The sequence below is a fragment of the Streptomyces sp. NBC_00647 genome, assembly GCF_045207245.1.
Lineage (GTDB): Bacteria > Actinomycetota > Actinomycetes > Streptomycetales > Streptomycetaceae > Streptomyces.
Genome location: NZ_CP109040.1, coordinates 3,609,509 through 3,667,179, shown reverse-complemented (window position 1 = coordinate 3,667,179; position 57,671 = coordinate 3,609,509). Strand labels below are relative to the sequence as shown.

The following is a 57,671-nucleotide window of genomic DNA, read 5'->3' as shown; positions in this document are numbered from 1 at the left end:
CAGGCCGTGTTGGCCAGGGCCATCGTGCGGCCCGTGCCCCCCTTGTACGAGTAGAAGGTGATGATCCGTCCGTCCTGCACGGCCGTCATGCTTCTTCTCCTCCGTGGTCGGATCCGCCTTCGGGCAGCGGCGGGTGGGTGGGGCCCATCAGACGGGGCCGGCGGATCGGCGGACCCGCGGGCGGATGCGCCTCGGCGTGCTTGAGGTACTGCCGGGTCGCGTGCGCGACGACGACAGGGAGTACGTCGGTGAAGGCCTTCAGGGTGGGTACGCCGTTGACGGCGGAGCGGCAGTCGGCACGCCGTCCCCGGTCCAGGATCACCGGCAGCGTCCGTTCGAGGTCCGCCGCCAGCTTGCGGCCCTCCTCGCCGTGGCACTGGATGTCCGCCCGGTTCCAGGGGACGATCGCGCTGATCCAGGGACGGGCGCCGGCGTCGAACGCCTTCAGCCTGCGCGCCCGTTCCTCGTCGGTGAGCGCCCACCGGTCGATGAGCAGAATCCCCGGGTGGCTGGGCCCCGCCTTCTCCGAGTCGTCCGATTCCAGGCCGTCGTCGGTGGCCTCGTCGTCGAAGGAGGACACCGTGATCCGGTAGTCCAGAGACCGGATCAGCTCCTCGGCGAGGGAGGGCAGCGAACGGGTCGACTCCGAGTGGTACGGATTCCAGTCCTGCGCGTCCTCGCCGTACGGGCGGACGTCACGATGCTCGGGAATGGTGTGCCGGGTGGGCGCCGCCACCGTCAGATGGATGCGCCGGGGGCCCTCTCCCCGCGGCTTGAACGCGCTCGGCGTGCGCTCGTAGGGCCGTGGCCTGCTGGAGGGCAGCGGAGAATCCTGCGCGATCTGCACGATCCGCTGCGCCAGCCCGAGAACCGTTTCCTCGTACTCGTCGCGCAGCCGGTTGAGCTTGATCAGACCGTAGATCCCGTTGGCCGCGTACCGGTCGCCGAACTGGGCGTGGTCCACATGGATATGCCGTACGGAATCGGGGAGTTGGGCATAGTCGATATGCGTCCACAGCGCCGGGACGATCGCCTGCACCGCACCGGTCCCGGTCGCCCGGGCCCGCAGAATACGTTCGTTGAAGGCGAACCATTCCCGGCCGCAGCTCTCACTGGTGAAGTAGCGCGGCGAGAACAGCGGCACGAACACCCGGCAGGTGGCGAGATTCTCGCTGAGCTTCTCCGGCCAGCCGTCCCCCGAGCGCATCTCCCGGTCCATGAACCCGGCGGGTATGCCGGCCGGCAGATCGGTCAGGGCCATGATGTGGTCGCACAGATCGGTGAAGAGGACCTGCACCCAGTGGTCCGGATCCCCGCCGCCCAGCCCCCAGGCAGGCGTGTGGGCGTAACTCAGAAAAAAATAAGGCCGGTTGTCCGATGCCCGTTCAGGTATGTCCACGCGCCCCCCTGCTGTGGATGAGCCCCTACGGGATGTTCACCTGGCCGGAACCAACAATCTTCCCGACCGAGCGCCCGCACGGGTCGCCTCTTTCACGTCAAACCCTGGCGATATCCAGACATCTGGACTCCGACCGGATCGACGGCATCCCGCGTCCCGAAGAGCCGCACCGGTCACCTCGCCATTTCCCGTTCCTTCGCGAGATCACGCGGCGGCGCGCCCCGATCGCCCCCGGCGCCCCCGCCGGGCGGGCTTGGGTCGCGGCCGGTGGGCGGGGCCCGCCGCGTACGGCACCCGGCGTGGTCCGTGCACGCCGGGCGTGCACGCCCGGCGCCGCATCACCCACGCCGGCCGGCCGGGTCGGCCGAGGAGCGGCGCGCGCTCACCAGCTCGCCGCGCAGTTCCGCCGCCAACACCCTTCCCGTCTCGGTGAGTTCGCCGTCGGGGCGGGCGGCCAACTGGTCCAGGGCACGGCCCGCCCGTTCCAGCGCGGCGGCACGCCGGTCCGCCTCGCCCGCCCAGTAGCCGGCGTCGCCCAGCTCGCGGCTCGCCTCGTCGAGCAGCCGGCCGGCCCGGGTGCCCGGCACGTTCAGGTCGGCCGTCTCGCGCAGCGCGGAAAGCCGCGCGAGGCGTCCGGCGCGCGGCAGTTCCCGTACGAGGTCCTCCGGCTCGAAGTCGACGGCCACACCGAGCGCGCCGAGCCCGTGCGCGCCGAGCCGTACGCCCGTTCCGGCCGCGAGCGGGGTGACGGTGGTCAGCCGCGGCGCGTTGACACCGGCCTGCCGGACCCGGCCGCTCTCCTCCATCAACTCGTACGCGATGCCCAGGCGTTTGGCGAACATGTCGAGTTCGTCGGCTCCCAGCGGAGGGGCGACGGGCACGGGGTAGCAGTCGCGGAGGGGGTCCGCGTCGTCGAGGAGCAGCCGGGTGCCGTCCGCGACGGCGACGGTGCGCAGGCGCCGCCAGCCGCCGGAGGTCTCGCCGGGGCCGTACTCGTCGCCCCGGTGGGTGCGCACCCGCAGCTCACCGGCCTTCACCGAGACGGTGACGGGGCCCGGATCGCTGAGGGTGAGGGTGCCCAGGGTGGGCAGGTGCAGTTCGGCGGTGGGCTGGTGCCAGCCGAGTTCGAGGTCGGCGCGGGCGTTGACGGCCGCGACGACGACGGCGCAGGCGAGCGGCGCCGGGCCGGTGAGTCTGCCGTGCAGAGAGTTCTTGAGCGTGGTGTGCAGATACGGGTGGGTGAGGATCTCGTCGACGTACGGCGCGGTCGACGGGTCCGCGTCGAGGTCGAGGAAGGCGCGCCACACCTCGTCCCAGCCGGGCTCGCCAGAGTGCCGGGCGGCCACGACGGGAATCAGATGGCGGACCAACTCCTCCTGTGCGTAGCAGAGTTCGTCACGGTCATGGACCGCGGGACTGAGCGAGTGGTCGGTGACGCGCTCGGCCACACCGTCGACGAAGGCCCGCAGGTCACCACAGAAGACACTCGGGTTGGCGAAGCCGTGGCCGGTGCTGTAGCGGTGGGCGTACAGACCCCCGCCGCACGATTCGATCACCGGGCAGCGGCGGCAGGTGGCACTGACACCCGCGAGCCCCAACTGGCGGGCCCGCACCCCGGGATGCCGGGCGAACTCGGCGAAGGTGTGCCGGAAGACGTCGTATCCGGTGGACGGGGCGCCGTCGTACGCCGTCTTCAGTGAGTCGGCCTGCTCGAACGTGCCGTCGGTCTCCACCACCGCGAGGTCGCTCGGCGCGAGGCCCATCGCCTCGGTCAGCGGCGGCCCGCCCCGGAGCGTGCTGAGGACCGACTCGAAGGTCCGCACCCCGACGGTGCGGCCCTGTTCGTCCCAGCGGTCGAAGATCCGCAGCAGCCAGTCGGCGTAGGCGGTGGGGGAGTCGGCCGGCCGGTTCGGCGGGCTGTCCCAGGTGGAGTGCGGCAGCAGGTAGTCGATGCGGGGCGGGTGCAGGGAGGCGAGAGCGTCGTGCACCGCGACGGGATCGTTGGCCACGTCCACGGTGCACAGCAGGCCGCTGTAGAGGTGCCGGTACTCGGGTCTGCGCAGCAGGCCGATCGCGCGCAGCACCCGTTCGTGACTGCTGCGTCCGCGGCGGTCGCGCCGGTGCCGGTCGTTCGCGGCGCGGTCGCCGTCGAGCGAGATGCTGACTTTGACGTCGAATTCCCTGAACACCTCGAGATACCGGGTGTTCAGCTGCACGCCGTTCGTGTGAATACGGAGATCGAGCGCTGTCACCGGGGTGATGATGCGAACGAGTTCCGCACAGATGTCTCGCATGCGGGCGGGACCCACGAGAAGGGGTTCCCCTCCGTGCAGGATCACGGAAACGGAAGGGAGTTTCTCTTCCTCCGCATAGTCCGCGAATCGCCGGGCCACTTTCCCGAGCGTTTCCTCGGAAATAAAGGTCGGGCGCCCTTTCCAGCTCTGATCGGCGTGCTCGTACACATAACAGTGATCACAGGCGAGGTCGCATCGACTGTGGATCTTGAGGACGAGTTGCTGGAGCGGAGCACCCGCAGTTGCAGTCACCCGACAAAGGCTACTCGTCGGAGGCTGTGTCAACTCCTGATCGGGCGAGTCAACTCAAGGCCCAAGCGCTCTGGTTGAGGCCGGCTCGCAGGCGGTCCACTCGACGGAGCGTGAGGAACCCGTCGGGGCGACTTCGATCGAGAAGGGGAAGGAATCCCGGTCGGACGAGGAACCTCCCGCCACCAGGGAGAATGAGTTCGGGATCATCCCGAGTGCCTCGCCGCAAGGTTGCAGCGGCAGGGGGCAGGGTCCGTTAAGGTGGCTACGCAGTCATTGGCTGTCCGAATAGCAATGATCTGCATTTGGGCGGGCTTCAGCACAGAGGCCCGGTTCCTGGCGGCTACCAGGAACCGGGCTTGCGCCGGAGCCTCGAGGCGGGTCCGGCCGACCACGTGACGGCCGGGCTCGCTTCATGCCTGCCCGTCCCCGCCCGGCTACGCCTCGATCATCACGGCCCTAGCGGGCCAACTGTTCTACACAGCCGGCGACCGCCGCCACAGTTGCCAGGACTGCGATCAGAATCCTTACCCAGTGAGGGTCAGGGGTCTGACCGGATCCCTGCTGCTCGGGTTCTTGCTGCTCCATTTCTCACCCCAGATCGACAATGAAGCCCCCCGGGTGACCCGGGTCCCTCGGCCGTTGTGGACGAGGTGCTGGCGATCGATGAGGAGTGGGTTGTTCAGTATGCCGACTTCGACGGGGACTTCAGGAGTTCGAGGGACTTTTCCGTCGCATCGCGACTTTACTCGGCTGTCCTTGCCCCGGTGTCCTCAAGCTACAGCCCGACGGACGAGTTCTGTGCGCTGGTCGACTCTTTTCCGGCATCTGTGAATCGACGAGTCGACTCCAGTACCCGGACGATTCGGCGTGTGCTGCGAACTCCATGATCATTCGGAGCGGCGCGGTCGGCCGCGCGTAGGAAAGGGCGCACCGGCGGCAGTTGCGGTGCCGTCAGGAGCGCCCTGTGGTGAAGCTTTGAGGTCAGAGAGCCGAGTCGAAGGTGATCGGCTTGCCCGGACGGCGTCCCGGGATGTCTGTCACTCGTCCGGCGGACCTTACGGCGGCAGTCCCGAGCGGGTCGATGGCCGACAGGGGAGTGTGCGGCCGGCGCATGGACTTGGGGGCGGCGGAGCGGTGCGTCGCCTGCGTCACCGGAAGGTTCATTTTAGGACTTTCGCTTGGTGGGTAGCTACTGGCGGAGGGTACCAGCCGGACCTATCGCGCCACGGAACTTCAGGATTACAGCGTCAATCCTGCGCCGTGATTTCCGCAATTGGAACGCGGCCGGTCGTGTGAATCCCCCGGCTCCCAGGACAGCGGGGTCCGGCGGGGGAGACGTCAGTTCGGCGGGTGCGGGGTGCTCACAACGGTGACTGCCAGGTGAGCGTCGTGCCGGGGTCATCGCCGTCCGCGGGGGCGTCGTCCCGGACGGTGAGGCGGACTCCGGGCCGGCCGTCCGGCAGGGTGGCCGTGGCGTCGACGGCGACCTCGATCCGGGACACCCCGGCACGGCGTGAGGCGGCGGCCAGCGCACGGCGCAGAGCGGCGACGAGTTGCGCGCCGACGGACTCCGGGACCCGGTTCTCCACGGCGCCGGTGAACCGCGTGGATGGCTGAAAACCGAGCAGAGCCGCCGCACCCGCGGTCTCGCGCAGCACCTTGCCGCGGAAGGTGGTAGGAGCGTCTGCGGGCGGCTGCTGCAACGCGAAGATGGCCGTCCGGACCTCTTGCACGGTGGACCGGAGTTCTTCGACCGCGTGGCCGAGCGCGGCGCGCACGTCCTCTTCTGCCGAGTCCTGGTCACCGGACTCCTCGTCACCGGACGCCTCGTCACCTGAGTCCTGGTCACCGGACTCCTCGTCACCGGACCCCTCACCGTCGGAGTTCCGGCCGTGTCCGTCCCCCGTACCGGCGGCGTCGCCGGTCTCCTCCGTCCGGCTTCTGCGCAGCGTGGACTCCAGCATCATGCCGGTCGCGAACAGCCGTTGTACGACCAGGTCGTGCAGGTCGCGGGCGATGCGGTCCCGGTCCTCGTACACCGCGAGGCGCTCGCGGTCGTGCCGGGCGTCGGCGAGGACCAGGGCGAGCGCGGCCTGTGAGGCGAACTGGGTGGCCAGCCGGCGTTCGACCGGTGTGTACGGGCGGTCGCCGCGTCCGCGCGGAAGGGCCAGCGTGCCGATGAGGCGGCCCTCGGTCTGCAGGGGCAGCATCATGCTCGGCCCGAACCGGGACCGTACGGGCGTCGTCATCCGCGGATCGGTCGCCGAGTCGTCGATGAAGACCGGCTCCCCGCCGAGGAGTTGCTCGAGCACCGGGCTGCCGGGCGCGATGGTGGTGCCCACGATGCCCTCGGGGTCCTCGTGGGTGGAGGCGGCCACGATCTCCATGCCGCCCTCCTCCGTGGGCAGGAGGACGACGCCCGCCGAGGCGCCCGCGAGAATCCTGGCGCGTTCGGCGACCGTCAGCAGCGCGTCGTCGGCGGTCCCACCGCTGAGCAGTGCGGTGGTGACGGCGGCGGCGCCCTCGATCCAGCGCTCCCGCTGCCGGGCCGTCTCGTACAGACGGGCGTTGGCGATCGCGATACCGGCCTGCGTGGCGAGCAGACGCACCAGCTGCTCGTCCTCACCGGTGAAGGTGCCGGAGGACTTGTCCGCGAGGTAGAGGTTCCCGAACACCTCGTCGTCGACCCGGATGGGGACGTCGAGGCAGGTGTCCGCCGCGGAGGACCGGGGGGAATCGGGACCGGGGGAGGACCCGGACCCGGCGTCGAGCGGGCCGGCGGAGGAACCGGTACCGGGGCCGGGCGCCGGCTCCGCCGGGTGAGGATCACGGTGCCGGTGCTCGGGTCCGTTCTCCGCCGGGAGCGGTTCCGCCGTACGGATCCGAACCAGCCCGTCCCGGCCCGGGTCCGCCATCCCCAGCGCCGCGTACCGGGCCCCCGTCAGCTCGGCCGCACCGTCCACGATCCGCTGGAGCGTGGCCCGCAGTTCGAGTTCGGTGCCGACGCTGAGGACCGCTTCGAGGAGAAGCGGGAATCCCGGCACGGGGTCGGTCATGCGAGGCTCTCGGCCGCCGGGGCGTCAGCGCGCCAGCGGGTCCAGGATCAGTGGCGCGATCTTGCCCTCCAGCATGTAGCCGAGGCCCTGGACGGCACAGACGTCGGGCCGCTCGGCGATGTGGACGGGCATACCGGTCGCCTGCCGCAGCATCTGGTCGAGCCCGGGGAGCAGCGCGCTGCCGCCGACCATCATGATCCCGCGGTCGGCGAGGTCGGCCACCAGATCGGGCGGGCAGGAGCGCAGGACCTTGCCGATGCCGTCGAGCACGGCCGTCAGCGGCGTCTCGATCGCCATGCGTACGGCGGCGGTGTCGACCTTCACGGACCGGGCCAGGCCGGTCGCCACGTCCCGCCCGTGGATCTCGGTCAGGGCCGGGCCGTGCGGGGTGAGCCCGTTTTCGGAGAGGGCGAGCTGCAGGGGCCGTACCGCCTGACTCGGCAGCATCAGCTCGTGCTGGTGGCGTAGGTGCTGCACGATCGCGTGGTCGACGGCCTCCCCGCCGACCGGAATGCGCTCGGCGGTGACGATCGAGCCCAGCGACAGGACGGCGAGCTGGGTCGCGGCGGCCCCGCACACCATGATCATGGTTGCCTCGGGCCGCTCGACGGGCAGTCCGCAGCCGACCGCGGCGGCGATCAGCGTGTCGACGAGTTCGACCCGGCGGGCGCCCAGCCCGACCAGCGTCTCGATCGCGGCGCGCTGCGCCAGCGGGTCCGCGTCGTGCGGGGTGCAGGCCGCGGCCCGCAGCCGGGGCTTGCGGCGCAGGGTGCGGCGGACCTTGTCACCGAGCAGATGGCGCAGCATCCGCTGCGCCATGTCGATGTCGACGACCGTGCCGCCGGACACGGGACGCACCACCCGGATGTAGTCGGGCGTACGGCCCGTCATCTTCTCCGCGAACTCCCCGACCGCGATCAGCGCGCCCGTCCTCGTGTTGATCGCGGCGACGCTCGGCTGGTCGACGACCAGGCCCGCGCCCCTCACATACACACGGGTCCTCGCAGCGCCCAGGTCGACGGCGAAGTGACAGCGGCGCAGCTGCTCCAGACTGGCGGTCATGGCAGGTCCTCCCGAGAGCGCAGACCATGGGGCTCCGCCGGGCGGCGGTCCTCTCTCGCATCCTGCGCGCGCAGGGCGGCGGGCGCCCTTTTTGGAGGGCCGGGCGGGGTGCCGCTGGACGGGTGGTTCTGCGGCGCTCGGGCCCCGGCCGAGGCGCCGCGGCGGTGCGGAACCGTCAACCGGAGGCCGGCGGCGGTGACCCGGCCGGCGGCGCGCTCTCGCGCAGTCGTACCGAGCAGGCGACCGACAGCCCCGGCACCGGCCAGCGGCGCAGTCCCTCGTGCACCGCTCGCTGGGCCGCGCCCGCCCGGCGCAGCGGATGACGTCGGGTGATGCGCCCCGCCTCCTTGAGGAGGTGGTCGAGGAGCCGTCTCGACACGTCGTGGGTCTCGGCGCGCACGAACGCCACCGGATCGTCCACGTGCCAGGACAGCTCCACCGAGGCGGCGAACGAACGGTGCCCGGAACTGGGCAGGTGCAGCTCGTGCGCGGCGCCATGGGTGGTGAGGTCGACCTCGTAGTACGTGATGAGGGAGCGGGGCGGGCGCTTGCCCTGCGGCCGGTCGGGGTTGAGCAGGGTCAGGGAGGTGTTCGGGTCCGTGTGCACGACGGCGGTGCGGCCCTGCTCCGCGCCCCGGAGCCGGGTGAGGTCGCGCGTGGTGAACGGGCCCCGGACCAGGTCGCGTCGCACCGGTTCGAGTTCCGGTAGGCGCTCCGGGAGATCCAGGGTGCAGTACCAGGCGAACGGAGAGCCGTCCGCCGACGGCTGCCGGTGCAGCGGGCGGAAGCGGTCCGGGGGCAGAACGGTGCCGCCACCGCTCATCAGCTCCTCGTGCAGAACGGGGGAGAGCACGACCATGATGTCCGCCTCGGGACGGTCCAGGTCGGGCCGGAGCTCGGGCGGCACGGTCGGGCTGCCCGAGCGGGCGAACAGCGCGGTGTGCCAGAACGTCACACGGATCTTCGGCGGCTCCTCCAGCTCCAGCAGCGCGCCCGGCAGTTCACGCAGCACCGCGTTCAGCGCGGTCAGCACGGAGGCCTCGGGCCCGGTGATCACGACATAGCCGTTGTCGCGACCGAGGAGCTCGTACTCGTTCGGTGCCATGTCGCTCAGGGAGAGCAGCCAGGCCAGCGTCCGGCCGAGCACGCTGTGGGTGTGGGGATCCTCGCCCGATTCCGCGGTGTACTCGACCGCGATGATGGGGCTGCCTCGATCCGGCGCGGCCCGCAGCTCGTGGTACAGCGACAGCAGGGTGGGGTTCGGCTCGCCGGGTGCCTGGAGTTCCTCGTACGCCCGGTACGACTCGATGGCCTCGGCGACGCGGCCCTGGCCCTTCAGCGCGAGGATGTGCAGCCGCCGGAAGTCCTCGCGCCCTGGGTGGGACCGCAGGAGTTCGCCGAGGTCGGTCGCCGCGCGTCTGAAGCCACCTGTCTCCAGGTCGAGTTCGGCGCGGGTGGCGCAGAGGGTGAGGCGCAGGGCGCGGAGCCGGCCGCGGGCGGCCTCGGCGGCGGGGCCCGGGACGCCGTCGACCGGGTCACCGGTCCACAGGTCGAGAGCCCGCCGGACGCAGTCGGCGGCGTTCGACAGGTCGCCCGCGTCCCGGTGGCTCTTCGAGCGGGCGACGAGATCATCGCAGAGGGAGAGGTCGACGCAGTCGGGGTCGGCGTGCAGGGCGTAGCCGTCCGCGGTGCTCGCCAGGACGCCGGGGCCGAGGGCCTCGCGGACCGCCGCGGCGTGCGCCGCCAGCAGGCGCGCCGCACGCTGCGGGGGCCGCCCGTCCCACAGCCCCTCGGTCAGGTCGGAGTGTGTCACCGGCCGGCCGCGGCGCAGGAGCAGCATGCACAGCAGGGCCTGCTGCCGCGGTGCGAGTGTGCGGACGGTGCGGTCGCCCCGGGTGATCCGTATCGGTCCCAGCACCCGATACCGGTGGCGGGCGGCCTCGGCCGCTTCCAGGACCCGGGCGAAGGACGGCGTGAAGAAGAGATCCATGCCGCGCCGCTGGGCCTGCGGATCCGAGGAGGTCAGCGGATTGAGGACATCGGACAGCAGGGCCCTGAACTCGCTGGGTACCGCGTTGAGTTCACCGGACCCGGCTCCGTTGGTCAGTTCCCGCAGCAGACTGCCGAAGCCGTGCAGATCCTTCGACGGGTCACGGTCCCGGCCGGTCCCCAGCGCGAAGTGGGTGATCTTCAGGCTGCCGTCCGGCCGGACGATCAGGCCGTTCGGTGTGAGCCTGCCGTGCGTGACGCCCCGCTCGTGCACGGCCCCTAGGCCGCGCGCGAGCTGCTGGGCCAGCGGGGCGAGCAGTGAGAAGGGCAGGGCGAAGCCGCCCTCCGCGGTGAGTTCCGCCACCGTGAGTCCCTCGATGAACTCAGTGACGAGATAGGGCACGTTCCCCTCGATACCGAAGTCGTGCACCGTGACGACGTTGGGATGCTCGACGCCGGCGAGTGCGCGGGCGTCCTCGAGGAACCGCTCGTGCGCGGTGGGCGGGTAGGCGTGCACCACCACCGTCCGGCCGTTCCGCGTGTCCTCGGCCCGCATCAACTGCCTGCCCCGGCCCAGGCGTCGCACCAGCCGGTACCGGCCCAGCACCAGCCCTTCGGCCGGGGGAGGGGGCGCGTCTCCGGGCCGAGGCGGGGTCCCGCCTCCCAGCCGTCGCACACTCTCCTCGCGTACCGACGCGAACGCCTCGCCGTCGGCCGCCGCGTCCCCGGGTCCGGGGGCGACCACGGGGAACTCCCCGGCGGCCACTCCGGCCCGTGCGTCGATCAACGCGCCGACCCTGCCCAGAAGTTCACTGGTACGGCTGCGCGCGGTGCGTGGCAGCGCCCGCAGCAGGAGTTCGCGCACACCGGGCCGGAAGACGTACGAGCCGGGTGGGCCCGAGGGGCCGGCGCTCAGGAGACCGCTGAGGATCACCTCGGCGAGATGCTGCGGCCGGGGGCTCGGCTCGATCGCGGCCTGCACCAGCCGCATCACGGGCAACTCCGTTCGTCCGACGGCGAGATGACCGGCCAGCCGGAACGCCTCGGGCGAGGCGATGGAGCGGAACCGCAGGACGAGCTCCTCCGCGGAGAACCGTTCGACGTCGCCGCGGCCGTGTTCGTCGAGCGGGGCGGGAGCCGGAGCGGTGTCCAGCATCGCCACCGAGCCCGGGAGCCGGCCGCCACCGGCCACCAGCGACGACCAGTTCGCAAGCCAGCGGGCGGACGGTTCCAGGACGGGAAGCGCGAGCACGGAACCGGGGCCGGGCAGGTCGTCCGAGGCGTAGGAGTCCACGGTGTAGGCGGAGTTGGGAGCCGCGGGCCAGGGAGCGGCGAGGCGCGCGGTCGTCGCGGGCAGGGCAGTCGTGCGCCACAGCCGCTCGGGCAGTGGCTGGAGCACGGCGACGGGCATCCGGGTCGCCCAGCGGCGCAGCGTGCGGTACCACCGGGTGCCCGCCGGGCCGCCCCGCCACTGCGCGCCCATGCAGTCGCTGACCAGCAGGGTGACCGTACGGCCGTCCGCGTACGACTCCTGCGAGCCGGGCCGCCGAACCCTTCCCTCGGGGGTCAGCTGGTGCAGCTCCACCGTACGGAAGACGCCCGACTGGGCCAGCACGGTGTGCAGTTCGCGTACCAGCGGGCGCCAGACGGGCATGGTGGGCCCGGTGTCGTGCACGAGATGCAGGGTCAGCCAGCGCTCGGTGGCAGGGCGCAGCACCGGCAGCCACCACCGGGGCGCCGCGCCGAGCCCCGCGATCCGGTGGGCGGTCGCCTCCTCGTCCAGTGTGTGGCCGACGGGCGCGGGCACCCGGCGCTTGAGCGGACGCAGGGTGCGCTGGAGCGCCAGAGAGTGGGGAAGCATCGGGGGAGCGGGGGCGAGGAGCGTGGTGTGCGGGGTGTTCGCGGGGCCGTCGTCCGCCGCCTCGCCGTCTGCGCCGCGCCTGTCGCGGTCGGGTGAGCCGGAGCCGGGCAGGCGCAGGGGAACGCGGCCGTCGTCCGGGCGGTCCGGGCCGGCCGGAGGGTCCCCGAGGGGCGGGTCCGGCGGCACGTCGGACCGCGCCGGCGACTCCGGGGGTGTTCGCGGGGAGGCGGGGCGCTCGACCGACCGGGGCCGGGCCCGGGACACGGCTGCGGGCCCCTCGATGTGCCCCGCGAGCCACAGCAGCTCGGCCAGCTCCACCGAGGTCGGCGACTCCCCGCCGGAGGCCTGCCCCAGCAACTCGGCGAGCAGGGCGGGCCCCGGGTCCGCCGGACGATTGTCCGCCCCTGAACCGGCCGGCGCGCCCGGCCCCGGGCCCGCGGGGGTGCCGGGTCCCGCGTCCGTGGGGGTGCCGGGTCCCGCGTCCGTGGGGGTGCCGGGTCCCGCGTCCGTGGGGGTGCCGGGTCCCGCGTCCGTGGGGGTGGTCGGCCCCGGGCCCGGCGGGTTGCCGGGGCTCGGGCCCGTCGGGGTGTCCGGGTCCTCAGAACTCATCGTCGTCCCGGGTGCTGCTGAGGTAGGGCATCAGCTGCTCCGCGAGGTCGTCCCGGGACGTCGCGTCGATCCCCGCCGCGCCGGTCAGATAGATGGCGTTCAGGAGCTGGTCCGTGGCGAGTTCGCCCCCGGTGCCGCGGGAGAGGAAGCGGGCGATCAGCTCGCGGGCGTAGGCGTCGGGCTCGCCGAGGTGGGCGCGGACGATGCTCTCGAGGTGGGCGTCGCGCGGCTGGTGGAGTTCGAGACGGACGCACCGGCGCAGGAAGGCGGGCGGGAACTCGCGCTCGCCGTTGCTGGTCAGGACGACGAAGGGGAAGGCGCGGCAGCGGACCCGGCCGCGGGAGACGGTGACCCGGTCGTCCGTGCCGGCCACCATCACCTCGGCGGCGGGTGTGTGGCGGGCCGCCCGGACCAGCTCAGGGATGTCGTACTCGCCCTCCTCCAGGATGTTCAGCAGGTCGTTCGGCAGGTCGAGGTCGCTCTTGTCGATCTCGTCGATGAGCAGGGCGCGGGGGCGCCGGTAGGGGAGCAGCGACGTGCCGAGCGGGCCGAGCCGCAGATGGTCCTGGAGGTCGCTGTCCGCGGGGAGTTCGTGCTCGGCCGCGCGACCGGCGGCGTACAGGCGGGAGAGCGGGTCGTACTGGTAGAGGCCGTCGTGCAGGGTCGTGCGGCTGGTGATGTTCCAGCGCAGCACCGGCCCGAGCCGCAGCTCCCGTGCCACGGCGTACGCGAGGGAGGACTTCCCGCTGCCGGGCGGGCCGCTCACCAGCAGGGGGCGGCGCAGGTACAGCGCCGCGTTGACCAGCTGGACGGTCCGGTCGGTGGCCCGGTAGGTGCGGGCCCGGTGCCTGCGGTCCGGGGAGGCGGTCGACGTGTCACCGTCCTCGGCGGGAGTGTCCAGCTCGGGACCGCCGTCGAAGTCGCGCCACGGCGGCGGCGCGGGCAGCTTCGCGATGCCGTCGTGGGGTTCGCTCCCACCCGTGTATACGGGCCACAGGGACATGCGTTCTCCTCGTTGCTCACCGGCCGTGCGACCGACGTCGGACCTGCGGGCCGCGACCGGCACATCGCGTACCGGCGCCCGGCCGAATCGTTGCCGTGCTCCCTCGTCTGCCTGCCTGCCGTCCCTCCGCCTCCCTCTTCGCGGTCTCCGGGTGCTCAGCCGACCGGTGAGTGGTGATAGCCGACCGGGTCCGGCAGACATCTGGGGTCTTCCCAGAGCAGCGCCAGGTCGTACGCCCAGTGCGGTTCCGGGCCGTCGTCCGCGTACGCCGTCTCGCGCAACTCATGGATGTGCGAGGGGAGTTCCGAAGGCGGCAGATCCGCGAGATGCGCGGCGAGGCGGTCCAGGAACGCCGCCCCCGTGCAGTCCTCGTGCGCCCCGTCGCGGTGCTCTCCGCGGCAGCCGCTGCGCGGCCAGAGCATCACCGGGACCGCCGCGTTCAGGCTCGCCTGGAACAGCCGGCGGGTGCCCTGCGCGCGCGGCGGGGAGGCGAAGCCCACCATGTCGGCGCCGCGCCGCAGCCCGATGGTCAGCCGCACCGGATCCTGCCCGAGGGCCCCGCAGCCGATGCGGTGCAACGGCGCCGCGGACCGCCCGTCGAGCCGCTGCCACTTCTGCAGCAGCTTGTGCTGGAGACCGCCGCTGCGCCGCCGCTCCAGGTCCATCACCACGAGCGGCGCGAAGGAGCCGAGCGGGCTGTCGTCGTCGGCGCTGCGCTGCCAGTGCGCCACATCGGTGTTGAGCCAGCGGCGGGGCAGCACGAAAGCGATCAACTCTCGGGCTCCGGGCTCCAGTTCGTGGTACGCCTCGTCGATGCGCTCCAGCGCGTAGCCGCGCACCCGGTCGGCGGGCAGGGCGCGCGAACCGACGACGCGACGGTGCCGCCCGTTGTACGCGGAGACCTCGACGAGGAACTGGTGGTCGCCCGAACCGCTGGGCGCGATCTCCACGAGGATCGGCGACCAGGGCTGGGTCCCCGCGGCGGGCGGGCCCGGCGGGTTCTCGGGCGGCCGGGGGCGGCGGTCGTACGCCCGGGACGGCCAGGCCCGCAGCGCGCCCCGCGTCGGCGCGTCCTCGGTGAAGTCGGCGAGCCGCGCGGCGAACCGGGCGACGGCACCGGTGTCGGGCACCTCGGAGAGCAGATACCAGGCCGCGTCCCACAGCGACCGGAACCGCCGCCCCGGCAGCGGCGGCCCGAACGGGCCCACGGCATCGCTGTACAGCCGCTCCGGGCTGCACTCGGGCCGCCCGTCGAAATCCGGACCCCGCGCCAGCACCAGCTCCCGCAGCCGCTCCTTCTCCGTACGCCCGTACTCCGGTGTCGGGATCAGCTCGCCGAGCCGCGGCCAGTAGCGGGCCATGACGTGCGCGGGCAGCATCCGTCCGTTGCGGATCCCGGGGTCCCGCGCTGCGGAGGACACCATGCCCACCACCCGCCCGGTGTCGGCGAGTGTCACCGCGGCCCCGCTGAAACCGGGCGCGAGCGGCTGGCCGTGCGCCGCCCAGGCCTCCAGCTGGACCCACTCTCCCGCGATCAACTGGTCCGCGGTGGCCCGGTACTCGGCGAGGGTCCCCTCCTCGTAGCGCTTGGGGAACCCGTACGCCACCAGTCTGCGCGGCGGATCGCCGTACGCGTCGGCCGGTGCCGCGAACTCCGCCGGCTCCAGGGGGACGGAGCGGTCGAGTTCGAGGACCGCGACATCGCCGGGGTCGGTGTCGCGCCCGTCCCAGCCGCCGTGCGCCACGACCTTCGCGGGGAGGGGTTCGCCGCCCCGCGCGAAGGAGACGCGTACTTCCCCGGAACCACCGCGCGCCACCACATGGGCGCAGGTCAGCACATGTCGCTCGGTGACGAGGAAGCCCGAGCCGGTCTCCCGTCCGCAGGTGATCCTGGCCTGCCAGGACGCGCTGTTCATGACCGCGCGGCGATCCCCGGAGCACCGGACGCGGACCCCGACCCCGACCCTGACCCGGACTCCGGGCCGGCCGCGGAGGGCGTCCCGGTCCCGGTCCCGGACAGGGGCTCTCTTCCGGATGCGGGTCCGGTCCCCGCCGTGCCACCCGTTCCGGGCGTGACCCCGGAGGCCGTGTCAGGGCCGGAACGGGAGCCGTTCCGCTCCGGTTCTCCCGGCGCCCAGGAGAGTTTCACCACCAGATGTCCCTCGACCGAGCTCTTCGCGATCAACGCGCCTGCCTCCGCGCTGAGTTTGACCCCGAACTCGATCTCGACGGAGTCGGGCCGCAGGCTCCCGTCGCGGAACACCCGCAGCGCCGACTGGGCGGCGGCCCGCACGCCCTCCAGGGCGCCCTCGAAGGTGCGCGTGGCCTGCACCGTGCCGTCGTCGCGGGCCACGAGCCGGGAACCGGACGCGTCGTCCGCCGCCTCCACGACGACCAGTGCCCCGTCGTCGGTCTTGAACTCCACCAAACCGTCCATGGCGCGCCCCCGTTGTCCGTGACTCCCGAGCACCGACATTGTTCCGGACGGCACTTGGAACTGTCCCGGTTTCTGCGGCTCGTACCCGCCTGTCCTGGCGGGAAGCCGCCAGGGCGCCTTCCCGCCAGGTTCCGTCAACACCCCCGCAACACAAGCCCCCCGACACTCTTCGCAAGCCCGGGCGCCACCCCTGCCCGGCGCGGGCACGGCCGATGAAGAGAGGGCACGAATGACCAGAGGACCAGTGAGACGTCCGGCGGCACTGCTGTCGGCCGGGCTCGTGCTCGCCCTGCTGCCCACGGGGCGGGCGAGCGCGCTCGACACCGGGGACCCCGGTACCCCGGTGACGGCGCGAGCCACCGCCGCGGCCCGGACCGTCACCCTCGTGACCGGCGACAAGGTGACCGTCACCGACGTCGGCGGCGGCAAGAAGACGGTCTCCGTCGTGCGTCCCCGGGGGGCCACCGGAGCCGTGCGCACGCAGGTGGCCGACGGCGCCGTCACCGTCGTACCGGACGAGGCGCTGCCGTATCTGCGGGCGGGCACCCTCGACCGGCGGCTGTTCGACGTCAGTGAGCTGATACGGCAGGGGCTCACCGACCAGAAGACGGACGAGCTGCCGCTGATCGTGACGTACGACCCGAAGGCACGGGCGGCGACCCCCGGCGGGGCCGAGCGGACGCGCTCGCTACCCAGCATCCGGGGCGCCGCGGTCGCCGCGGACAAGGGCCGGACCTTCTGGCGGGCGATGACCCGTCAGGAGGGGATCGGCAAGGTCTGGCTCGACGGACGGGTCAAGGCCGACATGGCCGAGAGCAACGCGCAGATCGGCACGCCGAAGGCCTGGGAGGCCGGGCTCACCGGCAAGGGCGTGACCGTCGCCGTTCTCGACACGGGCGTCGACACCGGCCACCCCGACCTGGCCGGCCGGGTCGCGCAGACCAAGAGCTTCGTCGAGGGGCAGGAGGTCGCCGACCGCAACGGGCACGGCACGCACGTCACCTCCACCGTGGGCGGCAGCGGCGCCGCCTCCGACGGCGCGGAGAAGGGCGTCGCGCCCGAGGCCACGCTCGCCGTCGGCAAGGTGCTCAGCGACCAGGGTTCGGGCAGTGAGTCGCAGATCATCGCCGGCATGGAGTGGGCCGCGCGCGACGTGCGCGCCAAGGTGATCTCCATGAGCCTCGGCTCGACCGAGGCCAGCGACGGCACCGACCCGATGGCCGCGGCCGTCGACACCCTCTCGAAGGAGACCGGCGCCCTCTTCGTCATCGCGGCCGGCAACACCGGCGCCCCCTCGTCCATCGGCTCGCCCGGTGCCGCCGACTCCGCCCTGACGATCGGCGCCGTGGACTCCGCCGACGAGGCCGCGTACTTCACCAGCGCCGGACCGCGCTACGGCGACAACGCGCTCAAGCCCGACCTCTCCGCACCCGGCGTCGACATCCTCGCCGCCCGCTCGCAGCTCGTGGACGGCAGCGGCTCCTACACCTCCATGAGCGGTACGTCGATGGCGACCCCGCACGTCGCGGGCGTGGCCGCTCTGCTCGCCCAGGAGCACCCCGACTGGACCGGCACCCGGCTCAAGGACGCGCTGATGTCGACGTCGAAGCAACTGGACGCCTCCGTCTACCAGTTGGGCTCCGGGCGGGTGAGTGTTCCGGACGCGATCGCGGCGAAGGTCACCGCCACGGGCAGCGCCGACCTCGGCTTCCACGGCTGGCCGTACGAGGACAACGCGCCGGTCGTCAGGACGGTCACCTACACCAACTCCTCCGACGCGGCGGTGGAGTTGACGCTCGCCGCGGAGGGGGCCGGCGAGGGTGTCGCCACCCTCGCCGACACCACGCTCACGGTGCCCGCGCACGGCAGCGCGTCCACCACGGTCACCGGTGACGGCTCGAAGGCGCCGGTGGGCAACACCTCCGGGCGGATCGTGGCCTCGGTCGACGGCAGGCCGGTCGCGCACACCGCGTTCGGGCTGGTCAAGGAGGAGGAGCGGTACACCCTCACCGTCCGCGTCAAGGACCGGGACGGCGACCCGACCGCCGCCGACCTCGCCGTGCAGCAGCTCGCGCGGGGCGTCGACCCCTACCCCGCCCACGTCGGCGACTCCGGCACCCTGAAGCTGCGGCTCACGCCCGGCACGTACAGCCTGACGTCCTTCCTCGACGTGCGGGGCAGCCACGGCGCCGACTCGCTCGGCCTCGGCTTCCTCGCCGCACCCCAGATCACTCTCGACCAGGACCGCGAAGTCACCCTGGACGGGCGGACGCTGCGGGAGATCGGCGCGAAGGTCGGCCGGCGCACCGAGACCCGGCAGCTGCTCATGGAGTACGACCGGAACGCGGGCGGCTCCGACCTGTTCGGCGCGGTCCAGGTGCCCGTCAAGTACGACAGCGTCTTCGCCGCGCCGACCCGGAAGGTCACCGAAGGCAGCTTCGACTACCGGACCGTGTGGCGGCTCGGGAAGCCGCTCGTCGACGTGCGGGGTGTCGACGAGGCGCTCGCCCAGCCGGGCGGCACCCTGATCGAGGGCCGCAGCAGGCTGCCGCTGGTCGACGTCGGGGACGGGCCGTTCACCGGAGTGCGCGGCAAGGCCGTCCTCGCCCGGCTCACCGACGGTGTCGAGCCGGCCGCGCTCGCCCGGGCGGCCCAGGACGCGGGCGTCAAGGCGCTGTTCGTCACCGACGACACGGCAGGACGCCTCAACGCCTGGTTCGGCACGGACGACAACGCGAACCGGCCGTTGCAGATCGCCACCGTCGACACGGCGGACGCGGCACGGCTGCGCGCGACCCGGACCGTCGACATGACCGGGACGCGCAACACGCCCTACGTGTACGACCTTTCGCAGGGCTTCGAGGACGCCGTCCCGAACCGGAGCCTGACCTATGAGCCCGACCGCCGTGAACTGGCCGTGCTGGACACCAGGTTCCACGCCGTGAAGCCCGTCTCGGGCAGCGAGTTCCGCTACTCGATCGCCGACCCCTTCCCCATCGGCCTCGGCTTCCAGGAGCGCGTCGACTACCCGGCCGAGCGGACCGACTACGTCTCCACCGGCACCGGACAGACCTGGACGGAGTCCGTGTACGTCGGGGACGGCACGCTGGAGGAGCGCAGCGGCCTGGTCCCCTACCGGGGCGGCACCCACGACACCCTCGACTGGTTCAAGCCCGTCTGGCACCCCTGGCTCGGCACCGGACTCGGCTGGGGTCAGCAACGCGCGGGCAACCAGATCCAGTTCAACACGCCAGGCTGGGGCGACTCCGGACCCGACCACACCGGCTTCGGCGACGTGTGGAGCGACGACACCGGGATGACCCAGTTCACCGAGGTGTACCAGGACGGTGTGCTGGTCGACGAGGGGAAGAGCTCCGCCGGATACGTCTGGGACGCGCCCGCCGACGAGCACACGTACAAGGTCGTCACGGACACGACGCTCGACCCCGGACGCTGGAAGCTCTCCACGAAGGGGCACACCGAGTGGACCGTCCGCTCGGCCGCCACCCCCGAGGACCACTACACCTTCCTCCCGCTCCTCAACCTCGGCTACGACATCGACACCGACCTCGCCGGCGATGTGCGCGGCGGCAAGGTCCCGGTGAGCATCTACGCCGAGTACGTGAAGGGCGCGCCGGACACCGGAACCATCGGCGGCGGAAAGCTGGAGGTGTCCTACGACGACGGGAAGACCTGGAAGGCGGTCCCGCTCACCGGCGGCAAGGCGCGCTGGACGGGCACGCTGTACGTGCCGCACGGCGCCGAGTTCGTGTCGCTGCGGGCCTCCGCCCGTGACGACCGTGGTGGCACCGTCAGCCAGGAGACCGTCCGGGCGGTGGGCGTGCGGTAACCGGCCGTCGAGTGGACGGTCCCTGGAGCGGGCGGCCGTCGGTTCCCCTTGGGAGGGGGGAGCCGGCGGCCGCCGTCCGTTCACCCGCCGGGTCGTTCCGCGATGCCCCGGATCACGCCCAGCTCCACCAGGTCCTGCGGCCGGAGCCTGAGCTGGTCGGCGGTCGCCCGGACCTCGTCGGCGGGCCGTTTGAGGATCGCGGCCGCCGACTCCGGAGCGATGACGGAGAAATAGCTGTCCGGCGTGGCCCAGGTGTTGCCGGGCGCGGCCAGCGCCAGGGCGCCGCCCGAGCCGCCCTCGCCGATCACCAGCGTGGTGACCGGCGTACGAGCGGTGGCGACCGCCGCGAACAGATCCGCGATCGCGGCACCGGCCCCCTGCCGCTCGGCGTCCGCGTCGTTCGCGGCACCCGGGGTGTCCACCAGCGTCAGGACCGGGATGCCGAGCCGGCCGGCCAGCCGGACCAGCCGGGCGGCGGTGCGGTATCCGGCGGGACGGGTCGGGGTGCCGCGCTGGGCGGCGTAGGCGATGGTCCGCCCGTCGTCCGCGCGGCCGAAGCCGCACAGCACGCCGTCGTCGGTGCCGCCCGAGCGGTCCCCGCCGATCGCCGCCCGCCGGGTGAAGAGGGCGTCCAAGTAGGCCTCCGCGCGGGGGCGTTCAGGTGCGCGGGCGCGCTGCACCGCGTCCCAGCCGGTCGCGGGCGGGTCGGTCGCGCCCAGCGCGGGCGGGACCGGCGCGGCCCCGGCGGAGGGCCGGGTGAGCAGATCCAGCCACAGAGCGAGCGTCTCGCGCAGCCCGTCCCTCGGCACCAGGGCGTCGACCGAACCCGCCGCCACCTGCGCCTCGGCCGTGTACGCGGCGGGGTCCGCGTCGGGCGGGCGGACCCGGGAGCCGGCGAAGGCGACCTGGGCGCCGGGCAGCGCCAGGGTCACATCGGCGCCCGCGCCGAGCGTGGCCCAGCCCCCGCCCGTCGTCGGGTCCCGCAGGACGGCGATCTGGGCGAGCCCCGCCTCCCGGGTGAGCGCCGACTGCCTTGCCACCCGCTGGAGTTGGGTCAGAGCAAGCATGCCCTCCTGCATCCGGCTGCCGCCCGTGGCGACGAGCGAGACGACGGGCAGCCGGTGCGTCCGGGCGTGCTCGTACGCCGCCTCCAGGCGGTCGCCGGTGCGTTCGCCGAGGGAACCGCCGAGGAAGCCGAACTCGAAGGCGACGAGGACGGCGGTGACCGGGCCGAGCGGAGGCCTGCCGTCGATCGTCGTGCCGAAGCTCGCCGTGCCGAAGGTCGCGGTGCCGCAGACGACCGACTCCTCCTCGCCGGTGCGGGCTGCGGCGCGCGCCCGCGCGTCGTCGTACCCCTGCCAGGAGAGCGGACCGTCGGGCCCGGACTCTCCCTTCGGGCAGGTGAGTTCGGCGAAGCTGTCGGTGACCAGGGCGATGGCCTCGCGGGCCGAGATCCGATCAGTCACGGGGCAGCGCCCGCTTCAGGATCTTGCCCATGTCGTTGCGGGGCAGCTCGTCCAGGAAGCGCACGGCGCGGGGCCGTTTGTGCGGGGCGAGGCGACGGGCCACGTGGTCGGCCAACTCGTCGACGGGCGGCGGAGTCCGAGGATCGACCGGGACGATCCAGGCGACGACGCGCTCACCGAGGTCGGCGTCGGGCTCCCCGGCGACGGCGGCCTCGCGCACCCCGGGGTGTTCGAGGAGCGCGTTCTCGATCTCGCCGGCGCCGATCTTGTAACCGCCGCTCTTGATCAGGTCGGTGGCCTTGCGGCCGACGATCCGGACCGAGCCGTCGGGGTCGAGGACCGCCATGTCACCCGTGCGGAACCAGCCGTCCCCGGTGTACGCGGCGGCGGTGGCGTCGGGCCGGTTCAGGTACTCGGTGAACAGGTTCGGCCCGCGCACCTGGATCTCGCCGACGCTCTCCCCGTCGTACGCGCCGGTCGGGGTGCCGTCGGCCTCGTACCCGGCGATCGTCGTCCCGTCCTCCTCGACGAGCCGCAGACCGACGCCGGGCAGCGGCACACCGACGGTGCCGGGCCGGGCCTCCCCGTCCGCCCGGACGCTCGTGTTCATCAAGGTCTCCGTCATGCCGTACCGCTCGACGACCCTGCGCCCGGTCGCGGCCGTGATCCGCTCGTGGTCGTGCACGGGCAGCGCGGCCGAGCCCGACACGAGCAGCCGCGCCCGGGCCAGTGCCTTGGCCAGCCCGGGGTCCTCGGTGAGCGCCTCGGCGAGCCGGTGGTACATCGTCGGCACCCCGAACAGCATCGTCGCCCCGTCGTTCAGCTCCCGCGCCACGCCCTCCGCGCTGAACCGCCCCAGATGCCGGACGGACCCGCCGCGCCGCAGCGGACCCAGGATGCCGAGGATCAGGCCGTGCACATGGAACAGGGGCAGGCCGTGCACCAGCACGTCGTCGCCGGTCCACTGCCAGGCGTCGGCCAGCGCGTCCAGGGTCGAGGCGATCGCCCGGCGCGGGATGACCGCGCCCTTGGGCGGGCCCGTGGTGCCTGAGGTGTAGACGACGAGGGCGGGGGCGCCGGGATCGGTGACCCCGCCCGCGGACCCGGGGGATTCGACGGACCCGGAGGACGCGGCGGCCCCCGCGGCGCCGGCGCCCTCGGCAGGGACCGGTCCGCCTGTCGCGGCGCCCGCCTTCGTGCCGGACACCTCGACATCGACGCGGTCCAACGTCCCCGCCGGGGAGGGCAGTACGTCACCCGGAGCGGCGAGCACCAGGGACGGCGCGCTGTCGCCGAGGATATGGCCGAGTTCCGCCTCCCCCGACTTCGGGTTCAGCGGCACGGCGGGCACCCCGGCCAGCAGCGCGGCGACGACACCGACGGCCGTCTCCAGGGTCGGAGTCGCCCATACGGCGACCCTCCCGGCGCCGTCGAGCCGTGCGGCCAGCGCTCCGGCCGAGGCGGCCAGCTCCGCGTACGTCAGGGACCGATCACCGAAGCGCAGGGCGGACCGGTCCGCGACCGAACCGCCCACCAGGGCCGGGAAGAGGGAGAACACGGGGACTCCTTGCCGAGAGGACTTCACCGGGACGGACAGGCTCTTCCTACACGATGAGGCTTACGGGGAGGGCGGTCGGCCGTTCGTCCGCGCCGAGGACGTGGAGGGGGAGCGCAGGCGCCGTAAGGATCGTTCCGTAAGGGCGAGCGATCGATCGGGAACCGTGGCGTGGACGGACCCGGCCACGTAGTGTCGGCGACGCGCGACAACTTGATGAGTCAACTGCCGGGAGCCCTTTGGTGAGTGAGTCCCCGCCGCCCCTTCCCGAGACCCTCGAACGCCTCGACGCGCGGATCGCCGAGCAGGGTCCGGACCGGGGAGACGTCCTCGACCCCCGTGGTCCGTCCTGTCGGACGGTCCTGCCGGAGGAGCTGCTCCGGGCGCCGCTCGCGGTCGACGGGACATCGTGCGACCCGGTCGGCGGCCATGTCCGGGGGCGTGCGCGGGCGCCGCACGAGAGGTGCCTCGCGTCGAGCGGGAGGCGGCCCGCCGAGGTGCGCCGGGAGGCCGCCCCGCGCGGCACACGGCTCACCCCGAGCGAGCGGGAGACCCTCGTCGGCACGCGCGCGGGCCTGCCGGACGGCGAGGAGGCGGAGCGATGACGAGGAAGCCGGCCGGCGCCGTCGAACGGCTCCTGACGGCGCTGCGCCCGCGCCGCACCCGTTCCGAGATGCGTGCCCTCGCGGTGGAGCTCGGCCGGCTGCTCCGGCGAAGGATCGATACGCCTGTCGACGTGCGGGAGTTGGCGCGGGCTCTCTGTGACGAGATGAGCCGGCGCCGTGGCGGCCGTCCCGTCCAGCTCCGCTTCGAGCGCTTCCCCGACGAGATCGAAGTCACCGGCCTGTGGATGGAGTTCCAGGACTTCGACCTCGTCATCGTCGAGGAGCGCGCCGAGACGGTGCAGCAACTCGTCATCCTCGGGCACGAGTTGTGGCACATGAAGGAAGGGCACCGCGACCACCACGTGGACGGCGCGGCTGCCGTCGCGCGCGCCGCCCTCTCGGACCGTTCCGACCTGCGCGACTCCGGAGCGCGAGCGGCGTTCCGGCAGGAGGTGGCCCTCACCGTCGCCGCCCGCAACGGTTCACGTCAGGCGGACGAGGCCCAGGCCGAGGCGTTCGGCCTGCACCTGGCGAGCGTCTTCCGCTCCTGGCTGGCGGGCCCCGGTGGCACCGCCCCCGTCGACCCGGTCAGCCGCGCCATCCAGACCTCCCTCGGCTACCGCGGTCCCCAGGACTGACCGGCGGCAACCGCTGCCCGGTCCGGCGTCAGACCGGCCGGGCCACCTCGACCACATCCGCGACCACACAGCTGACGTTGTCCGGCCCGCCGGCGTCGTTCGCCGCTCCGACCAGGGCCCGGACGGCGTCGTCGGGAGAGGGAGCCGACCTGAGGAGGCGCGCGATCTCCTCGTCCGGTACAACGGTGGAGAGGCCGTCCGAGCAGAGCAGACAGCGGTCGCCCGGCCGGACGTCCTGCAGCCGCAGATCGGCTACGGGAGCGGCGGTGCCCAACGCCTTGAGCAGCATGGCGCGCTGGGGATGGGTGGTCGCCTCCTCCGGGGTGAGCCTGCCCTCGTCGATCAGCGACTGGACCACCGTGTGGTCATGGGTGATCCGGAACAGTCCGCCCTCGCGCAGCAGATACGCCCGCGAGTCACCGATGTGGACGAGGGCGAGCTGGGAGCCGGTCCACACCAGGGCGGTGAGAGTGCTGCCGGTGTCCCCCGCGGTCGGAGCCTGTGCCGTGGAGGGCGCCGCCAGGTCCGCCACGGCCCTGGCGGCGCCCTCCACGGCGTCCTCCAGCAGGTTGAGCACGCCACCGGCCGACAGCGGCTCGTCGTCGAGGAACGTGAGGGCTTGCACCGCCGCCGTGCTGGCGGGTGCTCCGTACGGGCCGCAGCCGTCGGCGACCGCGAGGACACGGGCGCCCACGTGGACGCTGTCCTGGTTGGCGTCGCGGACCCGGCCGGTGTCGGAGAGGGCGGAACAACGGAGTTCCAGCATGCTGGTGTCCTTCCCTGGGGACGGAGACAGATGGTCCACGAGGAACGTCGCCAGATCCCGGCGGGCGACCGTCTCGGCCTCGACCCGCGCCCAGTACGCGCGGATCTCCCGCGCGGCGGGCCCCGGCTCCAGGGCGCACACCCGGCGGATCCGGGCGAGCGGCATGCCGAGCCGCCGCAGCCACGCCACCAGGCGCGCCTGTTCGAGCTGCCCGACCGCGTAGTACCGGTACCCCGTCTCGGGGTCCACCCTGGCGGGGCGCAGCAGTTCCAGCTCGTCGTAGAGCCGCAGGGCCTTCGGCGACAGCCGGGAGGCCCTCGCGAAGGCCCCGATCGTCAGCATCTCCATACGCCCACCCCGTCGCCTTCGTGATCCGGTCGTTCCTCGTTCTGTCACCAATGCTGGGCCCTGCCCTTCGGTGAAGGTCAATGGTGGCTCGGCCCGGAGTCGCAGTGGTTGTTAGCCTGCGGCGGGATTGTCCGAGGTGGCGCGCCGGTGGGGTGCGTCCGTGGTCGTACGCCGGTGGCGTACCAGGATGGAGGCCGTCGTGGCCCGTATCGCGCTCGTCACGTACGACCCGGGCGAGGAGCCCGGCGCGGACCGGGACCTGCCGGTGCTGAGGAGGGCCCTGGAGGATGCCGGGGCGGCGGCGGACATCGTGCACTGGGACGATCTCGGGGTCGACTGGGCCGGGTTCGACCTGGCGCTGATCCGGTCGACGTGGGACTACAGCTGGCGGGTCGCGGAGTTCGTGGCGTGGGCCGAGCGGTGCGGAGGGCTCACGCGGCTCCTGAACCCGGCGCCGGTCGTGCGGTGGAACACGGACAAGCGCTACATCGGGGACCTGGCGGACGCGGGGGTGCCGGTCGTCCCGACCCGGTATCTCGCGCCGGGGGACCCCGTCGAGCTGCCCGGCGATCACGAGTTCGTCGTGAAGCCCACCGCGGGGGCGGGGGCGCGTTACGCGGCCCGGTACACGCCGAAGGAGCGGGAGACGGCCCTCGGGCAGCTCGCGCGGATGCACGCCGAGGGGCTGACCGCGATGGTCCAGCCGTATGTCACGAACATCGACGCGGCGGGCGAGCGGGCGCTCCAGTTCTTCGGCGGGCGGCTGCTGCACGCCAGCCGCAAGGGGGCCGTACTGGAGCCGGGGACTCCCTTCGACGGGGACAAGACACCCCACCCGCGCCTGGAGGTCTGGAAGCCGACCGCGGCCGAACAGGCCGTTGCCGAGCAGGCGTTGGCGGCCGTGCCGGGCGGTGCGGACAGCGTGCTCTACGCCCGCGTCGACCTGGTGGACGGTGACGGCGGCGAGCCCCGGGTGATGGAGCTGGAGCTCGTCGAGCCGAACCTCTTCCTTTGGCTGCACCCGGAGTCGCTGCCCGTCGTCGTGGACGGGATCATCGAGGCCGCCGCTCGCTGAGGGCCCGGCGGCGGGCAGTCGGGAGGACTCTCAGGCGGACTCCTCCGGCGACGGCGGGACGGGCCCCCTGACGCCCACGCGTTGCAGCAGGCCCCAGGTGAACTCCGCCGCGCACGCGTGCGGGACGCCCGACGCGTCGGGGGCCGTGAACGCCAGCCCCCAGCGGGTCGGGGCCGTGCCCTCCAGAGGCCGGGCGGGGGCGAAGGCGCGGGCCGCCTCGTCGACCGTGCAGGACCAGGGGGCCAGGTCCTCCAGGGTCTCCAGCACGGGGGCGGGGGCGCCGGGGGCGCGTACCAGCCATTCGTTCCAGGCGACGCCGTTCGGGGCGAGCAGGACCTCGAACCGCAGACCGGGCCAGAGGGGTACCGGCCATTGCAGGGCCTCGCAGGTCAGATCGCCGATCCGGCGCTCCTGCGCGGACTCGGGGGCACCGAGGACCGAGCGGTAGCGGGCGGCGGCGGACCGGGAGCGCGGGGCGCGCAGCATCGCCTGCCAGCGGCGGTTCGCCTCGCGCATGCCGGCGATGGACACGCCCAGTTCGTGACGGGCCTCCTCGACCAGGTCAGGATTGTGGTCGGCCATGCGGCGCAGCAGGACCAGCTGGAAGTCGATCGGGGTGAACGGGGCGGGTGGGCGTCTGGCCGGCATGCGGTCCATCGTCGCGCACCCGGCCCTCGCCCGGACGGCGGCCGTCCGGCAGGAACAGCACCGAGTTGACGTACCGGGGACCGCGTGGCGGCAGCACCCGGCGCAACAGGCCCTGTGCGACGACGTACGCCATCCGCGCCTGATGCTCCTCCAGCGGGAAGGAGGCGAGCGGCACCCAGCTGGAGCCGGGCAGCACCCACCCCGTGTACCCCTGCTCGGCGAGGTGCTCGACGACCGGGGCGACCGGCTGGATACGGGACTCCAGCTCGATGAAGAGGGCGGGGCGGTCGCGGGCCAGCAGGTCCCGGGCGCCGCGCAGCACCGCCGGCTCGTTGCCGTCCACGTCGATCTTGATGAAGCCGACGTCGCGCAGGCCCAGACTGTCCAGGGTGAGACAGGGCACCTCCAGCGCGCGGGCGTGGATGTCCCGGCGGACGAGCGAGGACACACCCCGGTCGCCCGCGTCGTCCGCGGGCAGCCACAGCCGGGCGGTCCCCCGGTGGTCGGAGGCGGCGGCCGTGACCACGCGCACGTTGCCCGGAGCGGCCGACGACAGCAGCCGGGCGAGATGCGGCACCGGCTCCACGGTCACCACCCGGCGGGCCCGCGGGGCCAGGCGGCGCGTCCAGGGGCCGTACCAGCCGCCCACGTCCACCGCCGTGCCGCAACCGGGCGGACACAGGTCGGCGAGCCGGGCCAGCTCGGGTTCGAAGCGCGGATAGACGAGCCGGGCCGCCGCCGCTACCAGGCGGGTGGGGACGAAGGGGGCGACGCGGGCGGCGAGGGTCCGGGACGCGCGGCCGTCCACTGATCCGGTCATGGCGCCATCCGCTTGAGGAGTTCCTCGTGTTCGTCCTCCGTCACCTGTTCCCCGGAGGACGGCAACAGCTGCGGGATGCCGTCCACGATGGGGTAACGGCGGCGCAGACGCGGGTTGTAGAGCGCTTCCTCCGAGGGCAGGGCACCGTCCGGGACAAGCAGATGCAGCGGACCCTTGTCGAGCGGGCAGGCCAGGATCCTCAGCAGTGGGTCGTCGGGATTCATGGGGGTGTCAACTCCTTGGCACCGATGGGGGGTTGGGGTGCCTCGTCATGCTTGGGCATGGCGAGCAGCACGGCCACCGCGAGAACGGTGCCGGCCAGCCGCAGCGCGAGCCGGACCGGTTCGTGCGGCAGCGCCTCGCCGAACGTGAGCGTGCCGAGCACCGCCGTGAACAGACAGGTCACGGTCGTGCAGACCGGAACGATCAGCGACGCCCGGCAACGCTGGAGCGCCGCCTGCGACATGACCAGACCGAACGCGCCGGTGAAGAGCAGGAGATAGGGGTACGGGGAGCGCAGCAGGCCGACGACCGCGCCGCCCGGGTCATGGGTCGTCAGACGGCTCGACACCCCCTTGATGGCGAGCGAGCTCACCCCGTACAGCAGGCCGACGGCCACGCCGTACTCGACGCCGGTGGTCGGCATGCGGTGCCGGTGCCGGGAGCGGCGCTCGGCGGCGCCGTACAGCCATACGCCCAGCGAGAGCGAGGGCAGGCAGACCGTGAGGACCAGCGGTGCCGGGGCGCCCCGGCCGACCGTGTCGGAGTTCTCGCGCAGGGACAGCACGACCATCAGCAGGGCGAGGAGGATCGCGCCCAACGCGTACCGTTCGCGGCCCGTCGTCTCCTCGCCGAGCAGCCGGGACGAGAGCAGCACGAGGAGGACGAGCCCGGACACGAAGATCGCCTGGGCGGCGGCGATCGGCAGGGTGCGGTACACGGCCAGCTGCGCCGCGAACCCGGAGGCCAGCGCGAGAGAGCCGCCGATCCACAGCGGGCTCCCGAGGACCAGGCGCAGCAGCCGGCCGGGACGGCGGATGTCGACCTCGGGCAGGGCCGCCAACGCGCGTTTCTCCAGGACGAATCCGGTGCTGTACAGGACGTTCGCCAGCAGAGCCGCGGCCACTCCCCACCACATGGGCTACGTCCTTCGCGCGTGCAGGAGCAGGATGGAGGACAGGGACGGCGCGGCACAGGCCAGCCGGTCCAGCGCGCGCAGCGGACGCGGTACGCCGTGGAAGGGCGCGCCCGCGAGCCGGACGACCTCGAAGCCGGAGGCGGCCACGAACTCCCGCAGTGCGCGGGCCGTGTAGAGCCGCAGATGGCCGACGACCTCCCGGCCCGGACGGCCGTGGACGGCGCGCAGGCTCACCTCGGAGAAGACGGGCTGGACGCCGGCGAGCAGCAGGCCGCGGTTGTACCAGGCGGCGAGGTTCGGGGTGGACAGCATCAAGTGGCCGCCGGGGCGCAGGACGCGGCGGATCTCGTCGAGGGCGCCGTCCGGGTCCACCAGGTGCTCGACCACCTCGCTGAAGAGCACCGCGTCCGCCGTCTCCTTCGCGAACGGCAGCCCTCCGTCGGCGAGTTCGCCGCGAATCGCGTACGGGACGCGGGTGCGGGCCCGTCGCAGGGCGTCCTGCGACCAGTCGACGCCGACCACCCGGTGCCCGGCCAGGAAGGGCGCGGCGGTCGCGGCGGCGGTGCCGTCGCCGCAGCCGATGTCGAGCACGGTCCTGACGCCCGCCGTGGCCGGGCCGAGCGCCGCGGCCAGCATCCGGGCCTGGCGCAGGCTGCGCGGGGTGCCGGAGGCGACGGGCACGGCCGGGTCCTCGTAGAAGTCCCGAAGTCCCCCACGGGAGCCCGGTGTCGAGGTCTTCGCGCCGGTCGTCATGCGCCGGTCGCCTCCCTCTCCTGTGTCGCGTGCAGGTAGTGCTCGAAGAGGTCGCGGAGATGGGCTCCGTCGCCGTGCCCGAGCAGGCTGCGCGACCAGCGCAGCGCGAGGTGCAGACGGCCCGCGGTGGACGCGGTCGTGACGGTCAGCCCGCGGGGCGTGCGGGCCGGGGCGGAGAACCAGACCGCGTGGGCGCGGCCCGCCTCCTCGCCGAAGTCGAGCGCGTAGGGGATGCGGCCGATGTTGCTGAGCAGCACGGTCGAAGTCCAGGGCCCGGCCGCTCTGCGCAGGCCCCGGGTGGCCGCGGCGCGCCAGGCCACCGGCACCACGGGAGCCGTCAACAGGGCCGCGCCATGACCCAGTTGGGGCCGGTCGGCGGATTTCAGAGCGCGTGTGCGGGTGGCCGTACGGCGCAACAGCTCGCCCATCCGGGACGCGTCCACCTCCTCGGGGGCGAACGTCACCTCGACCAGCCGCGTCCCGTTGCCGATCGGCATGTCCGCGCCGCGCGGCCGGTCGTCGACCGGCATCGTGATGCGCAGCGGCCGGGGGCGCGTGCCGTGTTCCCTGTTCCAGTGGGCGACCATCAGCGCGGTGGCGGCCATGAGCTGGTCGTTCACCGTGTAGGGGGAGCCCTTGGGCCGGCGGGGCACACCGAGTTCGGTGACGATCAGCCCGTTGCCGGGGGAGACCTCGGGGCTGCCGGGGGCGACCCGGGCGGGCGGGGTCCAGGTGGAGGGAGCCTTCCGGTCCTCCGGCTCCGGGGTGTCCGGGGTGTCCGGGGTGCGCACGGGCGGGGCGGAGGGCGTGTTGTCCCTGCCCCCGTACAGCTCCGCGGCGGTGGCGAGGACACGGAGACAGGCGGGCCCGTCCAGGGCGGTGTGGTTGATGGTGAGGAAGAGGACGGTGCCCTTGCGGGTGGGTTCGGGGGTGCTGTCAGGGGCGACCTCGCGGGCCGGCTCGCCCGTGCCCTCGGGGGTTGCCGGGCAGGTGGGCCCGCGCGTGCCTTCCGGCGTTCCCTCGCGGGTCGGTTCGGGCGTGCCCTCGGGGGCGCCCGTGCGGTCAGACCCGGCCGTGCCCCCGGCGTTGGTCGTGTCGGCGGGCGCTCGCGTGCTTCCGGGGGTGCCCGTGCGGGTGGGGGCTCGGGTGCTTCCCGGGGCGGGTGGGCGGCGGCTGTCAGGTGTCTCGCGGTGGCCGCCGGGGGTGCGCTCGGGGCCGGTTCGGCCCACCGCGTCCGTCGCCTCGCTCCCCACCGCCGGACCCGCCCCCCGCACCACCTCCAGGCGGACCGGCGGGGCCGCCGACAGGGGCGGGGCCTCCTGAAGAGCCCTGGTCCGCGCGGTGCGGAGGGCGTCCCGGCTCGGTGGCGGGAAGGACACCACCCGCACGTCCGGCTCCGGAGTCAGCTCCCACTCGTAGCGACGGCGGTACCAGGGCCCGGCGGCCTCGCGCATCAGGATGCGCGGATGGCGGCGGAGGGCCTCGGTGAACGCGGCCGTCAGGCGGGCCGGGTCGAGCCGGCCCGGCAGGTGGACCTCGATGTGGACGGTCTCCGGCTCCTCCTCCTGGAGGCAGTGCCGGGCGACCTCGTCCACCACCGGGAACGGAACGCGTACGGAGGGTCCCTCGGGGCCGCCCCCCGTGCCGTCCCGTGCCGGATGCTCCACCGCGGTCATGCCGACGTGTCCTTCCCTGTGTCCTCGCGGGGCTCCTCGGGCGGCGTCGCCCGGAACCTCGGCTTGCGGAAAGCGATCCGCGCGGTCGGCGGATCGGGCTCGGTCCGGGCCGATCCGGGCCCACGGGCGGAGATCGTGGGCCCGGAGGTGACCCCGGACCCTGGCACGGCCCCGGCCCGGGGCACGGCATCCCGGGGCCCGTCCCCGGCCGCACCGGCACCCGCCTCAGGGGCAGCAGCCCCGCCCACCTGCTCCCCGGCGCGGGCCTCACCCGCCGCCTGGCGTATCCCGGGTTCAGCCGCCCCGGCCTCCCGCTCCGTCGGCCGGACTCCGGATTCCGGCGCACCGGCCCCGGCCGGGGAGGCGTGCTCCGCCGCGCGGGACTCCCGTTCCGACGGAGCGGCACCCCGTCGCGCCCTGAACCCGGCCGGCAGGGTTCCCGGGCCGCGCGTCTCGCCGCGTACCCGTTGCGGCAGCGGTGCCGTGGGCGGCGCCTGCGACGAACCCGGCGGCGCCGACGACCCCGCGACGGCGGCCGTCGCGGGACCATCGGGTTCCCGCACACTCACCAGGCCCGCGAACAGCCCGATCAGCGCCAGGAGTTGAGCGGCGTGACCGAACGCGCCCTCTCCCGCCGAGACCGGCGATCCCGCACCCGTCGCCGCGGCGATCCCCGCCCCGGCGAGCGCGAGGAACGCGATCGGCACGAGCAGCGTGTGCCGGCGCCGGGCGAGCAGGGCCAGGGCCGGAACCAGCAGGGCGAGGAAGCCCGCCACGACGACACCGACCAGGGTGAGGGCGACCAGGCCCGGCCACATACCGGGCGCCGGCGGCACCGGCTGGGGCTCGTCGGGATTGGGTGAGCGGCGGCGCCACACCACGAGGCCCACGAGCACGGCGACGCCGACCCCGCCGCCGATCAGCCCGGCCTCGTACGTCGTCGAGGGCTCGTACGACAGCTTGACCGTGCCGTGCACGTCGGACGGGATCTGCCAGCCCTGCTGCCAGCCGTCGAGCCGCACCGGCCTCAGCTCCCTGCCGCCCAGAGTGGCCTTCCAGCCGTCGTTGAAGTTCTCGTACGTCGTCAGGTACGAGGCCGCGCCCGGGCCGACCGTCACCTCGCGGCGGTCGCCCAGCCAGTCCCGTATCTTCAGGGCCCGGCCGGAGCCGGCGGCCTCGGGCGGTGTGCCGCGGGTCAGCGTCACGTCCGTGACGGCCAGCGGCCCGCCGTCGCCCGCCTCGATCCGGTGCGACCCTTCGGGGAGCGGCAAGCCGGTCTCCGAGCGCCCCTTCTGGCAGAGCGTCACCTCGACGGCCCGGCGTTCCACCAGGTCCCGCACGGTTCCCTTCGCGCTCGTCCCGTACAGCTTCCCGTCGACCGCGACGACCGGGCCCTTCCCGCAGGGGAGCGAGAAGGGGCGGGTGCCGGACGGCTGCTTGGTGCGGTACTGGTCGAGCGCGGGGACGTACGCCTCGGTGAGGCCGACCGGCAGTTGCAGGTCGGCTCCGGCGACCGGGTTGTGGACGGTCAGCGGCGCGGTTTCGGTGACGGTGATGTCGAGGTGGTCGGTGGTGATCGGGTCGAAGCGGGCCCAGCCGTTCTCGTCGACCCCGGCGATCGCCGCGCCGTCCGGGGAACTGATGTCGATCTTCGTCGGGCGGGTCGACAGACCGCCCGCCGGGGCCAGTACGAGCGACGACACGGGCTGTTTGCCGGGCCAGCTCAGATGGATCGTCGGGTTGCCGCCCGCGATCCACGCCGTGGTCAGGTCGCCGTCCGTGAGGTTGCGCGCGGACAGGCCCGCGCCCAGCCTCGCCGTCGAGTCCGCGGTCGCCGTGATCCTGTTCCGCTGCTCGGGCGCGGCCTCGTACAACAGCTTGTCGAGTTCCTCGCCCGGCACGGGGACGGCGTTCGCCCTCATCGTGTACGTCCCCGAGGTCGAGGTGGAGAAGAGGCGGTGCAGGCCCGCCTCGGTCCCCGTCGGGGAGAGACCGGTCGGGTCGGTGGAACGGTGCAGGGAGACGATCTCGGAGGAGGCGTCCGAACCCGACGCGTCCGTGGGGAGCCTCAGCAGCCGGGTCACCTGTACGTCGGGCAGCTCGATCTCGGAGAAGCCCGCGCCGGTGAGACCGGCGTGCCGCGCGGTGGAGCCGATGATCGTGAGCTTCAGCCAGCTCGTCGAGCCGTAGGGAGCCTTGACGGACTGCTTCATGCCGTTCGGCCGGAGGTAGCTGGTCGCCGAGCCCTTCTCCGTCTCGATCCGGACCCGGGTCGCGGCCGAGCGCACACCGTCCTGCGGCAGCGGGATCACGTCGAAGGATGTGGGCATGTCCACGGAACCGTCGAAGCGGATCCGCAGCCACTGGCCGTCCGCCGAGCCCGCCGCGCCCTCGGCCCACGCCGTGTCGGGGTTCCCGTCGAAGGCGTTCACCGGGTCGTACTGCGGGAGATGGAACAGCCAGTTGCCGCTGGACGACGCCGTGACGGAACGGGCGCCGCGCAGCTCCGCGACCGTCTGGTGACCGGCGCCGTCGGTGGGGAGGATCTGGTGCGGCTTCCTGCCGGGGTCCTGCACGCTGTCGCTGTCGTTGCGCTGGTCGCGCGTGTACGTGTACGACGTGTTGGCGTTGACCAGGCCGAAGCGGGTGTCGGCGCGGCGCAGCCCGTCGCCCACCACCTGGACCGGCGGGGTTCCGAGACCGGGATGGTTGTCACCGGTCAGGACGGCGGCGCGGCCCCGTACCGAAGCATCGGAGGCCAGCGGCAGCAGCGATTCGGGGCCGCCGGAGACCACGGCGGTGTCGGCGATCGCCTTCAGTCCGGCCTGCCCGGGCCGCGCCACCGCCTGATCGGCCGGCTCGTAGATCTCCACGGCGCGCCGGCGCGGATAGAGTCCCTCGACCTGCATCGGGGTGCCGTGCGCGATCCGGCCGCCGGTCATGACCGGCCCGAATCCGTCGACCCGCCGGTAGCCGGACTGTTCCAGGGTCCGCTGCACGGTCGCGGTCGGGACGTAGCCGAGCTGGTCGGGGTCGAGGTCGTTGCGCACGACGACGTAGTAGAGGCCGGCGCGGCTCAGATAGTCCGCCAGGCCCGGGACTTGGCCGCCGGTCAGCAGGGCCTGCTCGACCGCGTCCATGGCGCGCCGGTTGCCCCCGGTGCCGAAGGGGACGTAGTCGCGCTCGGCCCAGCGGGAATCGGCGAGCACGTCGAGGGGCTCGTCGATGGGGGAGCCCCAGGTGTAGATGCCGTGCGCGGTGGCGGGGACGACGAGGGCGCGGGAGTCCGGCGAGTACTTCTTCAGCCACTCGGCGGTGGTCTGCCAGTAGCGGGGAAGTTCCTGGAACGAACCGGGTTGCAGGACCGACCCGTTGAGATAGGGCCAGGCGAGTCCGGGCAGGACGAGGACCGCCGCGATCAGCGGGGCGAAGCGCCTTCCGCGCACCGGGCGGGCGCCGCGCGGCTGCGCCGCGACGCCCACCAGATGCGCCAGGCCGAGGGTGAGGGCGAGCGCGAGCCCCGTCTGGAACTTGTAGATGTTGCGGAAGGGGACGAGCCACCCGTTCAGCCAGTCCTGGACCACGCCGTGGAAGGGCGCCCCGAAGGAACCGCCGTACCCGGCGAGGGTGATCAGCGCGACCGACAGGACGGTCAGCACGAGCCAGCGCCGCTCGGGCATGTCGCGTCTCGCCAGTCCCGCGAGGCCGAGCCCCGCCGCGAGTGCCGAACAGACGATGACGATCACCGAGGACGCCACGGACCAGCCGGCCGGCAGCCAGGCCTCGCCGAAGTGCAGATACGCCACCCAGTTGCCGGCTCCGCGCAGCGACTCGGTGGCCGACATGGTGGCCGTCGTGGTCCCCGAAGTCTCTATGTAGGGAAGGAAGTTCTCGCCGTAGACGCCGAGCAGCAGCAGCGCGATCCACCACCAGGCGGTCGCGAGGATCACGCCCGGCACCCACCACGCGATGAGCTTGCGCTGCCGGGGTCCGCGCGGGCGGGACAGCAGATAGAGCCCGACCGGGAGGAGCGAGGCGAGGGTCGCGGCCGCGTTCACCCCGCCCATGAAGGGGACGACCAGCGCCGAGCGCAGGGCCGCGATCCGGGCGGTGTACCGCTCGTTCGTCAGCGGCAGCAGGACCCAGGGGAGGAGAGCGCCCGGGAGCGCGGCCGCCGAGGTCGACCCGACCACGATCGTGAAGACCGGCCACAGCGCGTACGCGACCGCGGCGAGGAGGCGGGACGCGCCGCTGCCGGTCCGCAGCCGCTCGGCCAGCCTGAGCGCGCCCCAGAAGGCGACCGTCACGATGACCGACAGCCACAGCCGTTCCGCCAGCCACACGGGGAGGTGGACCAGCCGGCACAGGCCGTAGTACGGCAGCATCGGCCAGGCGTAGCCGACGTACTGGTCCTGGAGGCCGCCGAAGCCGCCCCGGTCGTGCCACAACTGCCCCAGGTCGGAGAGGAACTGCCAGGGGTCGAGCGCGACACCGAGCTTGGTGTCGAAGGTCGTGCGCCCGGGGTGCACGGCCAGGAACAGCACGAACACCACGGCCCAGAAACCCAGCAGCCAGCGCCGGGAGCGCGGCCCCTCCGGGGGGCCTGACGTGCCGGCGCCGGTGCGGACGGCTGCCGGGGGAGGAGCCTGGACCGTGCTCGTCATGGTGGACACCGCCGGAGGATGAGGAGGAGGTTCCAGGTGGCGAACTCGCGCAGCCCCGGCGCCTTGGCGACGGCCTCCGCGAGGAAGGGCCAGTAGCGGGAACGGGCCGAGACGACCGTGATGTCGTCGCGGGCGCGTACCTGCCGCAGGGTGGTGCCGATGTGTACGGCGAAGAGGTTCTCGCCGAGGGTGTGCTTCGCGGGTCTGCCGGTGCGGCGCCGGTAGCGGGCGCGAGCCCGTTCGGCGCCGAAGTAGTGCCAGGGCGCCCACTCGTGACCGCCCCACGGGGACAGCCAGTTGGTGAAGGACACGTAGATGAGCCCGTCCGGGCGGGTCACCCGGACCATTTCGCTGAGGAAGGTCTGCGGATCGGCCACGTGCTCGAGGACGTTGGAGGAGAAGCAGACGTCCGCGACGCCGTCCGCGAGCGGCAGCAGGTAGCCGTCCGCGACGACGGCCGACTCGGGTGGCTTCGGGCCGAGTTCCCGCATGTCCGGCTCGAAGAGATAGGCGTGCGCGCCGCGCCGCCGGAACTCCTCGGTGAAGTAGCCGCCGCCGCCCCCGACGTCCACGACGGTGCGGCCCTCGACGGCCCCGTACGCGGCCTCGACCTGGTCGGCGGCGTCCCGGGCGAGCAGCGCGTAGCAGGACGCCGGGTCGTCCTGTTCGCGCAGGAAGGCACGGAAGAGGGCGAGGGAGCGGCGTACGGAGGGGTCCTTGAGGCCGGTTCCGGTGCCGGCACCGGAACGTTTCCGCTTGCCGTTCGCCGCCCGCCCGCCGGTCGGTGTCGTCCGTGCGGCCCCGGTCGGCCCGGCGTCGGTCCGGCCGGCTCCGTCCGCGGGCCCGTTGGACCCGGTGGCCGTCACGGCGCCCAGCCCCTCACCGCCTCCGCGGCCACCGCTTCGAACCGGCGGACCGTGTGGTTCCAGCGGTAGCGGGCCGCGCGCTCGCGGGCCGCCCGGCCCATCAGGGTGCGGCGGTGGGCGGACAGGGCCAGGGTGCACCAGGCCGCCGCGAAGGAGGACTCGCCATGGGCCAGCACCCCCGTCTCGCCGTCCACGACGGAGTCCCGCAGCCCCGGTACGTCGAACGCGATCGCCGGGGTCTCGCGCGCGGCCGCCTCGGTGACCACCAGGCCCCAGCCCTCGACCGCCGACGGGTGCAGCAGCAGCCAGGCGGCGCAGAGCAGCCGGTGCTTCTCGGCCTCGGACACATGGCCCGCGAACTCGACCCCGGGGCCCGCGAGTTGTGCCAGGCGCTGCCGCTCGGGACCGTCCCCGACGATGACCAGCCGGCCGCCGGTGACCGGGCGGACCCGCTCCCACAGCCGCAGCAGCAGATCGATGCGCTTGTACTCCACGAGCCGCCCCATCGCCACGAAGAGCGGCTCGGGCGAGCGCGCGGCGCGCGGCCCGGGCTCCTCGACCCCGTTGTGCACGACCCGGATGCGGTCCCGCTCGACCCCGATCGTGTGCAGGGCGTGGGCCGTCGACGGGGAGACGGCGACCAGCAGATTGCCGCGCTGCGCGCCGGCCAGAGCCCAGTGCTCGAGTCTTCGGCCGAGCCGCGCGGCGGGCGCGAGCGGCCCGCCGAACCGCATCGACCACAGATCCGTGTGCACATGGTTGACCAGGCAGAGCGTGGGACCGTGATGCCACAGGGGTGCCAGATACGGCAGCCCGTTGCACACCTCGACGAGCAGGTCGCAGTCGCCGACCTGACGGTGGAAGGCGGGGCGGGCGCGCAGGAAGTGCCCGAGGTCGCCACCCGCCGAGACGACCCGGTAGTCGCGGTAGGACGCGGGGCCACCGCACAGCAGGGTGACCTGATGGCCGAGCCGGGTCAGTCCCTCGGCCAGCCGGTCGACGAGGAGTTCGGAGCCGCCCGCCGCGGGATTGCCGAGATCACGGCGGGCGAGGAAGACGATGCGGCGCGGATGTGGGGGGAGCGCCTGAGGGTACTGCGCGGAGCGCGGGGACGCGGTGCGCAGCGGGGACGGCACGTGCTGGGGCATGGGTGCTCCAACTCGTCTCGGGGTGCGGAACTCAGTGTGGGGGGTGGGACGCGGCGCGGATCATCGGTGAGCGTGCGGCCTTGGACGCTGCTTTCCGTGGGTGATGCCGAGGGGCCGCCCGGTCGTGGGGGATTGCGGGCGCTTGCTGTAACGGGGCTGTGGACGGGCTGTGTTCGGGTGGGGTTGGACAGTTTTCGCCGCGCCGTTCGCGTCGGCTACTCACCGGAGTGACAATTTCGGGGCTTTGTGGAGCTGACGGCGCATCACATCGTGAGGGAAGTGTGGGGCGATTCGGGCGAACCGGGATCACGCGGCCCGCGTACCAACAAAACGGTCCCCACCAGGGCCAGTACGCATCCCAGCACACCGGCACCGATCGGCAACGTCTCTCCCAGGAGGCGCAGTTGGCCACTCTCGGTCTTCGCCTGCTCGACCTGGTCCCGCTGGGTCGCGGCGGTGAAGGCCAGCTTCCGGCTGTCCAGGAGCACCACGGCGTCCTTCTCGGCGCCCGGTGCGCGCAGTGTCTTGCGCGGACCGACCTGCGCGTAGATCACCCGTCCGGTGCGCTGGTCCACCACGAGCTCGATGAGGTGGTTGGCGTACCACTCCTCGGCGAGCACCTGGCTGCGCTGCGGCTCCCCGACGATCGCGCCCGGCACCAGACGCGTCCCGGTCCGGGTGGCGGGGACGGTCCCGGTGAACCGGTACCCCTCGTACCCGCGGATCTTCCTGACGCCCTCGTAGCGCAGGGTGACGGGCGCGCCGAGGGAGTTGTCCCACCAGCGGTACGCGCGTTTCTGCACGTCGAAGGGGAACTTCAGATAGGCCTCGCCCTCGTAGTACGGGCTCTCCTGGCAGCAGTGGGCCGGCTCGTTGGACCTCCGGTCGGTGACCCAGCGGCCCGGCGTGAACTCCAGGGCGTCGTGCGGGTCGGCCGCGGGCAGCGAAGTGTCCGTGTCGACGGTCGTCGTCACGTCCCAGACGGCCTTCCCGCTGCGCTCGCTGTCGGCGACGGCACCGCGCACCACCTGGGTGACGGTGATGCTCCGGCCGGGTACGGTCTCGACCTTGCCGACGTCGAAGACGCTGCCGGTGCCGGTGTAGACGGCGGTCGTGTCGATGTCGATCGGGTTCACGGCGGCACGTGGCTCCACGTACCAGACGAGCATCGGGGCCAGCACGAGGAGGAAGGTGCCGAGGCCGACGAGGATCAGGGAGACGGGTGAGAACTTCCGGCGCATCCGGGCACTCCAGGGGCGTGAGGAGGCTCGACGCACGAGGGATATCTGGTGGTACGAGGTGATACGGATGCGTCGACACCAAGGGAGAAAGTGCACGTGCGGTATGGGCCGGGAACCGTAGGCGCACCCTTGACGGAGTGTCAATGCATTGCCGAGACTGGCACCTGCCGGACGGGGCCGGCACGGGCTGTGTCCGTGGGACCACTCGACCGGTGGCCGCGCGGTCCCTGGGTGGGGACGACCTCCGACCGAGAGGCTGACCCTGCGATGTCCAGACTGCTCGCCGCCGCACTCACCGTCGTCGTCGCCGCCGCACTCGCCGTGGGCGCCGCACTCGGCGTCGTGGCGCTGCTCGACGCGACCCCCGACCAGCCGAACACCCCGCTGATCACCTACGAGAATGCCGGCCAGGAGCGCTGACCGTGTCGAGCCGCGGAGGCGCGGGGCCGGCGCTGTCGCGCGAGGGCGAAGGCCCCGCCCGGCCGGGCGGGGCAGAGATCCCGAGGGGGCGCGGAGACCCCGGCGCGGCGGGACCCGGACGCGGTCGCCCTCCCGGCGGCGGCGACGACGGCGACGCCCGGGGTGCGGACCGGACGGCGCAGAGCCGCCCGGCAGCCGCCACGCGCTCGGCCTGGCACGACGTTCCCCGTCTCAAGGTGCGCCAGTTCGCGACGATCGCCATGGCCGAGGCGCCGGTGCTCGCCGAGGAGATCCTGCGCGAGATCCGCCGCGAGTACCCGCACCTGCCCCTCGTCCTCGACGACTCCGGCGAGCCCATGGCCCTGGTCGGCATACGCCGCGCCATCGAGGTCTTCGTGCAGCACCTGGAGACGGCGGAGGGCCGCCCGCGCGTCCACCCCGAGGTCTTCCAGGAATTCGGCCGGGGCGAGGGCATGCACGGCCGCACCCTCGACTCGCTCCAGGCGATCTACCGGCTGGGGGTCAGACTCGCCTGGCGGCGGTTCGCGGAGATCGGGCAGCGCGTCGACATCCCGCCCCCGGCGATGTACGAGCTCGTCGACGCGGGATACGAGTACCTGGACGGTCTCGTCGACCAGTCCGTGCGCGGCTACGCCGAGGCGGCCGCCCGGCAGGCCGGGGAACGGCTGCGGCTCCAGCGGCGCCTGATGGAGCTCCTGCTCTCCGAGGACCACACCCGGGGCGACCTCGCCGAGGCGCTCGTCGAACGGGCCGCCCGGATCGGCTGGCCGCTGCCCGGCCGGCTGGCCGTCGGCGTGCTGCTGCGCCCGGCGAGGGAAGCCGTCGCGCCCGCCGTCGGACCGAGCGTGCTGCTCGACATGGAGTACGAGCAGCCGCGCATGGTCGTGCCCGAGCCGGACTCCGCGGGCCGCCCCGAGCTGCTGCACCGGGCGCTGACCGGCTGGGCCGGGGCGATCGGACCGCCGGTCCCGCTGGCCGACGCCGCCAAGTCGCTGCGCTGGGCGGATGCCGCCGTACGCCTCATGGAGCGGGGGCTGCTCCCCGCCGGCGAGGTCCTGCTCTGCACGGAGCACACCGAGGCGCTGGTCCTGCTCCAGCCCGAGGAGCTGATCGACGATCTCGCCCTGCGCTGTCTGGAACCGCTTGCCCACTGCGGGCCCACTCATGGCCGCAGGCTTGCGGAGACGCTGCTGGCGTGGCTGGAGACCCGGGGCGGCGCCCCCGAGGTCGCGGCCCGGCTCGGTGTCCATCCGCAGACCGTCCGTTACCGCCTTCGGCAGATCAGGGAGCTGTGGGGCGACGAGATCGACGACCCCGACCGGCGGTTCGAGCTGGAGCTGGTGCTGCGCGCGCAACGCCTGCGGGGCGAACTGGGAGACCCCCACCCCCGCCGCTGACCGGGCCGCCGGCCGCGGGTGGCCACGGCTGGTCCCGTCCGTCCGCCGCCGGTGCGGGGCCCCGTGCGGGGCTCGCCACGGGCTCTCCGGACCGGGACCCTGCCTCAAACCATTGCCCGGCCAAGCTCAGTATGACTAGCCTGTGTTCGTCATCCCGATCGTCTGTTGAAATTTCGAACATTAGGGAGGGGCCGGTTGTGGGACGCCTCGTACCTGCCGTGACCCGAGCTCTGGACATACTGGAGCTCTTTCTCGACGGGGACGGGACTCTCTCCGCCCCCGACATCGTGCGCAGGCTCCAGCTGCCGCGCACGACCGTGCACGAACTGGTGACCACCCTCGCCGCCCGCTCGTACATCGTGCAGGTGCCCGGCCAGCCGGGACGCTACCGGCTCGGCGTGCGCCCGTACCAGCTCGGCAGCCGCTACGCCGAGCAGCTCGACCTCGCGGCCGAGGGTCAGCAGGTCGCCCGCTCCGTCGCCGAGACCTGCGACGAGACCGTGCACGTGGCGATCCTCGAGGGCACCGACGTCATCTACATCGCGAAGGTCGACTCCACGCACGCCGTGCGGATGGTCTCGGCCGCCGGCCGCCGTCTTCCCGCGCACTGCACCTCGGTCGGCAAGATGCTCCTCGCCTCCCTGTCCGAGCCGGAGCTGACCTCACGGGTCCCCGACGACGCCGACCTCGTCGCGATGACCCCCAACAGCATCACCGAGCCGGGCGCCCTGCGCGAGGCCCTCGCCGAGATCCGCCGTCGCGGGGTCGCGGTGGAGAGCCGTGAGTCCAACCCGGACGTCAGCTGTGTCGCCGCCCCGGTGCGCGACCGCGCGGGACACGTCGTCGCCGCGCTCTCCATCTCCGTACCGATGATCCGCTGGAGCGAGGAGCGCCGCGTCGAGCTGGAGCAGCTCGCGGTGAAGGGTGCGGCGGAACTGTCCGAGCGGCTCGGTCACCGGAGCGTGGGATGACGGCCGTCGAGGTCGCGGTCCGCGCGCACGCGGCCCTCGGCGAGGGCCCGACCTGGGACGCCGTCGCGCGGCGGCTCATCTGGGTCGACGTCCTCGGCTCCCGGGTCCACGCCTACGACCCCGCCTCCGGCCGCCGCACGGTGCTGGCCACCGAGCAGCACGTGGGCGCCGCCAAGCCCCGTGCGGGCGGCGGCCTGGTGGTCAACCTCCGCGACGGCGTGGGCCTCTACGGTCCTGCGGGGTCCGGAGGTTTCCGCTGGCTGCACCGGGAGCCCGTGCCCGGCCGCCGGGCCAACGACGCGGCCGTCGCCCCCGACGGCTCGCTGTGGTGCGGCACCATGCGCTACGACGAGGCGCCGGGCGGGGGCACGCTGTCGCGGATCGACCCCGACGGCACGGTCGGCCCGATCCTCGACGACGTCGCCGTGAGCAACGGCACGGGCTGGAGCCCCGACGGCCGCCGTGTCTACTACGTCGACTCGCCGACCCGCCGTATCGACGTGTTCGACATGGGCGACGACCGGCTCCCCGTCGGCAGGCGCCCGTTCGCGACCGTGGAGGACGGTTTCCCCGACGGTCTGACCGTGGACGCCGACGGCTGTGTCTGGGTGGCCCTGTGGGACGGCGGAGCGGTCCGCCGTTACACGCCGGACGGCGTCCTGGACCGGGTCCTGGAGCTGCCGGTCCGCCGCCCGACCTCGTGCGCGTTCGGCGGCGCAGACCTCACCGACCTCTACATCACCACCGCTCGTACGGGCCTCGAGGCACCGCACCCGATGTCCGGCTCCCTGCTCGTCGTCCCGGGCGCGGGCAAGGGTCTGCCGCAGCCGGCGTTCGCCGGATAGCCGACGTTCGAACGTCCCCGCCCGGTTGTATCACCGGGCGGGGACGTTCGATTTTTTGCGCAAACCATTGACTAGTAAGCGCTTCCTATCTACGGTCCCGTTCGAAGTTGCGATCGACAGTCGAAATCTCGAACAGTCTCGAACGGTGGGGGCAAGGTATGGGACGACCTGGCCTGAGCCGCAGGCAACTCCTCTCCGCCGTGGGCGGGTTGACGGTCGCGGGCAGCCTCGGTTTCGCCGCGCTCGGCACCGGCGCGGACGCGCTCGCCTCCGGCGCGAGCACACGGGTGCGGTACTGGAACCTCTTCACCGGGGGCGACGGAGCCAACATGGTCGCGATGGTGGACGCCTTCCGGAAGGAGCATCCCGGCGTCGCGGTCAAGGACTCCACCCTCACCTGGGGCGACCCGTACTACACGAAGCTCGCGATGGCCGCCGCCGGCAACCGCGCGCCGGACCTGAGCGTCATGCACCAGGGCCGCGTGCCCGGCTTCGCGCCAGGACGGCTCCTGGACCCCTGGGACATGGACCTGCTCGCCAAGTACGGCGTCCGGGAAGCCGACTTCAACCCCGTGCTCTGGAAGCGCGGCATCGTCGACGGCAAGCTCTACGCCCTGCCCCTCGACATCCATGTCCAGCTGAGCTTCTACCGCACCGACGTCTGCCGGAAGGCCGGCCTGCTCGACGCGGACGGGCGGCTGCCGACCGCGAACTCCACCGGCGAGTGGTTCGCCCTCCTCAAGGAGGCGAAGAAGCAGCTCAAGGACGGACAGCAGACCCTCGGCCTGCACGCCTTCGACCAGAACTTCTCCTGGTGGTTCTTCGTCGCCTTCTACCAGCAGCTCGGCGGCGGCTACTTCGACGACGACCGCACCGGCGTCACCTTCGACACCGACAAGGCCACCCAGGTCCTCGAGTTCCTCCACCAGCACGTCGCCGACGGCTACACGATCGTCGGCCAGACCGACGCCGAGGCGTTCCTCGCCGGATCGCCGTTCGTGTGGGAGGGGAACTGGTCGGTGCCGTACTTCAGCGGCGAGAAGGTCGGCTACGGGGCCCAGCCGCTGCCCCCGGTCTTCGGCACCCCGGCCACGCACGCCGAGTCGCACTCCTTCGTCCTGCCGCACCAGGCGGACCGCGGCGGCGCCGCCAACGAGGGCGCGCATCTGCTGGCCGCCTACATGGTCAAGAACGCCACGGCCTGGGCGGGCGGCGGCCATGTCCCCGCCTATCTGCCGACCTTCCAGGACCCGGACTATCTGAAGCTGACCCCGCAGAGCGAGTACTCCCGCCCGGCCATGGAGCACCCGGCCACCGAACCGCGCATCTGGTTCGCCGGCTCCACCGGCACGCTCGCCAAGCGGATCGGCCCGGTCGTCGCCTCCTCCAACGTCGGCTCCGCGAAACCGGCCGCTGCCGCCCGCCGGATGAAGTCCGTCCTGGAGGAACTGCTCGCCATGCGGAATCCGATGGACGGCCGGACCGCCGCCCAGGAGCTGAAGGGAACCGCGGCATGACCACCACCCTCGCCCCCGCCACCGGCCTGCGGCCCCGCGCGGCCACCGCGACGGAGTCCGCCCGCCTGCGCTGGGGCCGACGGTTCCAGCACGGCGGCTGGTTCGTCGCCCCGTTCTTCGTGCTGTACGGGCTGTTCGTCGTCGTCCCCGTCGTCCGCGGCCTCTACCTCAGCCTCACCGACGCGAACATCTCCGGCGACCACACCCGCTTCATCGGCCTCGACAACTACCGCGAGGCGTTCCGGGACCACCTGGTGTGGAACTCGCTGTGGCACAGCGTCCAGTTCACGCTCTACGTCGTCCCCTGCATCGTCGTCGTGGCCCTGCTCATGGCCCTGATCGCCCACCACATCGCCCACCTCAAGTGGCTGTGGAGGCTGTGCTTCTTCGCCCCGTTCCTGCTCCCGTCGGCCGTGGTCGGCAATCTGTGGTGGTGGCTGTTCCAGCCCACCAACGGCATGGTCAACCATGTCCTGGGCATCGACACCCCCTGGCTCACCCAGAGGTCCACCGCCATGATCGCGGTCGTCGTCGCGACCCTGTGGTGGACGGTCGGCTTCTCCTTCCTGCTCTACCTGGCCGCGCTCCAGAACATCCCGCACCACCTCTACGAGGCCGCCGAACTGGACGGGGCCCATGCCTTCCAGCGGATGCTGCACATCACCGTGCCGAACCTGCGCACCATCACCGGCCTGGTGATCGCCCTCCAGGTCCTCGCCTCGCTCCAGGTCTTCGACCAGGCCGTCGTCATGTACCAGTTCGGCCCGGGGCCCGAGGAATCCACCCGCACCTTCGTCCAGTACACCCTCGAACAGGGCTTCACCAGCTACCGCGTCGGCTACGCCTCCGCGATCTCCTTCATCCTGTTCCTCATCATCGCGGCCGTCGCCCTCGGGCGGATGTGGCTGCTGCGGCTCCGCGAGGAGGACGCCCGATGACCACCGCCGACCCGACTCCCGTACCGCGCAAGGCCCGCAGCTCCTGGACACCGGGACAGATCGCGCTGACGCTGGTCGCCGCCGCCCTGTCACTGGTGTGGATGGCGCCGCTCGCCTGGGCCCTGTCCACCTCGCTGAAGACCCCCACCGAGTCCGTGACCTCCCCGCACTGGATCCCGCAGCACCTCACGGCGGAGTCCTGGAAGAGCGTCGTCGAAGCCGGCAACATCCCCAACTGGTTCGTGAACTCCCTGGTGGTGTCGGTATGCGTCACCTTCGTCGTGCTGCTCGTCGCCGCCCTCGCCGGATACGGCTTCGCCCGCACCGAGTTCCGCGGCAAGTCCGCCCTGATGGCCCTGACGATGGCGGGCCTGATGTTCTCCCCGGCCATCCTCGGCGTCCCCCTCTTCGCGACCGTGCAGTCGCTCGGCATGGTCGACACCTACTGGGGGATGATCCTCCCGCAGTGCGCCCCGGCGGCCATGGTCTACATCCTCTACAAGTTCTTCCAGTCGCTGCCCCGCGAACTGGAGGAGGCCGCGTTCATCGACGGCGCGGGCCGCTGGCGGATCTTCTTCACCATCGTCCTCCCGCTCTCCAAGCCGTCCCTCTCCGCGGTCGGGATCTTCACCTTCATCGCCTCCTGGAACAACTTCCTGTGGCCGTACATGGTGACCAACAACCCCGACCTGATGACCATGCCGAACGGCATCGCCACCGTGCAGAACTCCTTCGGCATCATCTGGCCGCAGCTCATGGCGGGCGGCCTGATCGCGGGCCTCCCGCTGATCGTCGTGTTCGTCTTCTTCCAGAGCCAGATCGTGCGGGGCGTCGCCCACACCGGTCTGGCCGGCCAGTGACCGGACGAGGAGCCCCCAGTTGACCGGACGCAGAACCGCCGCGCTGCTCACCGCGGCCGTCGTCGCCCTGCTGCCGACCACCGCACAGGCCGACGTCGGCTACCCCGACCCGCAGCCCGTCACCGGACAGCAGATCATCCATGACCCGACGGTCATCCAGCTCAAGTCCGGTGGATACGTGGCCTATTCGACCGGCGGTGTGATCGGCGCCCGCCTCTCCCGGGACCGCGTCCAGTGGGACGACGCGGGCAACGCCTTCGCCGCACCGCCGAGTTGGTGGTACGAGTACAACTCCACCGGCGACCCCTGGGCCCCGGACATCTCCTACCGCGCCGGCCGCTACTGGCTCTACTACGCGGTCTCCTCCTGGGGCACCAACCACTCCGCGATCGGCGTCGCCACCTCCCCGAGCGGTCTGCCCGGCACCTGGACCGACCACGGCAAGGTCTTCAGCTCGGACACCACCGACACCTGGAACGCCATCGACCCGGCGGTGACCGCCGCCGACGGCGGACTGTGGATGACGTTCGGCTCGTACTGGACGGGCATCCGCATGGTCGAACTGGACCCCGGGACCGGAAAGGCCAGGACCGGCGCCCCCGTCCACCACCTGGCGGCCCGCCCGGACGCCCCGTACGCCGTCGAGGGTCCGTACGTGGTCCGGCACGGCCGCTACTACTACCTCTTCGCCTCGTACGACGCGTGCTGCGCGGGCGTGAACTCCACGTACAAGATCCGGGTCGGCAGGTCGGCATCGGTGACCGGCCCGTACGCCGACAGCACGGGCACGCCGATGACGGCGGGCGGTGGAGACCTGTTCCTTGCCTCCCACGGCCGGTACATCGGCCCCGGCGGCGAGTCGGTCTTCCGCGTCGGGGGCGAGGACTGGATCGCCTACCACTACTACGACGCCGACGACTCGGGCACCCCCAAGCTGGGCCTGAACAGGCTGAGCTGGACGAAGAACGGCTGGCCGGTCGCCGGATAGGCGCGCGGGCCCGCACCGGTCCGCGGCTCCTTGGCGAGGGCGGGCCCGGCCGCGACAGACCCGCACCGCCCACGGAACACAAGCCACCCGACACAAGCCCCCCACCCAAGGCGCCCCCGAAAGGACACCATGCGCACCGCCCGCTTCGCCCTCGACCCCGCCTTCACCATCGGTGAGGTCAACCCCCGTCTCTTCGGTTCCTTCGTCGAGCATCTCGGCCGCTGCGTCTACACCGGCATCTTCGAACCCGACCACCCGGCCGCGGACGCCGAAGGCCTGCGCACGGACGTGCTGGAGCTGGTCCGTGAGCTCGGTGTCACCGCCGTCCGATACCCCGGCGGCAACTTCGTCTCCGGCTACAACTGGGAGGACTCGGTGGGTCCCGCGGAGGAGCGGCCCCGCCGGCTGGACCTCGCCTGGCGTTCCACCGAGTCCAACCGCTTCGGGCTCGGCGAGTACATCGACTTCCTGAAGAAGATCGGCCCGCAGGCCGAGCCGATGATGGCGGTCAACCTCGGCACGCGAGGGGTCGCCGAAGCGCTGGAACTCCAGGAGTACGCCAACCACCCCTCCGGGACGGCCCGTTCCGACCTGCGGATCGCGCACGGCGACAAGGACCCGTTCGGCATCAGGCTGTGGTGCCTCGGCAACGAGATGGACGGCCCCTGGCAGACCGGCCACAAGACCGCCGAGGAGTACGGCCGGCTCGCCGCCGAGACCGCCCGTGCGATGCGGCAGATGGACCCGGACCTCGAACTCGTCGCGTGCGGCTCCTCCGGACAGGGCATGCCGACCTTCGCCGCCTGGGAGTCCACGGTCCTGGAGGAGACGTACGACCTCGTCGACCACGTCTCCCTGCACGCCTACTACGAGGAGACCGACGGCGACCGGGACTCCTTCCTCGCCTCCGCCGTCGACACCGAGTCGTTCATCGAGAACGTGGTGGCCACCTGCGACCACGTGGGCGCCCGCCTGAAGTCGGCGAAGAGGATCAACCTCTCCTTCGACGAGTGGAACGTCTGGTACCAGAACCGGCCCAACCCGCACCCGGTCGAGGACTGGCAGGAGGCCCCGCGCCTGCTGGAGGACGTCTACACCGTCACGGACGCGGTCGTGTTCGGCTCGCTGCTCATCGCGCTGCTGCGGCACGCGGACCGGGTGACCGTCGCCTGCCTCGCCCAGCTCGTCAACGTCATCGCGCCGATCATGACCGAACCGGGCGGCCCGGCCTGGCGGCAGACGACGTTCTATCCGTTCGCGCAGGCCTCGGCGCACGGGCGCGGGCAGGTCCTCGACGTCCGGGTGGACTCACCGACGCACACCACCCGCAAATACGGCGAGGCGGACCTGCTGCACGCCACCGCGGTGCGCGCCGAGGACGGCTCGGTCACCGTCTTCGCCGTCAACCGCAGCCAGACCGAACCGCTGCCGCTCGAAGTCGCCCTGAACCGGATGGGGTTGACGACGGTGGTCGAGCACAGCGCGCTCGCCGACGCCGACCCGGACGCCACCAACACCCTGCACGACCAGGAGCGGGTCACCCCGCATCCGGTCCAGGGGACCACGCTCCGGGACGGCACGCTGAACGCCGTCCTGGAGCCGCTGTCCTGGAACGTGATCCGGCTGGTCTAGGGCGGGTCTAGGACCTGCCCTGCGCGGTCGTCGGGCCGGGGGAGTCCACCGGGGTCACCGGTACTCCTCCGGCCGCGCTCCCCAGCAGCGTGAGTTCCACCCGGCCGGGGCCGGCGGGTGTGGTCCCGTCGGACAGCACGGCGAGGGCCAGTGTGTTGGGCCCCCGTGTGCGCAGCACCCCATTCGGGAGGACGAACGTGTGCTGGGGCCCTACGTCGTTGATGTACTGGCCCATGTTCCAGCCGTTCAGGAAGATCTGGACGCGATAGGCGCGGGCCGGGTCGTCGGTCAGGGTGAGGCCGATCGAGGCGTCCACGCCGCTGTCGACGGCGAGCCGGAAGCCGGTGCGGTACCAGGTGACCCCCTGCCGCCGCTCGGCGCGCGGGAGGTCGGCCACCTTCCAGCCGCCGTCCGCGAACCCCGGCAGATGCCAGCCGTGCCGCTCCCCGTGCAGACCTCCGGTGTTGAGCGGTCCCCGCACCGGATCGGGGGCAGCCGCGCCCTGGATGCGCCAGTCGACCGCGGGAGCGGCCCCGGCGAAGGTGACGGCCGTCAGCCCCCGGGCCACCTTGTGCGCGTCGTTCGCCTTGCCGTCCTGGTCGTGCTGCATACGCCGGACCAGGACGGACAGCACGTGGGGCTGCCCGGCCCGCGGCCGGACGGGGAATTCGGCGGTGGCCGCCCAGGTCCCCTGCCGCACGGTCTTCTTGTCCGGCACCGGCATCCGGTGCGTGCCCAGCGGCTCGCCGTCCAGCCAGGCCATCAACAGCCCCTGGGCGCCCGCGACATAGGAGAGGGACACCGACTCGGCGTCGCCCGCGTCCGTGAAGTGTCCCCGGTACCAGACGTCGCCGTAGTGGAAGCCGTAGTCGTCGGCGAACAGCACGGGCTGACCGGCGGGCACGGGCGTGACGCTGTACGAGGACTTCTTGTTCGCGACCCGCCACGCCCTGTCGTCGTGATCGGCGGCCGACTCGGGATTGCCCTCGGCCCGGCGCCAGTTGGTCAGGGCGGGCAGCCGCACCTGCGGCACACCGGCCAGCGGCTGCTCGGCCCGCAGACTCCCGGAGGAGGTGGCACGGACCCTCAGTGTGCCGTGGTTCCAGACGAGTTCGCTCATTCCGCGCGGCCCCCACACCTCCAGGTCCGCCGCCCGCACCGTGTCCCCGGTGAGATGGACGGTCGTGCCGCGCAGGGCGGCCGTGCGCAGCAGCGCCGGGCCGCGCACCAGTACCGGACCCGACGGGGTGTCGTACCGCCACAGCAGACGGGAGCTCTCGTCGTCGGCGAGCAGCAGCAGGAGGGGAGCGGCGATGCCGCCGCCCTCCACCAGGACCCGGGTGATGCCGCCGAGCCGGGCGTCGATCCGCAGGACTCCGTCCCGGTAGGTGTGCCCGGCGTCCCCCTCCAGCACGGTGACCGTCGGCTCGCTCGCGGACTCCAGGCAGCTGTGCGTCGACTCGCCCTTCCGGCCCGTGAACACCGCGATGTCCTGGCGTCCGGCGGTCAGCCACAGCATCGGCTGGGCGGTGGAGTACCGGAGCGTGCGCCGCCCGAGGGCGATGCCGGCGGCGAGCAGGCGGGCGTCGAGGCCGGGCACCGGCACGGCGACGGTCGTCCCCGCGAGCGGGACGGAGGCGACGGCCTCCATGGACGAGTCGTTGCGCAGCACATGGAAGTGCGCGTTCGTGTCCGGGTTGACCAGGTGGTACGCCTTGATGCCGAGGTCGGCACCCGTGTCGTCGCCGGGGATCGCCTCGGCGCGGTCCAGCTTCGCCAGGTCGGGCACCGAGTGCAGCAGCTGGCCGATCTGGTGCATCGGGACGAGCTTCTCGGTCGGCTGCCGGGCCTCGTCGAAGGCGGCCCCGTAGTCGTACGAGGTGTAGACGATCGGCGCGGGGAGCCAGCCCCAGGACGTGCCGCCGAAGGTCATGTAGACGTTGTGGACCGTGATGCCGTTGGCGAGGTTGGTGAGGTAGAAGCGCCGCTCGTAGGCCGCGTCCCGGGTGCGGCGGGACTCCGCGTACCCCTTGCCGTCGAACTCGGCCCCGCCCCATGGATCGAACCAGCCGCCCCCGAACTCGGGGATGAAGCCCGGGGTGTCCGGGCTGGCGGTCGAGCCGCCCTTCGTACCGCCGGTGCCGAAGTGGCCCCAGTCCGGCGGCGTCTTGAAGGGGGAGGGGTAGCCGTCGAATCCGTAGAGGTAACGTCCCCGCTCGCCGCCGGTGTCGAAGGTGCCGGGGGCCCAGTGGCCGTTCCTGCCCTTGTCGTTGTGGAAGAGCGGCACGTCGATGCCGTCCGCCCGCACCTTGGCGTAGAGGTGCGCCATGTAGTCGCGGCCCGCGGCCTCGGTCACATGGTTGTCGTACTCGTTCTCCACTTGGTAGAGGACGATCGTGCCGCCGCCGTCGGTGTAGAGGTGGCGGGCGGCGATGCGGTCGACGGCGGTCAGCCACGCGTCGACGTGCCGCAGATACGTCGGGTCGGAGGTGCGGGCCGTCCCCCGGGTGACGGTCAGCCAGCCGGGGAAGCCGCCCGCGTCGACCTCGGCGTTGATGTACGGGCCGGGGCGCAGGATGACGTACAGCCCGGTCTCGGCGGCGGTCCGCAGGAAGAGGTCGAGGTCGCGGACCCCGGTGAAGTCGAACTGCCCGGGGGCGGGGGAGTGGTAGTTCCAGGCGACGTAGATGCTGATCGCGTTGTAGCCGTGGGCGCGCAGTTTCTGCAGGACGTCCCGCCACAGGGACGGGCTCGGCAGCCGGAAGGGGTGGATCTCCCCGGACCAGATCACCAGGCGCCTGCCGTCGATCAGCATCGAGTAGCGGTCGAAGCCCACGGTGTGCGCTCGGCCGTCGGCGGTGGGCGGTGCGGGCGCGGGCCCGGTGGGTGCGAGGGGCGCCCTTCCGGCCGCGCACGCCTCGATGCCCCCGCTGCCGCTCAGCGAGAGGCCGAGCGCGGTGGTGCCGGCGAGTGCGCTGAAGGTACGTCTGCTCAACACCATGCGGGTCCTCCCGGGGACGGCGATGGGGATTCCCCCTGCTCGGACCGAGTCCGAGAGCCCGGGGGAAGGTGCGGCCATTGTCCACAGGGTCGGGTCATTCGATGGTCATATGAGGTGCTCGACGCGGGCGGATTACGCGGATGGGCGGTACGCGTGGTGCGGGCGGCGCCGGAGATCGCGGCGCGGCGGTGCGGCAGGCACCGGTCGCGGCCGGGGGCGGCCCGCGCGGTCGCGGGCCGCCCCCGGCCTCCGTGGGGGGAAGGGGCGGGTCAGCTCGACTCGACGCCGAGGGTCAGGGTGCCGGTGTATCCGGCGGAGGCGGTGCTGCCGAGGGCCGTCAGGGTGAGGAGGCCGGAGGAGGCGCCTCCGTCGTCGTAGATGGAGTCCTGGGCGAGGGTGGTGCGGGCGACCTTGTTGGTGGAGTACGGGGACACCTTGGCCATCGCCGCGGTGATCGTCTCGTTGAAGAAGAGCTGTCCGGTGTGGAGTTCCCTGCCGCCGGTGAAGGAGCCGTCGGAGGTGAGGGTGACGCCGGTGTGCACCTTGACGTGGATGTGCACGCAGCGGCCGCGGTACCAGCCGGGGTAGATCGAGGTGATGTTCGCGACGCCGGACGCGTTCGTCAGGACGCCACCGCGCAGGAAGGTGCCGTCGTCGGGTTCGCTGTGGCCGTTGTTGCCGACGAAGCCGGAGTACTCGCCCAGTGCGTCGCAGTGCCAGATCTCCACGAGGGCGCCGGCGATCGGCGCGCAGGTGTCGTCGTCGACGACGGTGAGCGCCAGCTTGAGCGGGGCGCCCGCCTTGCCTTCGGTGACGTCGGCGCGGACGAGCTGTCCGTCGAGGTAGTAGGGGCCTTCGGTCATCTCCTTGGTGAGGGTGCAGACGGCCGCCGCCGCGACGGGGGCCGCGTCCGCCGCGTCGGTGCCGGGGGCGGCGGGCGCCACGGCGCCCACGGCCAGTGCCGCGGCCGTGGCGCCCGTGGCGATCAGTACGGTGCGGCGCCCGACAGGCGCCTCTGACATGTCTTTCGAGGGGGAATCTGTCATGGACACGGCACCGTAGGAGCGGATGCTGTCCATGGGCTGTCAGTTCCGCAAAGTGACAGCTCGTCAAGTTCCTTGTTGGACAGGTTGCGCGGTCGTCCTCGGCTCAGCGTGCCGTCTTCGCGATCGACGTCAGGACCGCCCGCGGGTCGCCGCCGGGTGCGACGGACGCGCCGATCTTCGACCGGATCGCGGCCGACACCCGCGACCAGCTCGTCTCGGAGAGCGGATACAGGCTCATGTTGCCCAGGGCGTCGAGGCCGTTCCAGAGCTTGCGGTGACGGCCTTCGGCGCGCATGCGGGAGCTCACCGACTCGGTGACCGGGAGCAGCTGGTACTCGGCGGCCTGCTCCCCGACGTACTTGTCGCCGTACAGGAAGTCGAGGAACGCGCCCGTCAGTTCGCGGTGGCCGCCCTGCTTGAAGGCGGTGATCCAGTCGGCCGTGCCCATGGTCGGCACGGTCTTGCCGGTCCTGCTCGGCAGGGCGACGGTGCCGTAGGACACGTGCGTCGAGGAGTCCTCGATCTGGCGCATCAGGGAGAGCGGGGCGTTCACCATGGCGGCCTCGCCGTCGATGAAGGCGGTCAGTGCCGCCGCGCGGTTGAGCCTGCCGGGCGCGACCGGGCCCGTGAGCCCCGGCTCGACGAGGTTCGACCTGAGCCAGGTGAGGGTCGAGACGTTGGCCTCGGAGGCGAGGTCGTAACTGCCGCTGCCGTTGGTGTAGCCGCCCTCTCCGGCCAGCAGCCACCCCAGGGTCTCGGCCTCCGCCTCCTCGGGCCCCAGCGGGAGCGCGATCGGGTACTTCACGCCCTGGGCCTTCAGCACCCGCGCGTCGACCAGGAGTTCCTGCCAGGTCGTCGGCGGTTCGATGCCGGCCTGCCGGAACAGCTTCTTGTTGTAGTAGAGCAGCCGGGTGCTCGCGGTGAACGGCAGCCCGTACTGGGTGCCCGCCACCTCGCCCGCCTGGGCGAGGCTCCGTACGAACCCGGCCTGGACGGGGATCGAGAGCAGCTCCTCGGCGGAGTACAGCTGCCCGGCGGCCGCGTACTCGGCGAAGCTGCCGGTCTGTACGACGTCGGGCGCCTTGCCCCGCTTCACCAGCGCGGCGACCTTCGCGTCGACGGTGTCGGCCGGGTAGACCGTCGTCACCACCCGCACGCCCGGGTGGGCGGCCTGGAAGGCGAGCCCGACCCGGTCCCAGTAGCCCTGCGAGTTCTTGTGGACGCTGTCGCCGTAGTTGGTCGCGACGACGGTCAGGGTGGTGGTCTTCGCGTCCTTCGTCCCCGACCCCGCGCCGCAGCCGCCCACGCCCGCCGTGAGCCCGAGCGCGGCGATCACCGCCATCACGATCCGAGCACTGCGACGCACGGCCATCACCCCTGTTCCAGCCATTTTCGACGCGCGTAGACGAAGAGCGTCGATCGTAGGCCGGGCGGCGGGCCGCGCACAGGGCCGCGACGGTTGCGTTTTGGTTCCGGCGGTGTGTCGGCGCCGGCGCGACATCACCGGGCTGTGACGGAGGGCGGGGCGGCGGGGAGGCGGGGACGCGTGTACCGCGGACGCGTCCGCGCCTCGATTCCGCCGGCCGTCCGACGTCGTGTCCGGTGCCGGTGCCGGTGCCGGTGCCGGTGTCCGTGGCGCCGTGCGCCCGGCCCGTGCGGCGCCGGACACGTGGATTCCTCCGGCACGGGGCGCGGGTTCGTTGTCGCCCCGCCCATGCCGTCGGACACGGGTGGTTCCCGGCGGCCGGCCCGTGGCCGGTCGTCGGGTGTCCGCCCGCTGATGTGGTGGCCTGCTAACCGGCCTGGTTGTACAGCATCGCGCCCACGGCTCCCCAGCCGCCGTCCGACTGGGGTTGCGGCGGTGGCTCCGGCTGGGTCCTGCCCCTGACCTGGGCCGCCGTCAGGCCGCCCTGAGCGCCCAGGGAGGCGGCGCCGGCCATGCCGGGCATCCCCGTCTGGGCGGCCGGCTGGAGACCCGCCGACTGGGCCGGGGCGGGCATGGCCGCCGGGGGCATCTGCGCCGGCATCGCACCCGGGCCCTGGGCCGCGGCGGGCCAGGCGGTGGGCTGCGGAGGAGCGGGGTAGCCAGGGGCCGCCGCGGGCTGCTGCGGGGCCGAGTAGCTCGCGGCCGCCACGGGCTGCTGAGCGGGGTACGCGGCCGCGGCGGGCTGACCGGCGGGCAGGGGCTGCGGGGCGGGTGCGGGCTGGACCTGCGCGGGCTGACCGGGCCAGGCGTTGGCCTGGGCGGCCAGTCCCTGCATACCCGCTCCGTTGGTCGCGCCGACGAGCCGGTCCACCGCCGCCGTACCCGAGCTGTAGCCGGTCCCTTGGCTCAGCTCGGGTACGGCGGTTCCCCTCCTGGACCCGTAGAGCACCTGCTCCAGGCCGGACACCAGGCGACGCACATCCGTCTGGGGGCGCACCACGAGTCTCAGGAAGCGGCTGGACGAACCGACCTTGTTGCCGCACTCGCGGACCAGGATGCGGTGCTCGGTGAGCAGCCGGTCCCGGACCACGGTGCCTTCGGCGCCGACGGGGAGGCGTACGAACAGGAAGTTTCCCTGCGAGGGGTAGATCGTCAGGCCGGGCAGCGCGGAGAGCTGGCGGGCCATGTCGAGCCGGTCACGGCGGACCATGTGCAGGCTCTCCATGTATTCGGCGCCGTGGTTCTTGAGCATGAACACCACGGTCTCCGCGAAGGAGTTGAGGTTCCACTTCGGCAGCATCGAGCGGACCTTGCCGGCCAGGGCGGGGTTGGCGACGAGATAACCGAAGCGGATGCCGTGCAGGCCGAAGTTCTTGCCGAGGCTGCGCAGCACGATGACGTTGGGCCGCATCACCGCGTCCTCGACCACGCTCGGCTCGGACTCGGCGTCGGCGAACTCCAGGAACGACTCGTCGATGATGACCAGATCCAGGTCGGCCATCGCGTCCATGAACTGGATGACGGACTGGCGCGGCAGGAAGCCGCCGTCGGGGTTGTTCGGGTTGCAGATGACGGCGACCTTGGTGCCGCGGGCGCGGATGAACTTGGCGTACGCGGCGAGGTCGAGCGCGAAGCCGGTGGACTCCTGGAGCGGGAACATGTCGACCCGCTTGCCGGTCTCCATCGGCTGGTCGGTCCAGCGGCCGAACGTGGGGACGGGTATCGCGAGGGACTCACGGACCAGCAGGTGATCGATCCATGTGATCAGTTCGGTGGAACCGTTGCCCATCGCGACGCACTGCGGCGGAAGCTGGAGCAGCGAGCACAGCTCACTGGTGATCGTGTCGGCGCTGCTCGGGTAGTAGGTGATGATCTCGCGCAGCCGGCTCGCGAGATCGTCGAACATCGCGGGGGTGGGGAAGTACGGGTTGCACGGAATACAGAAATCCACGGGCCCGGCTCCGTCGCCCTCCCGCGTCAGTGCGGCCATCGACGGGCTGTGCGCCGCGGTGCCGCGAAAGAGCGAGGTGACATTGCCGGCCATGGAACCTCCGTATGGGCGGGCCCGCTGGGGAGGACGGGCCCTCCGTCTTTGGGTGGCCCGTGCGGGGGAGCACGGGCCGCCCTCTCATACGGATACGGATGTGGCGCTGTTCAACCGCTGTGAAATCGTGCGGACTTTGTGAACCGGCTGTGAAGTCCGGTCACGCACCGAATCCCTCCGATCACGCACCGAACGAGTGCACCGTGCTGGTCCGGTACGTCTGTCCGGGCCGCAGCACCGTCGAAGGGAACGACGGATGGTTCGGGGAGTCCGGGAAGTGCTGGGTCTCCAGGCAGAGGGCGTCGCCCTGGCGGTAGATGTGACCGCCGGTGCCGACCAGGGTGCCGTCCAGGAAGTTGCCCGAGTAGAACTGCAGGCCCGGCTCGGTCGTCGCGATCTTCAGGGTGCGCCCGGAGGAGGGGTCGCGGAGCGTCGCGACCTGCTGGGGCTTCGCCGTGATGCCCTTGTCGAGGGCCCAGTTGTGGTCGATGCCCTTGCCGTACAGGAGCTGCTGGTGGGCCACCCGGATGTCCCGGCCCACGGTCTTCGTGCGGCGGAAGTCGAAGGGGGTGCCGGCGACCTTCGCCAGTTCCCCGGTGGGGATCAGGCCCGAGTCGACGGGGGTGTAACGGGCTGCCGCGATCTGCAGCTCGTGGTCGTAGATCGAGCCGCTGCCCTCACCGGCGAGGTTCCAGTAGACGTGGCTGGTGAGGTTGACGACGGTGGCCTTGTCGGTGGTGGCCTCGTAGTCGACGCGCCAGTCGCCGTGCCTGGTCAGGGTGTAGGTGACCTTCGCCCTGAGCGTGCCGGGGTAGCCCATCTCGCCGTCGATGCTCGTGTAGTGCAGGACGAGTCCGACGTCGGAGCCGGACGTGAAACCCTCCACGTCCCAGACGTGCTTGTCGAAGCCCTTCGTGCCGCCGTGCAGGCTGTTGACGCCGTCGTTGACGGAGAGCTGGTGGCTCTTGCCGTCCAGGGTGAACTGCCCCTTGGCGATACGGTTGCCGTACCGGCCGATCAGGGCGCCGAAGTACGGGCTGTCGGCGACGTAGTCCTCGATGGTGTCGAAGCCCAGCGAGACGTTCTTGTACCTGCCGTGCCGGTCGGGGATCTCCAGGGACTGGACGATTCCGCCGTACGACAGGACCTTGAGCCGCGTCCCGCCGTTCTCCAGGGACCACCGGTGGACCTTCGTCCCGTCGGCGAGCTTTCCGAAGAGTTCCTTCTCGGGCTTCCTGCCGCCCGAGGCGTGCGCCGTGCCGATGGTGGCGGCGGTGATTCCCGCTGCCGCCGCCGCTGCTATGACCGTACGTCTGCTCGTTTCCATTTTGCGGCTCCTGCCCAAT

General features: G+C 72.6%; 40 protein-coding genes and 1 pseudogene (1 of these 41 cut by a window edge). 13 read left to right on the top strand and 28 right to left on the bottom strand.

From position 1 onward, the window contains the following. The 10 genes and pseudogenes from fxsT to OG788_RS16100 form a co-directional block, all read right to left on the bottom strand. Positions 1-89, bottom strand: the beginning of a protein-coding gene (fxsT, locus tag OG788_RS16145; RefSeq protein WP_406371557.1) for an FxSxx-COOH system tetratricopeptide repeat protein. Its footprint begins 3,853 nt before the window's first position; only the first 89 of its 3,942 coding nucleotides appear in the window; its start codon is at positions 87-89; the stop codon falls past the left edge of the window. Continuing rightward, positions 86-1,399 carry a TIR-like protein FxsC gene (locus tag OG788_RS16140; protein ID WP_351538980.1) on the bottom strand — a complete coding sequence of 438 codons (1,314 nt, stop codon included), beginning with the start codon at positions 1,397-1,399 and terminating at the stop codon, positions 86-88. Before OG788_RS16140 ends, fxsT begins: the two co-directional genes overlap by 4 nt. A 338-nt stretch (positions 1,400-1,737) precedes the next feature. After that, positions 1,738-3,945 carry a radical SAM/SPASM protein FxsBH, inactivated beta-hydroxylase extension form gene (gene fxsBH / locus OG788_RS16135; protein WP_406371554.1) on the bottom strand — a complete coding sequence of 736 codons (2,208 nt, stop codon included), beginning with the start codon at positions 3,943-3,945 and terminating at the stop codon, positions 1,738-1,740. Positions 3,946-4,926: 981 nt separating this feature from the next. Further along, positions 4,927-5,109 (bottom strand): hypothetical protein, encoded by a 183-nt coding sequence (locus OG788_RS16130; protein ID WP_351538974.1) that lies wholly within the window; start codon positions 5,107-5,109, stop codon positions 4,927-4,929. A gap of 197 nt (positions 5,110-5,306) precedes the next feature. Then, positions 5,307-7,001, bottom strand: a complete 1,695-nt coding sequence (locus OG788_RS16125) for a GAF domain-containing protein (RefSeq protein ID WP_406371552.1) — start codon at positions 6,999-7,001, stop codon at positions 5,307-5,309. Between the two features lie 24 nt (positions 7,002-7,025). Beyond that, positions 7,026-8,063 (bottom strand): rod shape-determining protein, encoded by a 1,038-nt coding sequence (locus tag OG788_RS16120; RefSeq protein ID WP_406371550.1) that lies wholly within the window; start codon positions 8,061-8,063, stop codon positions 7,026-7,028. Positions 8,064-8,238: 175 nt separating this feature from the next. Next, complete coding sequence (locus tag OG788_RS16115) at positions 8,239-12,522, bottom strand: SAV_2336 N-terminal domain-related protein (protein WP_406371549.1); 4,284 nt, start codon at positions 12,520-12,522, stop codon at positions 8,239-8,241. Continuing rightward, entirely contained in the window at positions 12,512-13,525 is a 1,014-nt protein-coding gene (locus tag OG788_RS16110) for a MoxR family ATPase (protein WP_351538963.1), read from the bottom strand. The genes OG788_RS16115 and OG788_RS16110 overlap by 11 nt, the downstream gene beginning before the upstream one ends. 155 nt (positions 13,526-13,680) lie before the next feature. Next, positions 13,681-15,441 (bottom strand): trypsin-like peptidase domain-containing protein, encoded by a 1,761-nt coding sequence (locus OG788_RS16105; protein WP_406371547.1) that lies wholly within the window; start codon positions 15,439-15,441, stop codon positions 13,681-13,683. A 206-nt stretch (positions 15,442-15,647) separates the two neighbouring features. Beyond that, positions 15,648-15,962 (bottom strand): annotated as a pseudogene (locus OG788_RS16100) (CU044_2847 family protein); the annotation flags it as partial. 229 nt (positions 15,963-16,191) lie between these two features. Between OG788_RS16100 and OG788_RS16095 the strand changes: the two are divergent. Beyond that, on the top strand, positions 16,192-19,812 hold the full coding sequence (locus OG788_RS16095; RefSeq protein WP_406371545.1) for a S8 family serine peptidase: 3,621 nt from the start codon (positions 16,192-16,194) through the stop codon (positions 19,810-19,812). Positions 19,813-19,892: 80 nt separating this feature from the next. Here the strand turns inward: OG788_RS16095 and OG788_RS16090 are convergent, their stop codons facing one another. After that, positions 19,893-21,278 (bottom strand): carboxyl transferase domain-containing protein, encoded by a 1,386-nt coding sequence (locus OG788_RS16090; RefSeq protein WP_406371543.1) that lies wholly within the window; start codon positions 21,276-21,278, stop codon positions 19,893-19,895. Beyond that, positions 21,271-22,836: an acyl-CoA synthetase gene (locus OG788_RS16085; protein WP_406371541.1), complete on the bottom strand. Its 1,566-nt coding sequence runs from the start codon at positions 22,834-22,836 to the stop codon at positions 21,271-21,273. Before OG788_RS16085 ends, OG788_RS16090 begins: the two co-directional genes overlap by 8 nt. 239 nt (positions 22,837-23,075) lie before the next feature. On the opposite strand from OG788_RS16085, the gene OG788_RS16080 reads away from it, so the two are divergent. Beyond that, positions 23,076-23,438, top strand: a complete 363-nt coding sequence (locus OG788_RS16080; RefSeq protein WP_406371539.1) for a hypothetical protein — start codon at positions 23,076-23,078, stop codon at positions 23,436-23,438. After that, entirely contained in the window at positions 23,435-24,076 is a 642-nt protein-coding gene (locus OG788_RS16075) for a toxin-antitoxin system, toxin component family protein (protein WP_406371537.1), read from the top strand. The genes OG788_RS16080 and OG788_RS16075 overlap by 4 nt, the downstream gene beginning before the upstream one ends. A gap of 28 nt (positions 24,077-24,104) precedes the next feature. Here the strand turns inward: OG788_RS16075 and OG788_RS16070 are convergent, their stop codons facing one another. Next, a complete protein-coding gene (locus OG788_RS16070; RefSeq protein WP_406371535.1) occupies positions 24,105-25,190 on the bottom strand; it encodes a MerR family transcriptional regulator in 1,086 nt (361 codons plus the stop codon). A 199-nt stretch (positions 25,191-25,389) separates the two neighbouring features. On the opposite strand from OG788_RS16070, the gene OG788_RS16065 reads away from it, so the two are divergent. Then, positions 25,390-26,265 (top strand): RimK family alpha-L-glutamate ligase, encoded by an 876-nt coding sequence (locus OG788_RS16065; RefSeq protein ID WP_406371533.1) that lies wholly within the window; start codon positions 25,390-25,392, stop codon positions 26,263-26,265. Positions 26,266-26,295: 30 nt separating this feature from the next. Here the strand turns inward: OG788_RS16065 and OG788_RS16060 are convergent, their stop codons facing one another. From OG788_RS16060 to OG788_RS16015, 10 genes are all read right to left on the bottom strand, one after another. After that, positions 26,296-26,922, bottom strand: coding sequence for a hypothetical protein (locus OG788_RS16060; protein WP_356757471.1), 627 nt, complete (start codon positions 26,920-26,922; stop codon positions 26,296-26,298). After that, complete coding sequence (locus OG788_RS16055) at positions 26,828-27,733, bottom strand: FkbM family methyltransferase (RefSeq protein WP_406371531.1); 906 nt, start codon at positions 27,731-27,733, stop codon at positions 26,828-26,830. Before OG788_RS16055 ends, OG788_RS16060 begins: the two co-directional genes overlap by 95 nt. Further along, positions 27,730-27,957 carry a Trm112 family protein gene (locus OG788_RS16050; protein ID WP_351538935.1) on the bottom strand — a complete coding sequence of 76 codons (228 nt, stop codon included), beginning with the start codon at positions 27,955-27,957 and terminating at the stop codon, positions 27,730-27,732. The genes OG788_RS16055 and OG788_RS16050 overlap by 4 nt, the downstream gene beginning before the upstream one ends. Further along, positions 27,954-28,859, bottom strand: a complete 906-nt coding sequence (locus OG788_RS16045) for a hypothetical protein (RefSeq protein ID WP_351539100.1) — start codon at positions 28,857-28,859, stop codon at positions 27,954-27,956. The genes OG788_RS16050 and OG788_RS16045 overlap by 4 nt, the downstream gene beginning before the upstream one ends. A 15-nt stretch (positions 28,860-28,874) precedes the next feature. Further along, a complete protein-coding gene (locus tag OG788_RS16040) occupies positions 28,875-29,624 on the bottom strand; it encodes a class I SAM-dependent methyltransferase (RefSeq protein ID WP_406371529.1) in 750 nt (249 codons plus the stop codon). Further along, on the bottom strand, positions 29,621-31,300 hold the full coding sequence (locus tag OG788_RS16035) for a condensation protein (protein WP_406371527.1): 1,680 nt from the start codon (positions 31,298-31,300) through the stop codon (positions 29,621-29,623). Before OG788_RS16035 ends, OG788_RS16040 begins: the two co-directional genes overlap by 4 nt. Then, on the bottom strand, positions 31,297-35,964 hold the full coding sequence (locus OG788_RS16030) for an alpha-(1->3)-arabinofuranosyltransferase family protein (RefSeq protein WP_406376766.1): 4,668 nt from the start codon (positions 35,962-35,964) through the stop codon (positions 31,297-31,299). Before OG788_RS16030 ends, OG788_RS16035 begins: the two co-directional genes overlap by 4 nt. Then, complete coding sequence (locus OG788_RS16025; protein WP_351539094.1) at positions 35,961-36,638, bottom strand: class I SAM-dependent methyltransferase; 678 nt, start codon at positions 36,636-36,638, stop codon at positions 35,961-35,963. The genes OG788_RS16030 and OG788_RS16025 overlap by 4 nt, the downstream gene beginning before the upstream one ends. 188 nt (positions 36,639-36,826) lie before the next feature. Beyond that, positions 36,827-37,978, bottom strand: a complete 1,152-nt coding sequence (locus tag OG788_RS16020) for a glycosyltransferase family 4 protein (RefSeq protein WP_406371525.1) — start codon at positions 37,976-37,978, stop codon at positions 36,827-36,829. A 263-nt stretch (positions 37,979-38,241) separates the two neighbouring features. Beyond that, complete coding sequence (locus OG788_RS16015) at positions 38,242-39,219, bottom strand: DUF3068 domain-containing protein (RefSeq protein ID WP_406371523.1); 978 nt, start codon at positions 39,217-39,219, stop codon at positions 38,242-38,244. A gap of 267 nt (positions 39,220-39,486) precedes the next feature. On the opposite strand from OG788_RS16015, the gene OG788_RS16010 reads away from it, so the two are divergent. The 9 genes from OG788_RS16010 (at position 39,487) to OG788_RS15970 (ending at position 48,808) form a co-directional block, all read left to right on the top strand. Then, positions 39,487-39,639 carry a hypothetical protein gene (locus OG788_RS16010; RefSeq protein WP_266848654.1) on the top strand — a complete coding sequence of 51 codons (153 nt, stop codon included), beginning with the start codon at positions 39,487-39,489 and terminating at the stop codon, positions 39,637-39,639. A 236-nt stretch (positions 39,640-39,875) separates the two neighbouring features. Beyond that, positions 39,876-41,057, top strand: a complete 1,182-nt coding sequence (locus OG788_RS16005) for a helix-turn-helix domain-containing protein (protein WP_351539091.1) — start codon at positions 39,876-39,878, stop codon at positions 41,055-41,057. A gap of 197 nt (positions 41,058-41,254) precedes the next feature. After that, positions 41,255-42,028, top strand: a complete 774-nt coding sequence (locus tag OG788_RS16000; protein ID WP_406371521.1) for an IclR family transcriptional regulator — start codon at positions 41,255-41,257, stop codon at positions 42,026-42,028. Beyond that, positions 42,025-42,873, top strand: a complete 849-nt coding sequence (locus tag OG788_RS15995) for an SMP-30/gluconolactonase/LRE family protein (RefSeq protein ID WP_406371519.1) — start codon at positions 42,025-42,027, stop codon at positions 42,871-42,873. The genes OG788_RS16000 and OG788_RS15995 overlap by 4 nt, the downstream gene beginning before the upstream one ends. A gap of 158 nt (positions 42,874-43,031) precedes the next feature. Beyond that, positions 43,032-44,390, top strand: a complete 1,359-nt coding sequence (locus tag OG788_RS15990; protein WP_406371518.1) for an extracellular solute-binding protein — start codon at positions 43,032-43,034, stop codon at positions 44,388-44,390. Next, positions 44,387-45,328 carry a carbohydrate ABC transporter permease gene (locus OG788_RS15985; RefSeq protein WP_406371516.1) on the top strand — a complete coding sequence of 314 codons (942 nt, stop codon included), beginning with the start codon at positions 44,387-44,389 and terminating at the stop codon, positions 45,326-45,328. Before OG788_RS15990 ends, OG788_RS15985 begins: the two co-directional genes overlap by 4 nt. Then, entirely contained in the window at positions 45,325-46,188 is an 864-nt protein-coding gene (locus OG788_RS15980) for a carbohydrate ABC transporter permease (RefSeq protein WP_351538910.1), read from the top strand. Before OG788_RS15985 ends, OG788_RS15980 begins: the two co-directional genes overlap by 4 nt. Positions 46,189-46,207: 19 nt before the next feature. Then, on the top strand, positions 46,208-47,176 hold the full coding sequence (locus OG788_RS15975; RefSeq protein WP_406371514.1) for an arabinan endo-1,5-alpha-L-arabinosidase: 969 nt from the start codon (positions 46,208-46,210) through the stop codon (positions 47,174-47,176). A gap of 129 nt (positions 47,177-47,305) precedes the next feature. Further along, a complete protein-coding gene (locus tag OG788_RS15970; protein ID WP_406371513.1) occupies positions 47,306-48,808 on the top strand; it encodes an alpha-N-arabinofuranosidase in 1,503 nt (500 codons plus the stop codon). A gap of 7 nt (positions 48,809-48,815) precedes the next feature. Here OG788_RS15970 and OG788_RS15965 read toward each other — a convergent pair whose 3' ends face one another. From OG788_RS15965 to OG788_RS15945, 5 genes are all read right to left on the bottom strand, one after another. Next, positions 48,816-51,809, bottom strand: coding sequence for a beta-galactosidase (locus OG788_RS15965; protein ID WP_406371511.1), 2,994 nt, complete (start codon positions 51,807-51,809; stop codon positions 48,816-48,818). 269 nt (positions 51,810-52,078) lie between these two features. Beyond that, positions 52,079-52,831: an intradiol ring-cleavage dioxygenase gene (locus tag OG788_RS15960; protein WP_406371509.1), complete on the bottom strand. Its 753-nt coding sequence runs from the start codon at positions 52,829-52,831 to the stop codon at positions 52,079-52,081. Between the two features lie 127 nt (positions 52,832-52,958). Then, positions 52,959-54,227 (bottom strand): extracellular solute-binding protein, encoded by a 1,269-nt coding sequence (locus OG788_RS15955; protein ID WP_406376765.1) that lies wholly within the window; start codon positions 54,225-54,227, stop codon positions 52,959-52,961. A gap of 421 nt (positions 54,228-54,648) precedes the next feature. Beyond that, the gene (locus OG788_RS15950; RefSeq protein ID WP_406371508.1) at positions 54,649-56,325 is read right to left on the bottom strand and encodes a pyridoxal phosphate-dependent aminotransferase; all 1,677 of its coding nucleotides are present in this window, start codon (positions 56,323-56,325) and stop codon (positions 54,649-54,651) included. A gap of 181 nt (positions 56,326-56,506) precedes the next feature. Next, positions 56,507-57,652 carry an aldose epimerase family protein gene (locus OG788_RS15945; protein ID WP_406371506.1) on the bottom strand — a complete coding sequence of 382 codons (1,146 nt, stop codon included), beginning with the start codon at positions 57,650-57,652 and terminating at the stop codon, positions 56,507-56,509. Positions 57,653-57,671 lie beyond the last annotated feature (19 nt).

Coding starts and splice junctions, on each gene's coding strand:
- OG788_RS16105 (WP_406371547.1), bottom strand. CDS start 15,441: ATGAACAGCGCGTCCTGGCAGGCCAGGATCACCTGCGGACGGGAGACC.
- OG788_RS16020 (WP_406371525.1), bottom strand. CDS start 37,978: ATGCCCCAGCACGTGCCGTCCCCGCTGCGCACCGCGTCCCCGCGCTCC.
- OG788_RS16115 (WP_406371549.1), bottom strand. CDS start 12,522: ATGAGTTCTGAGGACCCGGACACCCCGACGGGCCCGAGCCCCGGCAAC.
- OG788_RS16035 (WP_406371527.1), bottom strand. CDS start 31,300: ATGACCGCGGTGGAGCATCCGGCACGGGACGGCACGGGGGGCGGCCCC.
- OG788_RS16030 (WP_406376766.1), bottom strand. CDS start 35,964: ATGACGAGCACGGTCCAGGCTCCTCCCCCGGCAGCCGTCCGCACCGGC.
- OG788_RS16125 (WP_406371552.1), bottom strand. CDS start 7,001: ATGACCGACCCCGTGCCGGGATTCCCGCTTCTCCTCGAAGCGGTCCTC.
- OG788_RS16075 (WP_406371537.1), top strand. CDS start 23,435: ATGACGAGGAAGCCGGCCGGCGCCGTCGAACGGCTCCTGACGGCGCTG.
- OG788_RS15960 (WP_406371509.1), bottom strand. CDS start 52,831: ATGTCAGAGGCGCCTGTCGGGCGCCGCACCGTACTGATCGCCACGGGC.
- OG788_RS15985 (WP_406371516.1), top strand. CDS start 44,387: ATGACCACCACCCTCGCCCCCGCCACCGGCCTGCGGCCCCGCGCGGCC.
- OG788_RS16070 (WP_406371535.1), bottom strand. CDS start 25,190: ATGGAGATGCTGACGATCGGGGCCTTCGCGAGGGCCTCCCGGCTGTCG.
- OG788_RS16050 (WP_351538935.1), bottom strand. CDS start 27,957: ATGAATCCCGACGACCCACTGCTGAGGATCCTGGCCTGCCCGCTCGAC.
- OG788_RS16095 (WP_406371545.1), top strand. CDS start 16,192: ATGACCAGAGGACCAGTGAGACGTCCGGCGGCACTGCTGTCGGCCGGG.
- OG788_RS15995 (WP_406371519.1), top strand. CDS start 42,025: ATGACGGCCGTCGAGGTCGCGGTCCGCGCGCACGCGGCCCTCGGCGAG.
- OG788_RS16060 (WP_356757471.1), bottom strand. CDS start 26,922: ATGGACCGCATGCCGGCCAGACGCCCACCCGCCCCGTTCACCCCGATC.
- OG788_RS15970 (WP_406371513.1), top strand. CDS start 47,306: ATGCGCACCGCCCGCTTCGCCCTCGACCCCGCCTTCACCATCGGTGAG.
- OG788_RS15965 (WP_406371511.1), bottom strand. CDS start 51,809: ATGGTGTTGAGCAGACGTACCTTCAGCGCACTCGCCGGCACCACCGCG.
- OG788_RS15955 (WP_406376765.1), bottom strand. CDS start 54,227: ATGGCCGTGCGTCGCAGTGCTCGGATCGTGATGGCGGTGATCGCCGCG.
- OG788_RS15990 (WP_406371518.1), top strand. CDS start 43,032: ATGGGACGACCTGGCCTGAGCCGCAGGCAACTCCTCTCCGCCGTGGGC.
- OG788_RS16015 (WP_406371523.1), bottom strand. CDS start 39,219: ATGCGCCGGAAGTTCTCACCCGTCTCCCTGATCCTCGTCGGCCTCGGC.
- OG788_RS16040 (WP_406371529.1), bottom strand. CDS start 29,624: ATGACGACCGGCGCGAAGACCTCGACACCGGGCTCCCGTGGGGGACTT.
- OG788_RS16010 (WP_266848654.1), top strand. CDS start 39,487: ATGTCCAGACTGCTCGCCGCCGCACTCACCGTCGTCGTCGCCGCCGCA.
- OG788_RS16110 (WP_351538963.1), bottom strand. CDS start 13,525: ATGTCCCTGTGGCCCGTATACACGGGTGGGAGCGAACCCCACGACGGC.
- OG788_RS15945 (WP_406371506.1), bottom strand. CDS start 57,652: ATGGAAACGAGCAGACGTACGGTCATAGCAGCGGCGGCGGCAGCGGGA.
- OG788_RS16120 (WP_406371550.1), bottom strand. CDS start 8,063: ATGACCGCCAGTCTGGAGCAGCTGCGCCGCTGTCACTTCGCCGTCGAC.
- OG788_RS16130 (WP_351538974.1), bottom strand. CDS start 5,109: ATGAACCTTCCGGTGACGCAGGCGACGCACCGCTCCGCCGCCCCCAAG.
- OG788_RS15950 (WP_406371508.1), bottom strand. CDS start 56,325: ATGGCCGGCAATGTCACCTCGCTCTTTCGCGGCACCGCGGCGCACAGC.
- OG788_RS15980 (WP_351538910.1), top strand. CDS start 45,325: ATGACCACCGCCGACCCGACTCCCGTACCGCGCAAGGCCCGCAGCTCC.
- OG788_RS16055 (WP_406371531.1), bottom strand. CDS start 27,733: ATGACCGGATCAGTGGACGGCCGCGCGTCCCGGACCCTCGCCGCCCGC.